Source organism: Halobellus sp., assembly GCF_042218505.1.
Lineage (GTDB): Archaea > Halobacteriota > Halobacteria > Halobacteriales > Haloferacaceae > Haloquadratum.
On record NZ_JBDGQZ010000041.1, the window covers coordinates 45004 to 101311 of the forward strand.

The 56308-nt window shown below is 65.6% G+C and carries 55 protein-coding genes; 27 read left to right on the forward strand and 28 right to left on the reverse strand.

Features of this window, described 5'->3' with window-relative positions:
• Positions 1-36: 36 nt before the first annotated feature.
• The 5 genes from ABEI27_RS11310 to ABEI27_RS11330 all read right to left on the reverse strand — a co-directional run bounded on the left by ABEI27_RS11310 (position 37) and on the right by ABEI27_RS11330 (position 3547).
• Positions 37-720, reverse strand: coding sequence for a DUF1405 domain-containing protein (locus ABEI27_RS11310; protein WP_375799509.1), 684 nt, complete (start codon positions 718-720; stop codon positions 37-39).
• Between the two features lie 81 nt (positions 721-801).
• On the reverse strand, positions 802-1635 hold the full coding sequence (locus ABEI27_RS11315; RefSeq protein ID WP_375799510.1) for an MBL fold metallo-hydrolase: 834 nt from the start codon (positions 1633-1635) through the stop codon (positions 802-804).
• Between the two features lie 402 nt (positions 1636-2037).
• A complete protein-coding gene (locus ABEI27_RS11320; protein WP_375799511.1) occupies positions 2038-2487 on the reverse strand; it encodes a DUF302 domain-containing protein in 450 nt (149 codons plus the stop codon).
• A gap of 76 nt (positions 2488-2563) precedes the next feature.
• On the reverse strand, positions 2564-3253 hold the full coding sequence (locus tag ABEI27_RS11325; RefSeq protein WP_375799512.1) for a type II CAAX prenyl endopeptidase Rce1 family protein: 690 nt from the start codon (positions 3251-3253) through the stop codon (positions 2564-2566).
• Between the two features lie 12 nt (positions 3254-3265).
• Positions 3266-3547, reverse strand: coding sequence for a DUF5789 family protein (locus ABEI27_RS11330; protein WP_375799513.1), 282 nt, complete (start codon positions 3545-3547; stop codon positions 3266-3268).
• A gap of 188 nt (positions 3548-3735) precedes the next feature.
• Between ABEI27_RS11330 and ABEI27_RS11335 the strand changes: the two genes are divergently transcribed.
• The gene (locus ABEI27_RS11335; protein ID WP_375799514.1) at positions 3736-4641 is read left to right on the forward strand and encodes a ribonuclease BN; all 906 of its coding nucleotides are present in this window, start codon (positions 3736-3738) and stop codon (positions 4639-4641) included.
• Between the two features lie 95 nt (positions 4642-4736).
• On the opposite strand, the gene ABEI27_RS11340 is transcribed toward ABEI27_RS11335, so the two are convergent.
• From ABEI27_RS11340 to ABEI27_RS11350, 3 genes are read right to left on the reverse strand one after another with little or no spacing between them, the layout of a single operon-like run.
• Positions 4737-5285, reverse strand: coding sequence for a Mut7-C RNAse domain-containing protein (locus ABEI27_RS11340; RefSeq protein WP_375799515.1), 549 nt, complete (start codon positions 5283-5285; stop codon positions 4737-4739).
• 10 nt (positions 5286-5295) lie between these two features.
• Positions 5296-7050, reverse strand: a complete 1755-nt coding sequence (gene polX, locus ABEI27_RS11345; protein WP_375799516.1) for a DNA polymerase/3'-5' exonuclease PolX — start codon at positions 7048-7050, stop codon at positions 5296-5298.
• Positions 7047-7502, reverse strand: coding sequence for a DUF5788 family protein (locus tag ABEI27_RS11350; RefSeq protein ID WP_375799517.1), 456 nt, complete (start codon positions 7500-7502; stop codon positions 7047-7049). The genes polX and ABEI27_RS11350 overlap by 4 nt, the downstream gene beginning before the upstream one ends.
• A gap of 141 nt (positions 7503-7643) precedes the next feature.
• On the opposite strand from ABEI27_RS11350, the gene ABEI27_RS11355 reads away from it, so the two are divergent.
• Positions 7644-8990 (forward strand): alkaline phosphatase family protein, encoded by a 1347-nt coding sequence (locus ABEI27_RS11355; protein WP_375799518.1) that lies wholly within the window; start codon positions 7644-7646, stop codon positions 8988-8990.
• A gap of 99 nt (positions 8991-9089) precedes the next feature.
• Here ABEI27_RS11355 and ABEI27_RS11360 read toward each other — a convergent pair whose 3' ends face one another.
• Positions 9090-10175, reverse strand: coding sequence for a tubulin/FtsZ family protein (locus ABEI27_RS11360; RefSeq protein ID WP_375799519.1), 1086 nt, complete (start codon positions 10173-10175; stop codon positions 9090-9092).
• A 117-nt stretch (positions 10176-10292) separates the two neighbouring features.
• Between ABEI27_RS11360 and ABEI27_RS11365 the strand changes: the two genes are divergently transcribed.
• Genes ABEI27_RS11365 through ABEI27_RS11400 form a run of 8 tightly spaced genes read left to right on the forward strand, consistent with a single transcriptional unit; the run spans position 10293 to position 20107 of the window.
• Positions 10293-10883, forward strand: coding sequence for a hypothetical protein (locus ABEI27_RS11365; protein ID WP_375799520.1), 591 nt, complete (start codon positions 10293-10295; stop codon positions 10881-10883).
• Complete coding sequence (locus ABEI27_RS11370) at positions 10880-11350, forward strand: hypothetical protein (protein ID WP_375799521.1); 471 nt, start codon at positions 10880-10882, stop codon at positions 11348-11350. The genes ABEI27_RS11365 and ABEI27_RS11370 overlap by 4 nt, the downstream gene beginning before the upstream one ends.
• 39 nt (positions 11351-11389) lie before the next feature.
• Positions 11390-13420, forward strand: coding sequence for an ATPase, T2SS/T4P/T4SS family (locus ABEI27_RS11375; RefSeq protein ID WP_375799522.1), 2031 nt, complete (start codon positions 11390-11392; stop codon positions 13418-13420).
• Complete coding sequence (locus tag ABEI27_RS11380) at positions 13420-15198, forward strand: type II secretion system protein (RefSeq protein ID WP_375799523.1); 1779 nt, start codon at positions 13420-13422, stop codon at positions 15196-15198. Before ABEI27_RS11375 ends, ABEI27_RS11380 begins: the two co-directional genes overlap by 1 nt.
• A 50-nt stretch (positions 15199-15248) precedes the next feature.
• Positions 15249-15728: a hypothetical protein gene (locus ABEI27_RS11385; RefSeq protein ID WP_375799524.1), complete on the forward strand. Its 480-nt coding sequence runs from the start codon at positions 15249-15251 to the stop codon at positions 15726-15728.
• Positions 15729-15747: 19 nt separating this feature from the next.
• Positions 15748-16134 carry a hypothetical protein gene (locus ABEI27_RS11390; protein ID WP_375799525.1) on the forward strand — a complete coding sequence of 129 codons (387 nt, stop codon included), beginning with the start codon at positions 15748-15750 and terminating at the stop codon, positions 16132-16134.
• Positions 16131-17045: a hypothetical protein gene (locus tag ABEI27_RS11395; protein WP_375799526.1), complete on the forward strand. Its 915-nt coding sequence runs from the start codon at positions 16131-16133 to the stop codon at positions 17043-17045. Before ABEI27_RS11390 ends, ABEI27_RS11395 begins: the two co-directional genes overlap by 4 nt.
• A complete protein-coding gene (locus ABEI27_RS11400) occupies positions 17045-20107 on the forward strand; it encodes a hypothetical protein (RefSeq protein WP_375799527.1) in 3063 nt (1020 codons plus the stop codon). Before ABEI27_RS11395 ends, ABEI27_RS11400 begins: the two co-directional genes overlap by 1 nt.
• Positions 20108-20132: 25 nt before the next feature.
• Here the strand turns inward: ABEI27_RS11400 and sufD are convergent, their stop codons facing one another.
• The 4 genes from sufD to ABEI27_RS11420 form a co-directional block, all read right to left on the reverse strand.
• The gene (gene sufD / locus ABEI27_RS11405) at positions 20133-21347 is read right to left on the reverse strand and encodes a Fe-S cluster assembly protein SufD (protein WP_375799528.1); all 1215 of its coding nucleotides are present in this window, start codon (positions 21345-21347) and stop codon (positions 20133-20135) included.
• A gap of 1 nt (position 21348) precedes the next feature.
• Positions 21349-22779: a Fe-S cluster assembly protein SufB gene (sufB, locus tag ABEI27_RS11410; RefSeq protein WP_375799529.1), complete on the reverse strand. Its 1431-nt coding sequence runs from the start codon at positions 22777-22779 to the stop codon at positions 21349-21351.
• A gap of 58 nt (positions 22780-22837) precedes the next feature.
• The gene (locus ABEI27_RS11415; protein WP_375799530.1) at positions 22838-23752 is read right to left on the reverse strand and encodes an ABC transporter ATP-binding protein; all 915 of its coding nucleotides are present in this window, start codon (positions 23750-23752) and stop codon (positions 22838-22840) included.
• A 188-nt stretch (positions 23753-23940) separates the two neighbouring features.
• Complete coding sequence (locus tag ABEI27_RS11420) at positions 23941-27918, reverse strand: DNA polymerase domain-containing protein (RefSeq protein ID WP_375799531.1); 3978 nt, start codon at positions 27916-27918, stop codon at positions 23941-23943.
• Between the two features lie 125 nt (positions 27919-28043).
• Between ABEI27_RS11420 and ABEI27_RS11425 the strand changes: the two genes are divergently transcribed.
• The 3 genes from ABEI27_RS11425 to ABEI27_RS11435 all read left to right on the forward strand — a co-directional run bounded on the left by ABEI27_RS11425 (position 28044) and on the right by ABEI27_RS11435 (position 29323).
• Entirely contained in the window at positions 28044-28232 is a 189-nt protein-coding gene (locus ABEI27_RS11425; RefSeq protein ID WP_375799532.1) for a hypothetical protein, read from the forward strand.
• 77 nt (positions 28233-28309) lie between these two features.
• On the forward strand, positions 28310-28759 hold the full coding sequence (locus ABEI27_RS11430; protein ID WP_375799533.1) for a hypothetical protein: 450 nt from the start codon (positions 28310-28312) through the stop codon (positions 28757-28759).
• A gap of 78 nt (positions 28760-28837) precedes the next feature.
• On the forward strand, positions 28838-29323 hold the full coding sequence (locus tag ABEI27_RS11435) for a hypothetical protein (RefSeq protein ID WP_375799534.1): 486 nt from the start codon (positions 28838-28840) through the stop codon (positions 29321-29323).
• Positions 29324-29336: 13 nt separating this feature from the next.
• On the opposite strand, the gene ABEI27_RS11440 is transcribed toward ABEI27_RS11435, so the two are convergent.
• The 3 genes from ABEI27_RS11440 to ABEI27_RS11450 all read right to left on the reverse strand — a co-directional run bounded on the left by ABEI27_RS11440 (position 29337) and on the right by ABEI27_RS11450 (position 32913).
• Positions 29337-30554 carry a proteasome-activating nucleotidase Pan1 gene (locus ABEI27_RS11440; RefSeq protein WP_375799535.1) on the reverse strand — a complete coding sequence of 406 codons (1218 nt, stop codon included), beginning with the start codon at positions 30552-30554 and terminating at the stop codon, positions 29337-29339.
• A gap of 90 nt (positions 30555-30644) precedes the next feature.
• A complete protein-coding gene (locus tag ABEI27_RS11445) occupies positions 30645-31568 on the reverse strand; it encodes an alpha/beta fold hydrolase (RefSeq protein WP_375799536.1) in 924 nt (307 codons plus the stop codon).
• Positions 31561-32913 (reverse strand): FAD-dependent oxidoreductase, encoded by a 1353-nt coding sequence (locus tag ABEI27_RS11450; protein ID WP_375799537.1) that lies wholly within the window; start codon positions 32911-32913, stop codon positions 31561-31563. The genes ABEI27_RS11445 and ABEI27_RS11450 overlap by 8 nt, the downstream gene beginning before the upstream one ends.
• A gap of 212 nt (positions 32914-33125) precedes the next feature.
• Here ABEI27_RS11450 and ABEI27_RS11455 point away from each other — a divergent pair, with 212 nt between their 5' ends.
• From ABEI27_RS11455 to nth, 5 genes are all read left to right on the forward strand, one after another.
• On the forward strand, positions 33126-33389 hold the full coding sequence (locus ABEI27_RS11455; protein WP_375799538.1) for a MarR family transcriptional regulator: 264 nt from the start codon (positions 33126-33128) through the stop codon (positions 33387-33389).
• 62 nt (positions 33390-33451) lie between these two features.
• Positions 33452-33823, forward strand: a complete 372-nt coding sequence (locus ABEI27_RS11460; protein ID WP_375799539.1) for a hypothetical protein — start codon at positions 33452-33454, stop codon at positions 33821-33823.
• 95 nt (positions 33824-33918) lie between these two features.
• The gene (gene mre11 / locus ABEI27_RS11465) at positions 33919-35277 is read left to right on the forward strand and encodes a DNA double-strand break repair protein Mre11 (protein ID WP_375799540.1); all 1359 of its coding nucleotides are present in this window, start codon (positions 33919-33921) and stop codon (positions 35275-35277) included.
• Positions 35278-37974: a DNA double-strand break repair ATPase Rad50 gene (rad50, locus tag ABEI27_RS11470; protein WP_375799541.1), complete on the forward strand. Its 2697-nt coding sequence runs from the start codon at positions 35278-35280 to the stop codon at positions 37972-37974. It begins immediately after the preceding gene.
• Between the two features lie 67 nt (positions 37975-38041).
• A complete protein-coding gene (nth, locus tag ABEI27_RS11475; protein ID WP_375799542.1) occupies positions 38042-38728 on the forward strand; it encodes an endonuclease III in 687 nt (228 codons plus the stop codon).
• A gap of 40 nt (positions 38729-38768) precedes the next feature.
• Here nth and ABEI27_RS11480 read toward each other — a convergent pair whose 3' ends face one another.
• Positions 38769-39251 carry a hypothetical protein gene (locus ABEI27_RS11480; protein WP_375799543.1) on the reverse strand — a complete coding sequence of 161 codons (483 nt, stop codon included), beginning with the start codon at positions 39249-39251 and terminating at the stop codon, positions 38769-38771.
• 113 nt (positions 39252-39364) lie between these two features.
• On the opposite strand from ABEI27_RS11480, the gene ABEI27_RS11485 reads away from it, so the two are divergent.
• From ABEI27_RS11485 to ABEI27_RS11520, 8 genes are all read left to right on the forward strand, one after another.
• Entirely contained in the window at positions 39365-40282 is a 918-nt protein-coding gene (locus ABEI27_RS11485) for a hypothetical protein (protein ID WP_375799544.1), read from the forward strand.
• A 60-nt stretch (positions 40283-40342) separates the two neighbouring features.
• Positions 40343-40984 carry a plastocyanin/azurin family copper-binding protein gene (locus ABEI27_RS11490; protein ID WP_375799545.1) on the forward strand — a complete coding sequence of 214 codons (642 nt, stop codon included), beginning with the start codon at positions 40343-40345 and terminating at the stop codon, positions 40982-40984.
• A gap of 2 nt (positions 40985-40986) precedes the next feature.
• Positions 40987-41373 (forward strand): hypothetical protein, encoded by a 387-nt coding sequence (locus tag ABEI27_RS11495; RefSeq protein WP_375799546.1) that lies wholly within the window; start codon positions 40987-40989, stop codon positions 41371-41373.
• Positions 41374-41375: 2 nt separating this feature from the next.
• Complete coding sequence (locus tag ABEI27_RS11500; protein WP_375799547.1) at positions 41376-42182, forward strand: cytochrome bc complex cytochrome b subunit; 807 nt, start codon at positions 41376-41378, stop codon at positions 42180-42182.
• Positions 42183-42189: 7 nt separating this feature from the next.
• A complete protein-coding gene (locus tag ABEI27_RS11505) occupies positions 42190-42963 on the forward strand; it encodes a cytochrome bc complex cytochrome b subunit (RefSeq protein WP_375799548.1) in 774 nt (257 codons plus the stop codon).
• Positions 42964-43164: 201 nt separating this feature from the next.
• Positions 43165-43572, forward strand: a complete 408-nt coding sequence (locus ABEI27_RS11510) for a hypothetical protein (protein WP_375799549.1) — start codon at positions 43165-43167, stop codon at positions 43570-43572.
• Positions 43565-43840 carry a hypothetical protein gene (locus tag ABEI27_RS11515; protein ID WP_375799550.1) on the forward strand — a complete coding sequence of 92 codons (276 nt, stop codon included), beginning with the start codon at positions 43565-43567 and terminating at the stop codon, positions 43838-43840. Before ABEI27_RS11510 ends, ABEI27_RS11515 begins: the two co-directional genes overlap by 8 nt.
• A 93-nt stretch (positions 43841-43933) precedes the next feature.
• Positions 43934-44383, forward strand: a complete 450-nt coding sequence (locus ABEI27_RS11520) for a hypothetical protein (RefSeq protein WP_375799551.1) — start codon at positions 43934-43936, stop codon at positions 44381-44383.
• 54 nt (positions 44384-44437) lie between these two features.
• Here the strand turns inward: ABEI27_RS11520 and ABEI27_RS11525 are convergent, their stop codons facing one another.
• From ABEI27_RS11525 to ABEI27_RS11555, 7 genes are all read right to left on the reverse strand, one after another.
• Positions 44438-45232 (reverse strand): NAD(+)/NADH kinase, encoded by a 795-nt coding sequence (locus tag ABEI27_RS11525; RefSeq protein ID WP_375799552.1) that lies wholly within the window; start codon positions 45230-45232, stop codon positions 44438-44440.
• A gap of 267 nt (positions 45233-45499) precedes the next feature.
• Complete coding sequence (locus ABEI27_RS11530) at positions 45500-46423, reverse strand: alpha/beta fold hydrolase (protein ID WP_375799553.1); 924 nt, start codon at positions 46421-46423, stop codon at positions 45500-45502.
• Positions 46424-46468: 45 nt separating this feature from the next.
• Positions 46469-47617, reverse strand: a complete 1149-nt coding sequence (gene meaB, locus ABEI27_RS11535; RefSeq protein WP_375799554.1) for a methylmalonyl Co-A mutase-associated GTPase MeaB — start codon at positions 47615-47617, stop codon at positions 46469-46471.
• On the reverse strand, positions 47617-48048 hold the full coding sequence (locus ABEI27_RS11540; protein ID WP_375799555.1) for a cobalamin B12-binding domain-containing protein: 432 nt from the start codon (positions 48046-48048) through the stop codon (positions 47617-47619). The genes meaB and ABEI27_RS11540 overlap by 1 nt, the downstream gene beginning before the upstream one ends.
• A 42-nt stretch (positions 48049-48090) precedes the next feature.
• Positions 48091-49503, reverse strand: a complete 1413-nt coding sequence (locus ABEI27_RS11545) for a GAF domain-containing protein (RefSeq protein ID WP_375799556.1) — start codon at positions 49501-49503, stop codon at positions 48091-48093.
• 170 nt (positions 49504-49673) lie between these two features.
• Positions 49674-51527 carry a S9 family peptidase gene (locus ABEI27_RS11550; RefSeq protein WP_375799557.1) on the reverse strand — a complete coding sequence of 618 codons (1854 nt, stop codon included), beginning with the start codon at positions 51525-51527 and terminating at the stop codon, positions 49674-49676.
• 120 nt (positions 51528-51647) lie between these two features.
• The gene (locus tag ABEI27_RS11555; protein WP_375799558.1) at positions 51648-51905 is read right to left on the reverse strand and encodes an MTH865 family protein; all 258 of its coding nucleotides are present in this window, start codon (positions 51903-51905) and stop codon (positions 51648-51650) included.
• Positions 51906-52110: 205 nt separating this feature from the next.
• Between ABEI27_RS11555 and ABEI27_RS11560 the strand changes: the two genes are divergently transcribed.
• Complete coding sequence (locus ABEI27_RS11560; protein WP_375799559.1) at positions 52111-52668, forward strand: plastocyanin/azurin family copper-binding protein; 558 nt, start codon at positions 52111-52113, stop codon at positions 52666-52668.
• Positions 52669-52680: 12 nt separating this feature from the next.
• Here the strand turns inward: ABEI27_RS11560 and ABEI27_RS11565 are convergent, their stop codons facing one another.
• The 4 genes from ABEI27_RS11565 to ABEI27_RS11580 form a co-directional block, all read right to left on the reverse strand.
• Positions 52681-53739 carry a glycosyltransferase gene (locus ABEI27_RS11565; protein WP_375799560.1) on the reverse strand — a complete coding sequence of 353 codons (1059 nt, stop codon included), beginning with the start codon at positions 53737-53739 and terminating at the stop codon, positions 52681-52683.
• 148 nt (positions 53740-53887) lie between these two features.
• Complete coding sequence (locus tag ABEI27_RS11570) at positions 53888-54385, reverse strand: VOC family protein (protein ID WP_375799561.1); 498 nt, start codon at positions 54383-54385, stop codon at positions 53888-53890.
• Between the two features lie 49 nt (positions 54386-54434).
• A complete protein-coding gene (locus tag ABEI27_RS11575) occupies positions 54435-55058 on the reverse strand; it encodes a DUF420 domain-containing protein (RefSeq protein ID WP_375799562.1) in 624 nt (207 codons plus the stop codon).
• 51 nt (positions 55059-55109) lie between these two features.
• Positions 55110-56156, reverse strand: a complete 1047-nt coding sequence (locus ABEI27_RS11580) for an NAD(P)-dependent glycerol-1-phosphate dehydrogenase (protein ID WP_375799563.1) — start codon at positions 56154-56156, stop codon at positions 55110-55112.
• Between the last annotated feature and the right edge of the window lie 152 nt (positions 56157-56308).

Here is a 56308-nt window from a genome sequence, read left to right on the forward strand (position 1 = left end):
TCGCGGGAGTCCCCTCACGTCCGTTTCGCTGTGCAGTCAGCCCGTTCCGCCGCTGGACCCACTCTGTACCTGCCGGACGCGAATTGCGAGCGCGAGGAACGTCGCAAAGAGCGTCAGCCCAATGGCCGCGGCCGCGGCGATGTCGTGCGCGGGCACCGTGTGGTCGGCCGCGCCCGCGAAGTTCGGGCCGAAGTACGCGTGGTGGTAGTCACCGACAATCGGGAGGAGGTAGTCGACGATGTCGTTGAAGCCGAACCAGGCGGCCGCAGCGCCCACGGCCGGGACGCTGAATTCGGCGTATCGGAGGATCACGAACGCCTGGAGTCCCATCCCGAGGTGGCTGACGAACAGGAACCAGAGATACGGGTCGGCAGTCGTGAGCACGTCGTTGATCACGACCTGGACGACGACGACCCAGAGACCGTATTTCAGGTTCGCCACGAAGGCCAGCGCGTGCACCCAGCCGCGGTTGCGCCCGATCCTCCACGAGAGGAGACTTCCGATCATCAGCAACGTCGCGAGAGGACTGTCGGGGACGACGGGCCACATCACGAGCGGGGTGTGCAGGAGTTGGAACCGATAGTACCAGAATCCGAACGCCGTGCCCGCGAGGTTGACGGCGATGACGACCCAGGTGAGTCGGAGTGCAAACTCCTCGACACGGTCGGGCAACGGAGCGAGATACGCCGGGAGGTCGGTAGCGGGGGGAACGGAAACCATCGTGTGTGGGCTACTCGCCGTGCTGGGACGACTCTCCGATCCGTCCGCTGCGCGGTGACTCGCGGCCGAGGTGAGACGGGGTCACAGCTCGACTCGGTCGCCAATCTCGACGACCTCGAGGTTCCTCGGATACTCGTAACTCCGCGCGTGGTGATGGAGCGTCTTCGGATCCGCGGTCATCCCTTTCCACATATCCCAGTGGCTCGGAAGGAACCGATCGAACTGGAGGTCGGACGCCGACTTCACGGCCTCGTTCTCCGTCGAGTACCAGCGGGTCCGGACCGGTTCGCCAGTCTGCGTGTCGTCGATGTTTCCGATGGCGCCGAACGCGAGGACGCCGAGGTCGATGTCGTACCGCTCGCCGAGTTCCGCGAAGTCGTCGTGCGGCTTCGTATCGCCGCCGTGGAAGAACGTGCCCGATTCGTGCTCGAAGACGTACGAGACTGGGTGCGTCGAGTCGGGATCGTGAGAAAACTCGACCGTGACGGTGAATTCGCCCACCTCGACCGTGTCGCCCTCTCCGACCTCGTGGAACTGGGCCTCCTCGACGCCGTACTCGTCGAGCCACGCCTCATCATCGAACACGACTGAGAGTGAATCGTCGGGCGCGTAGAAGTCCGCGCCGGTGTTCTCCAGGATCGGCCCCTGGCTGGGTCCGTGCGTGTGGTCCGTATGCTCGTGCGTGGCGAAGACGGCGTCCATCTCGGTGACGTCTGTGGGATCGAACGGGATGGGAACCATCCGCACGGTCCGCGGCGGATCGCCCGTTCCGAGGTACGGATCGATCGAGATTGTCGTCCCCGACGAACCCTTCAGAATGAACCCGTTGCAACCGAGATACCAGATCGCGACCGTTTCGGGGTCTGCCGATTCGACCGCTCGGGGCAGCCACTCGCCCCAGTCGCTTTGCGTCATACCAGTGGGTCTGACCGGGCACGGGCTAATTCTGTCGATTGCTGTGTCCGTCTCTGTCCGGACGGTCCACACGCTTGAATCCACGATTCTACATCAGATCGGGACACGAAGCACGCGAATTAGTCAGAAAACGCACGTTACAGTGAGTGTACATAGATATAGCATCTCCAACGACTCGATATTGCCTCAGATAGTTCCGGGAAAAAGTACTTATGTCACTACTCCTATCTTATGTGTGCTATGTCATCACGTGACAGGAAAACGGCCACCTTCTCGCAGATGGACGCGATGATCCGTCGAGTCGGGTCACGTGACTCTGCGTTGAAAACCGACCGTTCCTGAGTACCGAGATCAGTATCGCGCTCCCATCGTTCCCCCGCGACGCGATTCGTACGTCCGCGATTATTTCGCGTCGAGGTTGCCGAACGCCTCGTCGACGAGTTCTCCCGTGTCGGCGATGATGTCGGCCATCGCTCCGTCGTCCGGTGCCATTCCGACGAGCCGTGCGACTCGCATTATGCTGACGTGATAGACCGTCTGAACACCAGGTTCCTCCTGCCAGATCACGACGTTACAGGGGAACAACCCGCCCATTCGCTTCTCGGTCGCGTCGAGCGCTCGGTTCGCCATATTCGGATTGCAGGCTCCGAGAACGTAGTACGGATCCCGGCCGGCATCGACCTTCTCGTTGAGCATCTCCGAGGCGGAGAACTCGGTCGCGACGCCGAACCCGGCGTCGGTGAACGCCTCCCGCACGTGCTCGACCGCCGCTTCGTGGTCCATCTCCAGCGTCGCGCGTTCCTCGCCGATATCTCTCGCCGCAATCGCTTCTGGATCGATCGGTAGTGTCATCGCCACCGACTACGGGCGCGTTCGATGAAAACCTATGGTGTTGTGAATACCGCGCACAGGGCACAAGCAGAACGGGTCAGAGGGGGACGGGAAGCCAGCGCAGGGCGTCGAGGACCGCCTCGGGTGGGATCACCGGTTCGTGTAGCGCCAGCCAATCGAGGAGCGTCAACCCCAGTCCGTGCGCGACGATCGAAGGCAGGATCGACTGGCTGTGGTAATCCACCGCGCCGAAGAGGACGTCCGTCGGTCCCGAGAGCAGCAACTCAATCGGTGGCTTCCCAACGTGGTGAAGCGCGTACACGACGGGACTAATAAAGACGCTCTTGACTCCGAACTCGTCGCTGACGCCGACGCAGAGCAGACCGCGATAGTACGTCTCGGCGGCGACAACCACGAGCATCTGTTGGAGCGCGTGCGGGAGGAACTCGCCGAGTGCCGTCGAGGTTTGCCACATCGGGTAGTACGCGCGAATGCTCGGGAGCGATGCACCAACGAGATAGAAGGGAAAGACAAACGCCGCGAGTGCGAGCGTGTCGCGGAGCGCGACCCGATCAACGTGAAAACCCAGTTCGCGACCGTGCGTGAACGCCAACCCTGCGGGGATCAATAAAAAGAGTATCACATCGCGGATGACCCGCGCGGTAAGGTCAGTCGGTGAGACCGACCACGAGCTCCACGCGACCGAGAGCACGAGTCCGACGAGTAGCGTTCGCTGGAGCCAGGTTGATTCGCCGGCGGCGTCGCGGAGTCGGGCGTGGACGGACACCGTCCGACCGCGTCACTCCGTCTTGACAGCACCGTCGCCGATGACGTCCCGAACGAGGTCGACGAACGTTTGCCGCGAGTCGAAGTACGTCTCGTCGACGGATTCGAGGACGTCAGAAAGCGTCTGCGGCCCCGACGGCGTCCGAACGACGCTGTCTCCTTCCTGATTGATGATCCGACTCTTCTCGTGGGGCCAGGTGAGCCGGGCGGCGACCCGCGCCAGCGGCTGTCCCTCGACGGGCGTTTCCTCGCCCAGCTCGACGACGGAGCCCTCGTCGTCCTCCTCCTCTGCCATACGCCGCGATTTGCTATCCGCGACAATAATCCCTTCGACACGCCCGCTCACCCCTGAATGCGAGGCCGACACGACCCTCTGTACGCTCTCTCATTCCGGTTTGTCTCACCGTCGATCCCGGCGATTTGCGCCGTCTGTCGTACGTCTGTCTGACGCACCGTTTTGTGTGATGCGAACCAATAGCGGGTATGCCCAGTCTCTCGGAGGTCTACAGGGGGAAAGAATCGGGAGCGAGCCTCCAGCGACTGCTCTTCGGACTGGGGCTGTTTCTCGCCGGCGCGCTCCTGGTCGTGGCCGGAATCGTGGTTGCGACGACAGACGTCCTCTACGGATCGGATCTGGCGGCGTTAACAGCAAAGCGACAACTCGGCACCGTACTCGGCGGCGTCGGCATCCCGGCCGTCTTCCTCGGCATCTTCGCCGTGCTCCCGTCCGATCGGCTCACGAAGGCCGCGGCAGTCGTGGGTGCCGGAATCACCGTGGTCGGCGTCGCGCTCTTCACTTACGCGTACCCGTGCCGGTGGTCTGGATCACTCTGCGGGGCCGGGAAGCCGGATCTGACGCTTATGACCGTCGGCATCTACTTCCTCGGCGCAATCGTCACCTTCTGGTGTCTATTCGCCGGCGTGGCGAATTTTAAGACGCGCAACGACCCCGGCGGGACCGCCACCGTAAACGTGACACGGCGGAGCGAAACGAAGTACGTCCCCGTCGAACGGTCCCGTGGTGGGTTCGGCGGGATCGGACTCTTCGGTGGGACGCCCGACGGCGACGTCGAAACGCAGACGGGTAATCGCGGCGGGACCAGCCGTAGCAGCGCGAGCGCCGGGACCGCCTCCGACGGCGGCACCGAAGCGGAGTCGATCTCCTCGCCGCTCGCCGAGTCGCCGTCGGGGCCGGACCGCTCCCGCTTGACTTCGAGATCCGACACCGGACGCGACCTCGACACCGGTGACACGTACTGCGGCAACTGTGCGCAGTTCGAGTACGTCCGCACGGACGACGGAATCCGGCCCTACTGCGGCGCTTCCGAGGAACTGATGGATGATATGGACCCCTGCGAGGAGTGGACGCCGCGGTCGCGTCGCCGTTGACGCGTCGCCGCGAACGATTTCTCGTACCGCTCTTTCCGACTCTCCGGGAGATAGTTCGACCGTCGAGACGACTGCTGTTCGACTACGCTCGAAACTCAGAGTCCGTCGAGGCGCTCGCGGACGTCGTCCCAGTGGCTGCCCTTCCAGAACACCTGCCCGCAGTCGGGACAGCGCCAGCAGTCTGTCTCAGCGGGATCGGGCGCGTACTCCGGTATCTGCCCGTCGCTGTCGATGGCGTTGAGGCAGCCGTTGCAGGTCGCACACCGCACCGGCGGGTTAGCGAGCGAGAAGTCATAGCCCGCCGCCCGCACCTCTCGGAGTTGGTCGCCGACGTCCCGCGAGGTCAGCAGCACCGATTCGGCCACCCGTGCGGCGAGATCCGTATCCCTGGTGAGCAGCGTCCGCCCCGACTCGCGGGCCCAGTCGGCAATCACGTCATCACCGGGGTCGTCGGTCCCTCGTGACTCCTTTTCGTTCCGCTCGTCGCTGCCGTGACCGTCGCGGTCGCTGGCTCCGTCACGACCGGATCCCTCGCCTCTGCCACCGTCGCGGTCGTCGAGTACGTAGGTCGTATCGTACCCGCACATCCGCAGGTAGGTCGCGAGCTTGCCGAGCATCGCGTCCAGAAGGAGTCGGTCGGACACGTCGGGTCGGTCAGTGCAGGAACGACCGCAGTTCCTCGGTGCTCCACGCGTTCAGAACGTCCTCGCGCTCGCACCACCCGCGCCGGGCCGTGTGCGCGCCATACCGTGCGTACCCAAGCGCGCCGGGCGCGTGTGCGTCGGTATCGATCGCGATCGTCGCGCCCGCCTCCACGGCGATTCGGACGTGTTCTCCGGGGAGGTCGAGTCGCGCGGGGTCGGCGTTGATTTCGAGTGCGGTCCCGGCGCCTGCTGCCGCTTCGGCAACGCGCTCGATGTCGAACTCCAGCCCCTCGCGCTCGTTGAGCAGCCGACCGCTCGGATGGCCGAGGATGTCGACGCTCGGGTGCTCGACGGCCCGGACGAGTCGCTCGGTGGCCGCTTCGCGGTCCTGTCCGAGTGCGGCGTGTGGCGAGGCGACGACGACATCCAACGCTTCAAGAACGCCGTCGTCCGTCGAGAGGTCGCCGTCGGCGTCGATGTTCGCCTCGACGCCGTGCAAGAGCACGAGGTCCGCGTCGAGACCGTCGCGAACGTCGTCGATCGCCCCCATCTGCGTTCTGAGATCTTCCTCAGAGAGGCCGACATCACCCACCATTCCCGGGCCGGTCGCGTGGTCGGTCACGGCGTAGTGGTCGTACCCCCGTTCGATCGCCGCGTTGACCATCTCGTCGATCGACGACCGGCCGTCGGACCAGTCAGTGTGGGTGTGCAAGTCGCCGCGAAGCGCGCGCGCTTCGAGGAGCGCCGGGAGTGCGTCGTCAGCGGCAGCGTCGATCTCGCCGTTCCCCTCGCGGAGTTCCGGCGGGACCCACGGCAGGCCGAGCGCCTCGTACATCGACGCTTCCGTCTCGCCGGCGATCCTGTCGCCCACTCGCTGGCCGGTGCTAGGATTCGAGACCCCGGACACGTCGAAGACGCCGTACTCGTTCATTTTCAGGTCGCGGGCGATCGCGCGGTTCCGGAGTTCGACGTTGTGGTCCTTGCTGCCAGTGAAGTACTGCAGCGCCGCCCCGAACTCGTCGGGGACGACGACACGGAGATCCACGCGCACGTCGCCTGCGCGGACGCTGGCCTTGGCGTCGCCCGCCTCGATGGTGTCTGTCGCGCCCGGCCACGCGACGAACGTGTCGACGACCTCCTCGCCCGCCTCGCTGGCGACGAGCACGTCGACGTCACCGATTGTGTCACGCCACCGCCGGATCGACCCTGCGACGTCGACCTCGACGACGGCGTCGGTTTCGCGGAGATACCGGAGCACGTCGTCCGCGAGTGGACGCGCGTCGCCGAGGCGCTCTCGCTCTTGCGCCTCGCGCGCGAAGGCGACGTTCTCGCGGATGTTCTCCTCGGTCTTCGGCCCGAATCCTCTCACGTCCTGGATCTCCCCGGCCTCGGCTGCCGCTGCGAGTTCGTCGAGCGTGGTGATCCCGAGCGTCTCGTAGAGCGTGCCGACGGTCTTCGGCCCGACGCCCTCGACCCGCGTCAACGCCTCGATGTCGACCGGTAGGTCTTCACGGAGCGCTTCGAGTTCGGCGATCTTGCCGGTCTCGACGTACTCGACGATCTTCGAGGAGATGGCGTCGCCGACGCCGTCGATCTCCGCGACCGCCTCCTCGCCACCGGCTGCGAGATCCTCGATTGGTTCGGGGTGCTCTCGGATGTTCTCGGCGGCGCGCCGGTACACGCTCGGTTTGTACGAGACGTCATCCGCTTCGAGCAGGTCAGCGAACTCCTCGAATCGAGCGGCGACCTCGGCGTTTCGACTCACAGGCGACCACCGCCGCGTCCCCGAGACGGACCGCCCGTGTTCTCGCGACCGAGCGCCTGTTTCAGGAACTTCATCCAGCGCTTCTGGTCGGCGGTCTCCTTGACCTCGGCCTCCTGTTCGACGTCGACTGGCCGGAGTTGCTCGAGGGCGTTCAGCGCCCGATCGATGCCGACGATGCTCTCGGCCAGATCGACTCCCTCCTCGTAGGCGATCCCGCCATCTTCGATCTGCTGGAGGCGCTGGAGGCGCTCGCGACGGAGATTCTTCTTCGCTCGCTCGACCCGATCGCGCTCGCCCGGCGGAATCGTATCGCGCCGCTTGATCTCGAAGACGAAGTTCTGCAGTTCGATCTCTTCGCCCTGGACGTCGATCGAATCCGGGATGTCCGCACCCACCGTCGCAGCCTCCCGATTGACTCGCTCCAACAGTTGCTTTCGTTCGAACTCCTTCACGGCTCTCAATCACGTATTGCGGCGGCGCACACTTCGCTCCTTCGCTGCCCATAACAGGACTGCACTGGCCACGTGTCCCAGACGGCGGCAGTGGCCGCGCGGAGACGAAAGTACTTATGACGCCCGTGAATTACGAGCGATATGGGATTGTTCGATCGGTTGCGAGGGGAGGATCACCCCCGCGTCGCCTTCATCGGTATCGATGGCGTTCCTTTCAGTCTTCTCGACGATAACCCGGATCGGTTCCCCAACTTCACTGCGCTCGCCTCCGAGGGGAGCGCGGGTTCGATCGAGAGCATCGTGCCGCCCGAGTCGTCGGCGTGTTGGCCGGCGCTCACGACGGGCGTCAACCCCGGTGAGACTGGCGTCTACGGCTTCCAGGACCGCGAGAACGGCTCTTATGACACCTACGTTCCGATGGGTCGGGACGTTCAAGCAACGCGGATCTGGGACCGTGTCACCGACGCCGGACGAGAGGCGAGCGTACTGAACGTCCCGGTGACGTTCCCGCCGCAGCGCAACGTCCAGCGAATGGTCTCGGGCTTTCTCTCACCCGGTGTCGACAAGGCGGCCACCCCCGACGAGTTCCGGGACGAACTCGACGAACTCGGGTACCGGATCGACGTCAACGCCAAACTCGGACACGACGACGACAAAACGGAGTTCGTCGAGGACGCGCACAAGACGCTTGAACGCCGGTACGAGGCGTTTGAGAAGATTCTCGGACGCGACGACTGGGACTTGTTCTTCGGCGTCTTTATGACGACCGATCGGGTGAACCACTTCCTGTTCAAGGACTACGAGGAAGACGGCGAAAACAGAGAGGCATTCTTGGACTTCTACGAGACGGTTGACGAGTACGTCGGCGCTATTCGGGCGTCGCTGCCGGACGATGTGACGCTCGTGGTCGCCTCCGACCACGGCTTCACCTCGCTGGATTACGAGGTCCACTGCAACGCCTGGCTCGAAGAGCGGGGGTGGCTCTCGTACGAGAACGACGATCACGAGGAACTCGGCGACATCAGCGACGACACGCGGGCCTACTCGCTGATTCCGGGCCGGTTCTACGTCAACCTCGAAGGGCGCGAGCCCCGTGGGAGCGTGCCGAAAGACGAGTACGAGGAGACGCGCGACGAACTCAAAGCCGAACTCGAGGCACTCGAAGGCCCGGACGGCCGGAAGGTCGCCGAGCGCGTCGTCGAGAAGGAAGACGCCTTCCGCGGCGATCACGACGACATCGCGCCCGACCTCGTGGTGGTTCCGAACCACGGCTTCGATCTCAAGTCGGGGTTCAAAGGCGACAAAGACGTGTTCGGGACAGGGCCACGGAACGGGATGCACAGTTTCGACAACGCGACGCTGTACGTCGACGATCCCGACGCCAGCATCGAGAATGTCGATCTCTACGACATCGCCCCGACGATTCTCGACCTGATGGACGTCGAGTACTCCCGCGCCGAAGTCGACGGGGCGAGTCTCCTGAAGTAGTCGCTGGAAGCGCACCTGTCCCGACAGCCACAGGGTAGCTGACTCGCCGTCGTCACTGATCGCGTTGTTGCTCAGATAGAACGTCGCATAGATCCCGGATTACAGCAGATCGTCGAGTTCGTCGTTCCCCCACTGGTCGGCGGGGTCATCGTTCGCGGCGTCCTCTGGTTCGGCTTCCTGTGCGTCCGAGGCGCGCTGCATAAACGTCTCGATCCGATCAGAGCGCTCGACGCCGCCCAGGAGCACGAGCGTCGCGATCCGGTCGCTCTCGAGAGGGAAGTCGCCCCCGCGGACTTGAAGGCTGCCGGTCTCCTCTTCGACCCATTTTCGCGCGCGCTCTACACCCTTCCGCGGGATGGCGTCCTGGTTGCCGGCCACGATCAGGAGTGCGGCGTCGGCGTCGGCCGCGTCCGGAAGGCTCGATCCCGAGAGGAGCGCGCGGCGGGTGGTGCTCATCACGGTGTTGATGTTCCCCTCGGCGTTGGGGGCGGCCTCCGCCGACGCGAACCCGAGCGCGGCGATCCCGCCGGTCCGGAGGGTGTTGATGATCTCCGAAGAGTCGACGACGCTCTCGGCGACGCCGTCGACGGCCTCCCCGGACGCCAGCAGTAGTCCGACGCGCTGGGCGATCTCCTCGTTGATCGCGTCGAATCCCTCGGTGACGCTCTCACCGGCCGAGCGGAACGCGTCGTTGTCGACGAGCAACAGCGCGTCCGCCTCGCGAGCGAACGTCTTGAGCGAGCGGCCGGCGTTCACCTGATACATCGCGCCTTCGTCCCGTCCGGGGAGGATCCCGAGGCCGTAGACCGGAATATCATAGATGCGCTGGAGTTCCCTCGTGAGCACTGGCGCGCCGCCGCTCCCGCTCCCGCCGCCGAGGCCGGCGACGACGAAAATCGACTCCACGCCGGCGGTGATCCGACCGTCGAGCGCCGAGAGCACCTCGTTCGTGTCCGACCGCATCACCTCGGCACCGAGTTCGTTGTCGCCGCCGACGCCGTGGCCTTTCACCCGATCCTGCCCGATGAGGACGGTCTCGAAGGGGAGGTTTTTGAGGTCTGCCTTCGCGGTGTTGACGGCGACTGCGCCGCGGATGGATCCGAACCCCATCCGCTCGTCATATTCGACCAGTTCGCGGGCGAGTTTCCCGCCGGCCTGGCCGATGCCGATCAGGAGGGACTTCATATCCTCTATATTGCTAAGGTAGCCCTTGAACGTTCGCCCGGCCGGCGCGATTCGTGGCAGTGCGACTCGAACGCGGCCGTACGACGATTTATATCCGATGGCGAGGCCACCGTCGGTATGGCAAGCGAACCCGACCACGGATCGCGTCCGACGCCGTCGCCGACCGACCTGCTGGCCGCCACCGCGAGTACGTCACAACGACCCTCAGAAGCGGACGCCACAGCGAGTGACGCGGCGTGCGGGGACGCCGATGACGAGTCGGACCGCATCGGCGAGCTCGACCGCCGAGTGACCGAACTGGAAGCCGAACTCGACGCCGTCCGTGGACTCCTCGGTGGCATCGAAGCGGTCGACGAGGCAGTCGAACGACGGGCGTCGATCGCGCTCGCGAAGGCCGAAGCGCTGGAGGACGCGTTCGGGGCCGAGCAGAACGGACTCGTCCGCGAGCGACTGTCCGATACCGAGACGGCGACCGCGACGGAGCAACCCTCCCGGGAACACCCATCAGCGGAGCAGCCATCACCGGAACACTCGCAGACGGAGAAGCCGGCTTCGACGACGCCACCTGCAGGCCGGGTCCAGTCGCGAGACGGCCGACTGCCGTCGCAATCGGACGAGCGGTCACAGACAGCACCGTCAGCGGCGAACGGCTCTGACTCGGACGGAGCGGCGGGACTCGGCGCTCGGCTCCGAGACGCCCTGCGGTGATTCGCCTCGTCGTCGCGGCCGTGTTGACCGTTGCGACGCTCGCGGCCGCCGTCCCGGCGATTGCCGATGCTGGTGCGACGCGTGCGGCCGAGGGAATCGAGAGCGCGGCCGATCGAATCGAGCGCGCCGGCCACGGACTCGCATCGACCAATGACCCCGTCGAAACGCGGCGGCAGGCCGCGACGCGACGCGTCACTGTCACGCTCCCGCGAGCGTCGTGGACGACTGCCGCCCCCGCCTTCGTCGCAGTCGGTGGGCGACCGGGCGGTCCGGGCAACCGGTCCGTGGTGACTTACGCGCTGCCGTCGTCGCCGACGCGCCTCCGCGGACTCTCGCTTCCGGTCCAGATTCGGACGCCAACGGGCCCGGTCGTGTTCCGTTCGAGCGGTCGGCACGCGCTCTCGCTCGCGCTCGTTGCGGACGCCCGTGGCCCCTCGCTCGTCGTCTCCCGCGGGTCGCGTGGCTGAGGACGATTGTTTATATCCGATGACGCGACCACGAGCGGTATGACTCACCCCCTCGACTCCCTCGTCGACGGTTTCGGCGGCTCCCTGTCGGACGTCGCTCGCGCCGTACTGCCACGCGAGCACGACTCCGACGACGAAGCGACCACGGACCCGACCGTCTGTCGGTGTCGGACCTCGTTCGAGACTCCCGTCGGCCTCGGACTCTCAGAGCGGTGTGAACTCGTCGTCGATGCCGACGACTGTCCGGGGCGGGGACGACTCGAATCCGCACCGTCGTGCCGGACGACGGCGATCGACGCGCTCTCCCGGCGGGACGCCGACGCAGTTCGGACCCGCTGTGCCGGGCGCGAGCGGACCTACACCGATGCCGCCCTGGCGCTGCTCGTGGCGGCGGGCCGCTTCGTCGAGCGCGTCTCGTTCCACGACGAGTCACTGGCCGAGCGAGCGCACCGGGATCCACTCGCAGCGGCGCACCGAGCGACGGGACGAGCAGGTGCAGTCGGCCGCATCGCCGCCGAATCGGGGCTCGCTGTGGTTGCGACGCGTCTCGACGGTGGGCGTACTTCCCCAGCAGCGACGGCTGCGGATCCGTACGTGGCCGCGCTTCGCCCGTTCGTCGGGCCGACAATCTCGCAAGCGCACGCCTCGCGGGTGATCTCGCCGGACGCCAGCGCGTCCGAGACGCGCGAACTCCCGACCGGAGCGACTGTGCAGATCGTGGACTCTCCAGAGGCGCGTTCGTATCACCTCGCCCCCGTTGCTCACGACCTCGACGACGACGGAACGGCAACGCTGGCAGCCGCTCGTGATCTCCTCGCGAGCGGCTCTGTCGGGGGCGGTGAGCGCGCCCCCGGTCGGGCAGTCAGGCGCGTCGCAGACAGAACGCAACCAGTCGAGCGAATCGCTGACGTACTCGCGCGGCACACGCACGGACTCGGCCTCTTGGAACATCTCTTCGCCGACGAAGCGGTCTCCGACGTTCTCGTTTCCGCCCCGGTCACAGACTCGCCGGTCCGCGTCGTTGTCGACGGTGAACGACTCCCGACGAACGTCCGGCTGACGCCGGCCGGGGCCGCCTCGCTCGCCTCGCGGTTCCGGCGCGAGAGCGGGCGGGCCTTCTCGCGGAGTTCGCCGACGCTCGACGCCTCGCTTGTCGGCGAAACCGGCCGTCAGATCCGGGTCGCCGGCGTGACCGCGCCTGCCAGCGACGGCGTCGGATTCGCGTTCCGGATCCGCGGCGCGGCAGCGTGGACGCTGACCCGACTGATCGAAGCCGGCTCGATCACAGCCCGAGCAGCGTCGTTTCTCTCGATTGCGGTCGAGCGCGGCGCGACGATCATCGTGGCCGGCACCCGGGGGGCCGGGAAGACGACGCTACTGACTGCGCTGTTGTGGGAACTCCCGCCCGCGACGCGGCTCGTGAGCATCGAAGACACGCCGGAACTACCGGTCGCCTCACTCCGCGAGCGTGGCCGGGACGTTCAGTCGCTCTACACCGAGCCAGGGGGTCGGGATCCGACCGCCGGACCGGGAGGCGGGTCGTTCCAGCCGACCGACGCGCTCAGGTCGGCGCTCAGACTCGGCGACGGGGCGCTCGCTGTCGGTGAAGTCCGTGGAGAGGAGGCGAGCGCGCTCTACGAGGCGATGCGAATCGGTGCGCACGGCCACGCCGTACTCGGGACGATCCACGGCGACTCGGCCGCCGCCGTCCGTGAGCGCGTGGTCTCCGATCTGGGCGTGCCGCCGTCGTCGTTCGGCGCGACCGACCTCGTCGTCACCTGCGCCCGCGACGGCGACGAGCGATACGTCTCCGCCATCGAAGCGGTTGACGCGACGGGCGCGGAGTCCTCGTTCTATGCCCTCTTCGAGCGATCGGACGGGTCACTCCGCCGGTGCGGTCGCATTGATCGGGGTGAGAGCCTGCTCGTCGATCGACTCCGTGGAGACGAGGAGTCGTACGCCGATCTGCTGGCGTTGCTCCAGGAACGCACGGCGCGGCTCGACCGACTCGCGACGGCGGGGCTGACGCGACCGGCCGATCAGAAGCGAGTCCGTCGGGACGTGAGATGATGGGGTCCCAGACGCGGCTCGAACGACTGGTGCGCACACTCGCCGGCTGGTATCCGGGGTCCGTCGAACCGACTGATGAGTTGACGCGCTCGCTGATGTTCGTCGAGCGCGACCTCCGCGCCGAAACCGTCGTTGCCGCCGGGTACACCGCCGCACCGATCGTCGCTGTGGTACTCCTTGTGGCCACCGCGCTATCGATCCCCCAGGCCCCGATAGCGGTGGTGCTCCCGGCGGCGGTCGGGATCGGGCTGGGTGCGACACACCTCGTTCATCGCGCGCCCGTCGCCGCGGCTACGCTCCGTCGAACACGGTCGCTCGGGGACGCACCGGGGCTCGTCGCTCGCGCGGCACTCCGGTTACGACTCGACGCGACACCGGAGCGGGCGGCGCTGTTCGCCGCGCGAACCGGACAGGGGCCGCTCGCACGCAGCCTCGCAGCGCACGCTGAGCGGTCGCGTTCCGGTCCCGACGCCGGTCTGCAGCCGTTTGCGGCCGAGTGGCGTGAGTGGTTTCCTGCGCTGGAACGGTCGGTCTCGCTGCTCTCGGCCGCCGTTGCGGTTCCGGTTGAGGACCGCGAGGAGGCGCTCGACCGCGCGCTGGAGACCGTCCTCGACGGGACTCGGACCGAGATGGCCGAGTTCGCCGGAAGCGTTCGCGGCCCCGCCAGTGGGATCTACGCTTTCGGCATCTTGCTGCCGCTGGCGCTCGTCGGCGTGCTCCCTGCGGCACGCGCCGGTGGCGTGTCGGTCCCGGCGAGCGTGTTCGTCCTACTCTACGATTGTGTGCTCCCTGCGGGACTGGTCCTCGCGGGCGCCTGGCTACTGCTTCGTCGGCCCGTCGCGCTCGCGCCCGTCCGAGTGACGGCCGCTCATCCGGCGGCTCCGTCCGGACCGATCCGCGGCATCGCCGCCGGTGTCGCTGGCGCAGGTGTCGGGGCAGTCGTGGGAGGCGCACTCGTGCCCTGGGGGTGGTCCATCGGAGCCGTTGGCCTCGGACTCGGCGCTATGCTGGTCGTTCACTATCGATCGATGGCGGCGATACGAGCGGACGTCAGAGCGGTCGAGGAGGGCCTCGCCGACGCCACGGGTGTCGTGGGTCGCTGCGTGAGCAGCGGCGAGCCGGTCGAGTCGGCAATCGAGTCTGCGGCCGACGCGACCACCGGGCGCACCAGCGACTGCTTCGCGGCCGCTGCCGGCGTCCAACGGCGACTACGAATCGGCGTCTATCGCTCGTTTCTCGGGGAATACGGTGCCTTCGCAGACGTTCCGAGTCCACGGGCGCGAGCGACTGCGTCGCTTCTCGCGGTCGCCGCACGGGAGGGCCGGGCGGCAGGACCCACGCTCGTCGCGTTGGCCGATCACCTAACGCAACTCCAGCGCGTCGAAGCGTCGGCCCGGCGGGAACTCGCGGCGATCACCGGAACGCTGAGTCACACGGCGGCACTGTTCGGCCCACTGGTCGGCGGGGCGACCGTCGCGATGGCGGCCCAGATGGCCACGGCCGAGGCCGCACAGTCAGCGGGGTCGGCGGGCACAGTGACGTCTGGCGCTGCCCTCGGGACCGGGAGTGGATCGAGCGCAGTACTGCTCTCTCCGTCGGTGCTCGGGACTGCCGTGGGTGCGTACGTACTCGCCCTCGCGGCCATCTTGACGGCCCTGGCGACGGGGTTGGACCGCGGGCTGGATCGGTCGCTCGTCGGATATCGAGTCGGCCTCGCGCTCTGTTCCGCCACTACAGCGTACTTCGCGGCGTACGTCGGGGCAGCAGCGCTGTTCTGAGCGTGTGCCGAGCGCGAGCCTTTATATACGAGAGGGAGACCATCGGCGCTATGTTCGACGTGACGGTGGACGCGTGGTACGGTTGGATCGGCCTCTCACTTGCGGGCGTCGCCTTGCTCGGCGCGACCGCTGGACTCCCGACGGAACCGCCGCCGGATGCCGCTGCGGTGGGGGCAACTGTCGACCGCGTCGCGGCCACGGAGTATGCCGCAACTGCGGAGCACCCGCTGGATGCCGATTCGATTCGCCTCGGGACACGACGGATCGCCCTTCGCTCCGAGGCGGGGACGGCACACGCGTCGCTGGCGTTCGGGCCCGTCACACCGGTTCCGGTGTCGGAGTCGCCGCTGCGTGACGTCCTCCACGGAACACCGCCGGACCGGGTGTACGACTCGCCGGATGCCTTTCGCCAGGCGGTCGTCGGTGCCCGTGCGACCGCGAGCGACGCACCCTGGCGCGAGGTCGATCGGACGCTGCTCGTCCGTCGGACCACGTGGGAGGGCGTGGATGTCGTTCTCGTTGATGCGTGATCGCAACCCGAGGTCGGGGATGCGAGCGCAGACGACTCCGGTGGTCGCGCTGATCGCTCTCTTCGCCGTTTGCACCGGCGTGTCCCTCTACGCGACGACACTGGACTCGACGATGCCGACCGAGACCGACGACGCACTCGCCGATCCGACCCTCGACCGTATTCACGACGTTGTGAGCACTGGCGGTGTGGTCGATCCCGTCGCCCTCATCGGCGCGAGCGACGTCGCCCCCGACGGCTACCGCGTCGCCGTCGCGGTGACCACAGAACGAGGGCGGTGGACGAACGGACGGCGCCCCCCGCGTGGGGAGCGATCCGGAGTCGACCGCGCGACCCGCCCGGTCAGCGTCGCTTCCGGCGAGGGCGACGTGATCTGGGGCCGACTCACTGTCTGGGTGTGGCGATGAACGTCGCCGTCGACGCGGCGGTCTGTCTCCTCCTCATCACAGCGGCCGTCGTCGGCCTCGTAACCGTCGATCGATCGCCTGCGGCGACGCACGGCGCGGCCGACGCCGTCGCCGATTCGCTCGCTACGACGACCGGACATGTCAACTACTCGCTCGCACCGGGCGTGCGCGAGATGCGAACCTCAACGCCGACCACCGATGGCGTGCCTGCAGTCGCTCTCGATTCGCCGGAACTCCACCGCACGGCCCACGGAAGTCTCGCCGGCCTGCTGGCCCGCGGCGCGATGGCCGGCAGCGGCGTCGACCTCGACCGGGAGCGCGGTCGGGGATCGACCGCCGACCTGTCACCCCTCACCCGAAGTCGAGTGCAGTTCGGGACAGCCGTCAGCGACGCAGTCCGTGCCCGAACCGGTGCGTCGGTCCGGATCGATGCGATGTGGCGTCCGTACCCCGGGGCACCGGTCGGCGGACACCTCGGTGTCGGCCCCGAGCCCTCGTCCGGTCGGGTCCACGCGGCGACGCTCAGGATTCCGACGGGCGTCGAGCCACCGGCCCTGCCGGCCGCCGACGGATTCGACCGACTCGGGACGATCGTCGCCGAACGGACGGTGACTGTCCTCGTCCCTCCCGGCCCGGCACGGCTCACACTCCGCGGCGACGACCCGGCGGCGGCACTGGTCCGTCATCGCTACGCGCGACTGGCGACAGCCACCGACGCCTCGGTGGCGGCACCGCTCGCGACCGAGGACACGGCGGCGGCCAACGCGCGGATCGCACGCCGCCTCGCTCCTCGGATGACTGCCGACCTTCGATCACAGTACGAGAGCCCCGAGGAAGCCGCTTCGGCGGTCTCGGTCTCCTCCGTCCGGATCGTGGTTAGAACGTGGGACGACGCTGGGGGTGAGCGATGATGCGGCTCGCCGAAGACGACCGCGCCCGAATCCCCTTCGCGCTCCTCGGCGTGTTGCTTCTCGTCGGCAGTTCGACGTTCGCCGCTTCGCTCGCGACGCCCGGACCCGCGCCGGTCGATCGATCAGCCGACGTTGTGGCAGACCGTGTCGATGCCGAAGCGACGGCCGCCCTCAGAACCGCCGCTCGCGACGCTGCGACGGCCGCCGCCCGTGATCCGGTCACCGTCACGGCCGACAGCGACGCCGGGACCGCGCTCGCTGGCTCCGACATCTTCCGTCGCTATCTCCGACTGCGGATCTTCCTCGCCGCCCGAGCGGCGATGGACCCGATCGAACACCGACGCGGCGAGAGCGTCGCCCGCGCGTCGTTCGGGGACTCCGTCGCGGATGCTTCCGAGGCGATCGAACGCGTTTCCATCGCCGGCCTCGACGACGGAACGGAACTTCAGGTGACGATCCGCGGGCTCGAACTGACGGTCGAAAGCGAGAGCCGAACGCTGGAGACGCGCCGGGTGAACCGCACCGTCACCGTTGGCATCCCCGTGCTGGCGCTTCACGACCGCACGATGAACTTCCAGGAGCGGCTGAACGCCGGTCCGCTCGAAAGCCCGGGGCTCGCCCGCCGCACTACCGTTGGCGTCACGGCGATGGCGCAAGCCCGCGGTCTGGGACAGTACGGCGGCCTACCAATCGAGAACGTCGTCGGGAACCGTCACGTCGCGCTCTCGACGAACGCCGGACTGCTCGACGCACAGCGGGCCGCGTTCGGACGAGCCGATCCTGACGCGGCCGCCGGCGTCCGGGCAGCGACACTTCGGACCGGTCTCACTGATCTCCTTGGGGCCCGAGCGGACCCGCGAGTCGTCTCGGCGGTCACGGGCCGACTTCCGGATCCGAACGCGGCCGAGCGGTCGGAAACGAGGACTGACTGGCGTTCCCTCCCGGCGACACGAACCATCTCCGTAGGGGTAAACGGGACCGCTGACGAGGCGTTCCTGAGTCTGCTCCGGGGATCGAACGGCGCGCAGCGTCTTGAATCGATCCGGCACGACGGCTATCGGGCGACGGTCTCAGTTCGCGCCGGTGTCCGGACAATCGACGACGAGCGCCGCCCAACACCGCGACCGCCCGGGGAAAACTGGACGCTCGCGCACTCGGACACGTCGAAGGCACTCTCCGTGACCGAATACAGAAGTCGACGCCGAGGGAACCCTCGGGTCGGAGTCGGGACGCGACGACTCTACTCGGCCACCCGACGGGTCATCGAGCGATGGCGCGTTGAGCGGACGTGGGTGAAAGTCAACGAGACGCCCCGAACGACGAGCGCTTCCTGGCGGGACGTCCACCGCGTCCACATTATCGGGACCGGTCGCCTGCGTGAAACCGCCGCACCGACCCGTCCCCTCGGATCGGTGTTCGAGAGCGGTGGTGCGCTCTCCGGACCGAACCTTCGGGAGGGACGGTCGGAGGCCGATCGGCTCGTTTCCGCTCTCGGTGGCCCCGACGCAATCGCCCGAAAGGCCGCGACGGGCGGGCGAACGAGCGGATCCCGGGCGATTGTGGGAGAGCGCCCCGCCGACCTCGACGCCTGGGTGTACGCCGACCTCGCCCAACTGCGAGACCGCGTGCGCACCCTCTCCGTCGACGTTGCTGCCAGCGACGCCGCCACCGGTCGCGCGAACGGCGCGGCGCGACTCGCAGCCCTCGTCCGTGACCAACGGGCCGAGTTGCTGGACACCCCAACCCGGTACGACGGTGTCGCGGATCGGACTCGTGTCGCCGCCCGCGCGGCCTATCTCGATCGGGTCGTCGCGCGACTCGACGACCGCGCCGGGCAGACCCGGTCGCAGAACGACGGCATCGACCGCGCGCTCGACGCGAGCGGTCTCGGTCCCTCGCGGGTGGCCGAACTCGCGGCGCTTACCCCTCACGCACCGTCACCACGGACGAACGTCGGCGAGAAAACGGGCGTCCGCGGCGAGACGGTTCTAGTCCCCGACGCCGACCCCGCGTATCTCGCCCTCGACCCCGTGGAGGGCACCCTCGTCGACGGCATCGCCGACGACGAGCGGTACGTCGGACTCGCCGTCAGAAACGTGAACGTATTCAGCGTGCCGTACGGCGACAGCGCGGATCTGGTCACGCGAACGCTCCTCGGCGACCCAGGTCGCGTCTCACTTCACACAGCAGGGCAGGCCCTCCTCGCCGCCGATTCGACGCTCGAAACGCATCGGAATCCACAGTTGCGGGCTCGCCGGGACGCGCTCGCACGGGCGGTTGAGCGTTCGATGAGAGACGTCAGAACTACTGCTACGCGAACGCTCGCTCGGGAAACGTCACTCAGCCGGGACGAGCGCCGCCGGGTCGTCGATCAGTCGTTCGACCGCTTTGACGGCCCCGGCGAGCGCTCGGTCGCCGCGACCGACGGGTCGCTGGCCCGCGCGGTGGCCGCTGTCGCGATCAAACCGAACTCCACCGGGCGGCGGGCCTCGGCTCTCGCCGCAGACCGACTCAGCACTGCCCTACGAGTTGAGCTCCGGCGCGTCGCAACCTCCGAACGCGTTCGCGTCCCGGAATCGGCCGTCGACGACGCCGTCACCTCCACCCGCACGTTCGCCGAGAAGGCGGTGACCGACGCCGCAGGCCGGGCCACCGAACGGGGCGTCGCTCGCGCGACGAACGACACCATCGGCGGGATCCCAGCGGGCGTGCCGCTCTCGCCGACGCTCAGTCCATGGGTCGCCACGGCGAACCTTTGGGTCGTCGAGTCCCGCGGTGCGTACGGCCGCTTCGCTGTCAGCGTCGAGGAGAGCGAAACGGCGTACGTCCGGGACGGTGCGGTCGTCGCGCTCGATGTCGATGGAGACGGTGAGACGGAGGCTTTAGGGCGGAGCGAACGTATTGGATTCCGGGTTCGGACGGTCGCCGTCGCGGTCGTTCCGCCGGGCAGACTCGGCGTCGGCGACACCGACGGCAACGCAGACGAGCGGTCGATGGCCTGGAGCGGTTCCGCACCTGGGCCGCGCTGTGTTACGACTACGGGACAGTGCTACCGAGAGTAAAGCGAAAGCCGGCGGAAAACGCCGTCTACGGGAGCCGCGCGGCGATCAGTTCTTCGAGGTCGTCGCGGAACTCGTCGACCTCGATCTCTTCGAGAACGGGCACGAAAAAGCCCTTGACGAGCATATTCCGCGCCTGCTGCGGCGGAACCGACCGCGAGACCATATAGAACAGGTCTTCTTGATCGACTTGCCCGACCGTCGCGGAGTGAGAGGCTTCCGTGTCGTGATTGTGGATGATCAGCTTTGGCGACGCGTCGGCCTCGCTTTCGTCCGACAGCATCAGCGTGTTCTCGCGCTGGTAGGAACTCGTGTTCCACGCGTCGCGGCCGACGTCTTGGACACCCTCGTACACCGAGCGCGCCTCCTCGTCAAGGACACCGCGGGTGACGAGATCCGCCGTCGTGTTCTCGGCTTGGTGCCAGACGCGCGCGTTCACGTCGAAGTGCTGGTCGCTGTGGCCGAAGAACGCGCCGACGATCTTCGTCTCGGCGGAGTCACCGTTGAGTTCGGACTCGACGTCCGAGCGGGTGAGCCGAGAGCCGAGGTTGCCTTCGATCCAGTTGACTGTCGCGTACGTGTTGACGTCTGCGCGCTTGAGCGAGTAACTGTACGTGTCCTCTTCGAGGTCCTGTAGCGACCCGTACTGCACGTACGAGTTCTCGCCGGCGTCGATCTCGACGAGGTTCGAGAAATACCGGGCGTCGCTGTCGACGCTCTCACCGGACTCGATGCTCTCGAGGATAGTTACCGACGACGACTTCTCGGTAACGACGAGCGTGTGACTGAACAGCGAGCGGGAGTTCATCTCCGCGCGGATCGTCACGTCCTCGGCGTCGACGCCCTCGGGAACGTAGACGACCGTTCCGGTGGTGAAGAGCGCCGCTGATAGCGCCGTCAGGTAATTCTCTTCGGGATCGATCGTCGAACCGAACGCGGATTCGACACGTTCGGGGTGCGCGTCGATCGCTTCGGCGAAGGTGAGGACTTCGACGCCCTCGTCGCTCGCGCGCTCGGTCTCGTCAGCCTGATCCAGTGGGTCGACGAGCGACTCGAAGTCGAGCGCGTCGAGGTTGGTCCAGCGACGGCCCGGCGTCTGGATGACATCCGGGAGGTCGAGCGTCTCGAGCGATTCGAGCGCGTCGAGGCGGGCCTCGAGCAGCCACCCGGGCTCGTCGCGGCTCTCTGAGATCTCGCGAACGGTCTCTTCCGAGAGGTTCGCGGGCAATTGGACGCCGCTCATACTATCCGAGGCTCCCCTCCATCTCGAGTTCGACGAGGCGGTTGAGTTCGACCGCGTACTCAATCGGGAGCTCTTCGGTGATCGGCTCGATGAAGCCCGAGACGATCATCTGCTTGGCGTCGTCGTCGTCGAGGCCGCGTGACTGGAGGTAGAACACGTCCTCGTCGCCGATCTTGCCGACCGTCGCCTCGTGGGCGACGTCGACTTTCGACTCGTTGATCTCCATATACGGCATCGTGTCCGACGTCGACTCGTTGTCGAACATCAGTGCGTCACACTCGACGGACGTCGAGGAGTCCGAAGCGCCGTCGGCGATGTGGACCAGCCCTCTGTAGTTGGTCCGACCGCCGTCTTTCGAGATCGACTTCGACTCGATGGTAGACTTCGTGTTCGGCGCGTTATGATAGACCTTCGCGCCGGTGTCGATGTTCTGTCCGTCGCCGGCGAAGGCGATAGTGATGTGATTGTCGGAGGCCCTCGGCCCCTTGAGGACGGTCGAGGGGTACAGCATCGTCGCCTTCGAGCCCATCGAGCCGGAGATCCACTCCATCCGGCCGTCGGCCTCGACGAGCGCGCGCTTGGTGTTGAGGTTGTAGGTGTTCTTCGACCAGTTCTGGACGGTCGAGTACTGGACGTGGGCGTCCTCGCCCACGAAGACCTCGACGCCGCCGGAGTGCAGATTGAACGCGGAGTACTTCGGGGCACTGCAGCCCTCGATGTAGTGTACCTCCGCGCCGTCTTCGGCGACGATGAGCGTGTGCTCGAACTGGCCCATCCCCTCGGAGTTCATCCGGAAGTACGCTTGGACGGGCATCTCGACGGTGACGTCCTCGGGGACGTACACGAACGAGCCGCCGGACCAGACCGCACCGTGCAGCGCGGCGAACTTGTTGTCCGACGGGGGGACACACTTCGTCATAAAGTGCTCCTTAACGATTTCGGGGTGCTCCTGCACCGCCTCGTCCATATTCATAAAGATGACGCCCTTCTCCTCCCAGCGCTCCTGCATATTCTGGTAGACGACTTCGGACTCGTACTGAGCGCCGACGCCGGAGAGCGCGTTCTTCTCGGCTTCCGGGATGCCGAGTTTGTCGAAGGTGTCTTTGATCTCGTCGGGGAGTTCCGTCCAGTCGTCGACGCCAGCGCGGACGTCGACGTCAGGCCGGATGTACGGGACGATCTCTGCGACGTCGACTTCCGAGAGGTCCGGCTGGCCGGGCCAGTCGGTCGGCATCGGCATCTTTTGGAACTGCTTCAGCGCCCGAAGACGCCGGTTCAGCATCCATTCGGGTTCGTCTTTGTCCTCGGAGATGACGCGGACCGTCTCTTCGGTCAAGCCCTTCTCAGTCTGGAACGCGGAGGACTCCTCTTTTTTGAAGTCGAAGCGGGCTTCGGTGTCAGTGTCTTTGAGGTGATCTTGTTCGGAACTCATAGTGTGTAGTGTGTGTTTACGGTTCGTTTCTTATAGGCCTGTGCGTAACCAAACATAGTTACGCCGCCTCGTAGACTTCCTCGCGAACCCAGTCGTAGCCGTGATCTTCGAGATCCTCAGCGAGCGACGCGTCGCCGCTCTTGACGACCTTTCCATCGAGCATAATGTGGACGTGGTCGGGCTCGACGTATTCGAGGATTCGCTGGTAGTGAGTGATCTGGAGCACGCCGGTGCCCTGTTCGTCGCGGAGCGCGTTGATGCCCTTTGCGACGTCCTGAAGACGGTCGATGTCGAGTCCGGAGTCGATCTCGTCGAGAACGGCGATCGATGGCTCGAGAATTGCAGCCTGCAGCACTTCGTTCTGCTTCTTCTCGCCGCCGGAGAAGCCGGCGTTGAGATAGCGCTGCATAAACTTCTCGTCCATATCCAGAATCTCCATTTTCTCCTTGAGGAGTTGCTGGAACTCGGCGACGCCGATTTCGCCGTCGTCGGCGGGACCCTCCATCGGGGAGTTCTCGTAGCCTTCGTCCTCCTCGACGTCGGTATCGTCTTCGTCCTCGTCCTCGAAGAGTTCTTCGCGCTCGTCGAGCTTGGCGTTGAGCGCCGTGCGGAGGAAGTTCGTCATCGTCACGCCTTCGATTTCGGCCGGGTACTGGAAGCCGAGGAAGATACCGAGCGCCGCGCGCTCGTTCGGTTCCAGATCGAGCAGGTGCCAGGTTCGATGCTCTTCGGGGATCTCGAGTTCCTCGCCGAACTCGTCGTCCTCGAGGTGGAGCAGGATCTCCCCGTCTGTCACCTCGTACGCGGGATGTCCGGCGATCAGCTTCGCCGTCGTCGATTTCCCGGAGCCGTTCGGACCCATCAGGGCGTGGATCTCACCGGAGTTAACCTCCAGGTCGACGCCACGAAGAATCTGTTCGCCACCGTCCTCCGCCACGCTCGCGTGGAGGTTCTTGATTTCGAGTGTAGCCATCGTGTTTCGTTGCCTCGTACCGATAAAGTGGGCTCTGTCGCTCATAATGGTTACGCATTCGCCACCCCGAACTTTACTGTAGAGAAAATATATTTGCAATTCCCGAAACAAACCTCAATCGTCGGCATCGACATCAGGCGTATCGAGGTCCCCACGAAAGTGGTGAGACCGGCGCGAAACTGCGAAGCCTACACGAAACTGCCGAGTCCAGTCTGCTCCTGACCGGATTTGACTTCGTCCCACGACATCCCGAGCGCTTCGATGATCCGTTCGATCGGCCCCTTCAGGGTCTTTCTCAGCATCTTCTCCCAGTCGACCTCGAACGCCTCGGGTACCTGGTCGTCGTACTCGACACAAATGACGTCGGGATCGCGCTTGAATTCACCGTAGAGTGCGTCTCGCTGGGGATCGTAGCCCTCCTCGTTCTCCATCTCCCGGAACCACGACGGGTGGACCTTCCGGAGGTAGAGCCGCTTGGGCTTCGAGCCGCGTCCGAAGTTCGTCCCCAGGAACTCGTTGGCGTACTTCGCGCCCCGGACCTGCGCCGTTGCGGTGTCGTAGGCGTCCAGTCGCTTGCCGATCCCGCCGGGGATGCCGATCTTTTCGACGGGGATTTCGCCCGTCTCGAAGTCCTCGATGATCCCGTTGAGATACGCCGCGATCTCGTCGGTCTCCTTCCCGTAGACGATCATTTCGATCACGCGCTTTTGCACCTCTTTCGTGATCGGGGCGATGTCCGAGCGCTTGTACTCGAAGCCCGTGATATCGATGTCGTCGACGTCTTTCCCCTCCTTCCAGACGATGTGCCCGGCGTATCGCTTCTTTTTGCCGGCCTGGAAGAACCGCCGATAGAGTTTCTCAAACTCGATCTGGAAGCGGTGACGGGCAGCGTCCAGTTCGTCCTGTGCGAACTCGTCGTAGGAGTCGTTGATGTACTCCTCCAGCTCGAAAGACTGCTCGATGGCCTCCTCCCTGGACACTTCCTGTCCAAGTTCTAACATAACGCTGTCGGTGTCCCCGTATACCACTTCTTTGTCAAGTTCGGCCGCGGCCTCGGCGGTGTGTTCGATCACCTCACGACCCGTTGCAGTGACGGCAGCGCCCATCTCCTTGTCGTATAGACGAAAGCGATCCCAGCCAAGAACGCCGTAAAGCGATTGGCCGACGAACTGGAATTTCCCGTTTCGCCCCGCCAATAGCGTGTGGTTGTCCGCGACCGTCACGCAGTAGACGCCGTCGTCGGCGGTGCTGCGTCCGCCGCTTCGGTGCATCCGGAACGAGTTCTCCGATCTCTCGGTGGAGTAGATCCGCCAGGAGCCGCTGTCGCGGTTGTAGCTCGCGGTCTGTCCCAGGTGGACACAGAGACGAAGGACGTCGTCGCGGAGTCGCTCGCTCGAGGTCGTGTACTGCCACGAATTCACCTGCTGGTCGCCGTCGCCCGCGACGAGGGCGTTCAAGAAGTCCCGCTTCTGCTCCTCGGCGACGTCGAAGACGAGGTCGGGAATCCGCTTTTCGACCCTGCCCGCGCCGCAGAGGCGTTCGAACAGATCCCCGAGGAGCCGCGAGGTGAACTGATAGGATCGGTCGTTGACGTAGCAGTCGAAGCCCATCCGGTCGAGCAGTTCACCGATTCGCGCCTGATCGTCTCGGCCCGTCTCTCCGCCGTCAGCAACTGCGTTCTGTGCGATCTTGACGGTCGTCGACGACTCTCGGTGGTTCTCGCCGAACTGCTTTTTTTCGGACGTGTACACGTTCCCTTCGGTGACGTACCACGCGAGGAGTTCGAGGAAATCGTCGCCGTCGTACGTCCGTGGAATCCACTTCCTTCCCGATTCACGGTGAACGTAGCTCGTCTCGCAGACGGATTCGATGTATTCGCGGTGTTCCTCGAACTCCTCGGCGGTGAACACGTAGCCGGTCTGTCCGACGTCCGCTTTCGATACGCGTCGGGGTGTCCAGCCCAATTCCGCGGTGAACGCCCGTCCGTGGACCGACGGCCGGACCCATACCTCGTACTCGCCGTCCTCGGCATCGAGCAGCTCGGTGAGGTCGATCTCGTCGATCCGGTCGCCGCTATCGACCGACCACCCGTGCGGGAGTTCGTACTGCGAGTACTCGGAGAGATCGCCGGCCTCGACGAACCGGTAGTCGTCCCAGGTCGCACCGTTCTTCGCGCTCTTCCGGACCAGCATCCGGTGATTCGGCGTCACCCGGAAGTCGGTCTTGCTGGTCTCGATGTCGACGAGGTCCCCCCGGTAGTCCGGATACTCGTGCGTCTCCTGGACGGGCTTTACTTCCATCCGCATCGTCTCGGGGTCGAGCGAGTAGACCTCGTCGCCGACGTCGAGATCGCGGATGTTCCGCACGCCTTCGGGCGTGAGAACGTCCGTATCCGAGGTGAAGCAGTTCATAATAACCTTCACGGCGGCTTGCTGTCGGTCGTACTGCTCGTAGTCGGAGGTGTCGGGGTCGTGGTCGTTCCGCAGGGATTTCTTCTCCTCGCGCTCGGCGAGGAGGTCGTCGATCATCTCGCGGATGATCCCCTCCGGTTCGCGGCGGAAGTGCGTCCCGTTGGGGGCCTGGAAGGTGTCGCCGTCGTACGTGTCGGGGTCGACTTTCGTCTCGGGCGAGGCGTTGATCGTCACCATACACATCGGATAGAGGCTTTTGAGGTCCAGCACGGTGACGTTCTCTTTCACGCCCGTGATCGGATCGAAGACGGCCCCGCCCTCGTAGTCCTCGGCGTCGGCCCGTCCCTTCGAGGGGAGCGCGAATCGACCGTGCGCCTCGTGGAGAATGTAGATGTCCACGGTGTCGCCCGGGGTCGGCGCGTCCTCGAGTTTGCACCCGACGAACGTCCGTACCTCGTCCCAGAAGGCGATGACGTCCTGTTTCCGGTCGATCTCGACGCAGAGTTCCACGTCGCGGACGTTGTACTCCAGCAGGCGCGCCGGATCCTGCTCCCAGAGGTCGCCGATGTCGCCCGGATACCGTTCCTTCCCGACGTCGAGTTCGAGTTCGCCGACGGCGTCCAACCGATAGGACTCCAGTTCGGTGAACTGGGTGCGCTTGTAGGCGTACAGCAGATCGAACACCACGCGGCCCTTCACATTGGGACCGCCCCAACCACCTCGCCAGACCTCGTCGATTCGGGAGAAGCGCTCGGGGTCGAGGTCGTACTCCGAACGCGGATCGAGGACCTCCATTCGGTCCAGCAGGTACGGCATATCAAAGTCCTCGAAATTCCACCCTGTCAAAATCTCAGGATCGGTCCGCTCGATGTACGAGACGAACGCGTCGAGCATCGCATCCTCCGCTTCGAACGTTCGGACGTCGATGTCCGTGTCCGAGCGGATCGGCTCGTAGTCGTCGATGTCGTCGGGGGATTCGACGTCCTCGCCGGCGTTCGGTGCCTCGTAAAGCCACGAGATGTACTCGTCGCGCTCGGAGTCGTGGGAGGTCAGACAGACGATCGGTTCCTCGCCCTCCTCGGGGAATCCCGAGCGGTCGTCCACCTCGATGTCGAAGGTGTTGACGCGAATGTCGCCCGCGACGTCGGTGGGTTCGATCTCGTCGTGGGGAATCTGGATCGGGGCGTCGTCGTCCCGCTCGTCGCTCTCTTCGTCGCCGAGGCGTCGCCTCGGGACCCGGATGCCGCTTTTGATGTCCTTGTCGATCAACAGCCGGTTCGGGAAGAGGATGTCCGCCTCGTAGTGGTCGAACTCGTCGCGGATCTCGCCGACGTCGCGGGGCGTTCGAGTGCAGATCTTCGTGAGGTCGTCGCCGCGGATGCTCTCGAACCCCTCCTCGGTTCGCGTGATCGCGTCCTTGTCGAGCGTCTCGTCGTCCAGCGATTCCGTCGGTGCATAAAAGTACGGCTCGAAGCCGAGAACGCGGACGTGTTCGACGTCGCCGCCCGGCGTCCGGCCGAACACGTGGAGAACGGGATACTCGCGGCGACCGCTCCCCTCAATGGAGTAGTTCACCTGCGTCACCAGCAGTTCGACCGTCCCGTCGGGGTCGGGAAAGCGAATCTCCTCGCTGTCGACGACCTCCGAAATGTGCTGAGTTCCGTTGCCGGCGACCGCGACCGCCTCCGCGTCCGGCCGGGCGCCGTCGGTGGCGTCCTCGCCGCCCCAGTCGTCGGTGAGCCCTGCCTGTTTCATAGCCACGCGTTCGGGAGTCCGGGGTAAAAGGTTCGGCATTGCACCCGACGTCGGCACCTCTCGCTATCGACCACGATATTCTCGGCGCAAGACATATAGTGTGTTATTTCGTACCAAAGTCCACGATGGTCGACCCTGCAGACTCCGAGCGGACGGATCGGTCGTCAGCCGCCCCTGCGCGGTTGGGCGAAGCGAGCGGACTCGACGATGTCGAGTCCTACGAGGTCGACGACGGGGTCGTATTCTACGATCCGCAGAACCCGCTTGCATGGGTCGAGGCCGACCGAACGGTCACACTCACGGACCACTGCTGAACGGCGCCGGTATATCCCGTCTACGAGCGTGACCGCCGGGCGAACCGTTTTTGCGGGTGCCGCCCGTCTGTTTTAGTGTGATCCCGGATTCCGAGGAGTGGCCGGACGAACCCGACGAACCCGATCCAGAGGCGCGGTGGGGCCACCCCGAAGACGACCTCGCCTCTATTCCGTCGATCGAGGAACCGGGAGCGGGAGCCGACCCCAGCATCGAGGTCGATGGCGACATTGCCAAGTACTTCTGGGTAGCAGTGATCTACGCCAACGTCGCGCTCGGCGGCGTCAGTATCGGCCTGATGCTCGTCGTGTTCCGGGGCCAGTATACGCTGGGCGGCGGAGCGGTCGTCGTCGGGCTGTTCGCGCTCTATCGGACGTACGACCTCTATCAAACCTATCAGACGCGCGTCGCCGACGACGACGCGGCGGAGTCCGGAGAGGATGTCGAGTCAGTGGAAACCGGCAACGGCGCGTCAAGCAACGCCGAGTCAGTAGAGACCAGCAGCGGCGCGCCGAACGACGTCGACTGACTGGCAGAGCCGGTGACAGACCGGGCGAATGACGGATCGAGCGCAACCGATAAGCGCCCGCCGCAACTCGGGTTACGTATGCAGACCGTCCGCGACGCGTCGGGCGACCGGTATCTCCTCATAAAGCGCTCATCGGAGTCGAGTCGCGTCCGCGACCCCGAGACCGGTGAGGAGCGCTACCTCCCGAACGAGCGGCTGACTTTCGCAGACCGCGAGGCGGCGCTCTCGGTCGCGACTGACGGGATCCCGGCGTCGGTCCGGACCGTCGTGACGGCCGCGCACGACAAGCGATCTCTTGGGTTACTCGTCGAACTCGCCGACCGAGGGCCGATGTCGGCCGTCGAACTCCTCTCGGCGTACGACCTCTGTGAGTCGGACCTGCACGGTCTCCTCTCGGAGTTCCGCGCGGCGGGACTGCTCACCGAGACGAGAGTCCGCGGCGAGCGCGGCTACGACGCGACCGACACGACTCGTCGGGCGATCGCGAGGCTACGGGAACGCGGTGCGTCGGGCGATGAAAACGCCGTGACAGTCGACGGAAACCGGTCCGACGAGTCCGACTGACCGCGTCCGGAACTCAGGCGAAGGCGCGGCTGACTTCGCCCTCGGCAGAGGCGTCGGCCTGGATCTTCTCCCAGGCTTCCACGAAGTCGGCCATCCTAATCTCGGTGCGGTCGTCGCGGATGGCGAACATTCCGGCCTCCGTACAGATGGCTTTGATGTCCGCGCCCGAGGCGTCGTCGGCCAGTTCGGCCAGTTGCTCGTAGTCGACGTCCTCGGCGACGTTCATATCGCGAGTGTGGATCTGGAAGATGATCTCGCGGCCCGCCTTCTCGGGCTTGGGGACTTCGATGAGGCGGTCGAAGCGGCCGGGACGGAGGATCGCCTCGTCGAGCATATCGAAGCGGTTCGTCGCCGCGATGATGCGAACCTCGCCACGCTCGTCGAAGCCGTCCATCTCCGAGAGGAGTTGCATCATCGTCCGCTGGACCTCGGCGTCGCCGGAGGTCTTCGAGTCCGTCCGCTTCGAGGCGATGGCGTCAATCTCGTCGATGAAGAGGACAGCAGGCTCGTTCTCGCGGGCGACCTCGAAGAGGTCGCGAACCAGTTTCGCGCCCTCACCGATGAACTTGTGGACGAGTTCGGAACCGGCCATCTTGATGAACGTCGCGTCGGTCTGGTTTGCGACCGCCTTCGCGAGCATCGTCTTCCCGGTGCCCGGCGGTCCGTAGAGCAACACGCCGGACGGCGGCTGGATCCCGACCTGCTCGAACATCTCGGGGGACTTGAGCGGCATCTCGACAGTCTCGCGAACCTCCTGCATCTGCTCTTCGAGCCCGCCGATGTCCTGATAGGTGATCTCCGGACTGTGCTCGACCTGCATCACGCGGGCCCGGACGTCGGTCTCGTTATCGAGTCGCTTGACTACCGAGAGCGAGTTGTTGACGGCGACGCGTGCGTCGGGTTCGAGGTCCTCGCGCATCTCGTCTGTCACTTCGGTGAGCGCCTCCTGGTTGTTGCCGTGCTGTTTGATCACGACGCCGTCGTCGGTGATCTCCTGCACCGTCGCAACGAACAGAGGCGACTGCTTGAGTTTCTTGTTCTCGTGCGTGAGTCGCTCGAGTTTCTGCTGATACTTGTTGTTCTCCGCGTTCGCGTCCAGCAGCTTGTCCCGCATCTCTTCGTTTTGGGACTCCAGAACGTCGAGACGCTCTCTGAGCGCCTCGATCTTTTCCTGCTGCGACGCCGCCTCCTCGTCGTACGGGAGTTCGACGTCGTCCACAGTGTCAGTCATCACTCTCCGTAGGTTACGGCTTCATAAGAGGCTTCGGGTAGGTGAAACCCCCATACACGCAGGAGGCGCTTCCGAGAGCCGCTCAGACGGTTATTCGAGGAAATCCACCAGCAGATCGTTCACCCGCGCCGACGCCTCGTGCTGCACCCAGTGGGTGGCGTCCTCGATCGGTTCGACCCGCCCGTTCGCACACCGGTCGGCGCTCGCCGCCGCCATCTCCGGGTGGAGGTACGGATCCTCCCGCCCCCAGATTAGCAGCGTTTCCGGTTCAACTGTCCAGGATGCCGGCTCCGGTGAGTCGCCCTGTATCAGCGCCCGATACCAGTTGAGCATCCCCGTGAACGCCCCCGGCCGAGACCACGCTCGCTTGTACCGTTCGAGCGTCCGGTCGTCCCACGTGTCCGGGCGGTTCGAGGTGTCGACGAACCATCGGAGGCCGCGCCAGTCGTCGGCGCGCCACGCCACCTCGGCCACCTTCGGCAACTGAAAGAAGAACATATACCAACTCCGTCGGAGTTGACTCGGCCGCTCAGCGACGTACTGTAAGAACACGTCCGGATGGGGAATGTTCATCGTCACGCCGCGCTCGATCCGGTCGGGGTGCTCCACGAGCGTCTGCCAGGCGACCGCACCGCCCCAGTCGTGGCCGACCACCTGCGCGCTGTCGTAGCCGAAGGCGTCGAACAGGCCCACCAGATCAGCCACCATCGCGTCGATGGTGTAAGCGTCGACCCCGTCTGGCTTGTCGCTGCGGTTGTACCCGCGCTGATCGGGGACGATCACGCGGTAGCCGGCGTCGACGAGCGGCGCAATCTGCGAGCGCCAGCCGTACCAGAACTCCGGGAAGCCGTGCAGACAGAAGACCGGCGGGTCCGCGTCGTCGCCGGCGACGAGCGTGTGCAGCTCGATTCCGCTCGTCTCGACGAACTCGAACGTCGCCGATGGCGGAAGCGCATCGGGCGCGACAGCCCGAGTATCGGTGGCCCGCTTCGTGCGAGTCACTCTCTCAGACATATGCCCGTACTTTCGCGCTGGCGACTCGCCCGAGCATTCCCGGTGTCAGCAGCGCGGTCGGGCGCACCTCGAGTCTGAGAACGCGCGTGAACTGCTCGGCGACGTAACTGTCCTCGTGGGCGGCGTCGACGACCCACGAGAGATAGCGGTTGAACGCGTCCGTCCCGGCCGGCTTCTCCCCCTCGGTTTCCGGATACTCGAAGTCGGAACCGACCGTCATCCGCCAGACGACGTCGAGCGTGTTGGCAGCACGGTCGAAGAACCGTGGAGCGAGGTTCTCACGCCCGTTTGCGAGCGCGTGATGAAGATGTAGGGCGTCGAGGGCCGCGGCCGACATCCCCTGCCCGTAGATCGGATTGAAACTCGCGATGGCGTCGCCGGTGACGAGGAGGCCGTCGGGGAATCGATCCAGGTCCTCGTAGTACCGGCGCTTGCTCGCGGGGAACGGGTAGCGGTGGATCTCGTCGCCGTCCCACTCGTGGTTCGCGAGGATTTCGCTGATCACCGGTGCCGGAAGCGAGGACGCGAACGCCTCGAAGCCCTCCGGATCGGTCGGGGGATGATCGCCGTGACGGCCGAACACCGTCACGATCCAGCGGTCGTCCTCGGCGGGTACTGCCGTTCCACCGCGCGTCACCGGCGGCGATGGGACGATCAGATACCCCTGTTCGTTCTCCGGCGGACGATCGACGGCGACCGTACTGTACGCGAGATCGACCCCGATGTCTTCGGTTCTCGGCGTCGGATAGCGGTGGCGTTCGAGCCAGTCGGGGGTCCGCGAGGTCCGCCCCGTCGCGTCGACGACCAGGTCTGCATCCAGTTTCGTTTCCTCGCGCTCGACGAACGTGACCCCGGTGACAGCCGTCCCCTCGTCGTCGGCGACGAATCCCGTGACGTGACAATCGCCGCGGAGCGTGATGTCCGCGCACTCGGCGACGTGTCGGCGCGTGAGCTGCTCGAACAGCGGTCTGCTCGCGCAGTAGAACGGCAGTTCCTCCTGGGCCTCCGCAATGAAGTCACCTCCCTGATAGAGGTCGAGTTTCTTCGACGCGTCCATCACGACTCCGCCTGCCTCACGGACTTCTTCGCCGTAGCCGGGGAACAGGTCCTCCAGCATCACGCGCCCCGGCTCCAAGAGCGCGTGCACGTGGTTCGCCTGCGGGACGCCCCGACGCGCGACTCGCTCGTCGGGCAGGGGATCACGGTCGAGGATCGTCACCCGGTCGAACGCGTCGGCCAGGATGCGCCCGGCGAACAATCCGGCCATACTCGCGCCGACCACGACGGCGTGTTCGCCCCGGGTGCTCACGCGGTCCGGATCGTATCGAGGTACGTCACTGAGCATTATCTCGATACCTCCAACTGTCGGCATCGTCGGTGTGAAACGTGCTCTTCGCCCTCAGATCGTCGTTTCCAGCACATCATTTCGCTCCAATCCAGAGAGATATGTAGAAATGTGAGAACTCCGACTTATGTATTTCCTCCGAAAGTATTCTCAGAAGTAATAAATACATACAGCAAATATTATCAGTCTACATCACCGTGTATCGAGTACGAATGAGTACCACTGAGGCATTCGCTCCGGACGAAGAGTCGACAGATCGCTGGGACCCGGTGCGCGAGATGCCGCCGAGTGCGAAACTGGTCGCCAAGGTCCTCGATTACAACGACACGCTGACGCAGAGCCAACTCGCCGAGGAGACGCTGCTCCCGCCGCGGACGGTCCGCTACGCACTCTCCCGACTCGAAGATGCTGACGTCGTCGATTCGCGGTTCTCGTTCACCGACGCGCGCAAACGGCTCTACACGCTGGCTATCTGACGGATGCACTCCGTCTCAGGATCCGTCCGGAGGTTCATACCGGATCGGGACCCAGAGCGCGTATGTCGGATTCCTCGTCACCGTCTCCCCGCGCGGTTCGCCGATCGCTCCGCGCGCTGGCAGACGGTACAGCGCCGCGCGGTCCCCCAGTCGATGTCGTCGACCCCGCCGCCGTAGAACGGACGATTGCGGAGGCCGAGGCCGCGACGGCGTGTGCGCAGACCGCCTCGGCATACGTGGCCGACGGTCGGCTCGCGGAGCTCGATCGCGCAGTCGATGCGGCCGCGACCGACCGCACATCGGAGAACTGCGCCGCCGACCTCGCACGTCGCGGTCGGACGGCCCGCGCGACGCTCCGGCAACTCCGCGTGGCGTTGCTCGACGGACGAACTGATTCCCGGTCGTCACCAGCTATCGGGCGGATGAGGGATTGAATGAGCGCTCGCCCGTGCGTCGAACGCCGCCGGCCCGACCACTTTCACTCCGGTCGCGGAATCGTTTTACGAACCACTGCATAAAGTCCGCGCAGATGACACAGGTGATCCACACCGGCGACACGCACCTGGGGTACCAGCAGTACCACTCCCCCGAACGTCGCGCGGACTTCCTCGACGCCTTCGAGCAGGTGATCGACGACGCCATCGAGACCGATGTGGACGCCGTCGTCCACGCGGGCGACCTCTTCCACGACCGCCGCCCGGAGCTGCGGGACCTGCTGGGAACGATCCGCGTGCTCCGCCGCCTCCGGGACGCCGACGTGCCCTTCCTCGCAGTCGTCGGCAACCACGAGGCCACGCGCGGCGGCCAGTGGCTCGACCTCTTCGAGAACCTCGACCTCGCTGAGCGCCTCGACGACACGCCCCGACTGATCGGCGATACCGCGCTCTACGGACTCGATCACGTCCCGAAGTCGCGGCGTGACGACCTCGACTACGACTTCCGGGCGCACGACGCGGCGCACGCGGCACTGGTCAGCCACGGTCTGTTCACCCCGTTCGCACACGCCAACTGGGAGACCGAAACGGTCCTCGACAAGTCGACCGTCGACTTCGACGCGGTCCTCCTCGGCGACAACCACGCACCCGGAACCGAAGCCGTCGCCGACACCTGGGTGACCTACTGTGGCTCCACCGAGCGAGCCAGCGCCGCCGAGGAGGAGCCTCGTGGGTACAACCTCGTGACGTTCGACGAGTCGGTCGACGTCCGCCGGCGAACGCTCGACACCCGGCCCTTCGTCTTCGTCTCAGTGGAGTTGGCCGAAGACGAGGGCGTCAAGCGCGTCCGCGAGCAACTGCGACAGCGCGACGTCACCGATGCGGTCGTCGTCGTAGAGGTGACCGGCGCGGGCGAGCCAGTGACGCCCGCCGCACTCGAGGAGTCTCTCACCGAGCGAGGCGCGTTGGTCGCGCGCGTAACCGACCGTCGCGAGCAGGACCACGAGGCGAGCATCGACGTCTCATTCGCCGACCCGGACGCCGCCGTCGACGAGCGAGTCCGCGAACTCGGCCTCTCGTCGGCCGCCCTCGACGTGGAGGAGACGATCCGCACGGACGGGATCCCCGACACCACCGTCCGTGACACCGTCGAGTCCCGCGTCTCGGAACTGCTCGAAGACGACGCGGACGCATTCGCACCAGCACCCGAAACGACGGAGGACGATTCCGATGCCGACACCGATGGAGTCAGCGACGACGATGTCGGTGCTGCTGAGAAGGCGGACAGTGTCGACGACGACGAAGTAAATAAAAGAGACGGTAGGGGCGAGGCAGATACCGGAGACGAAACGAGCGCGGGGTACGACCCCGACGAAGCAGGCGAAACGGACGACGACTCCGCGGCCGACGAGTCGACGTCGGCGGACACCCAAGTCACGATGGAGGACTTCTAAATGCGGTTTCAGCGAATATCGCTTCAGCATTTCAAGCCGTACGCCGACGCCGACCTCGATCTTCGGGACGGCGTCACCGTCATCCACGGGCTCAACGGCAGCGGCAAGTCGTCACTACTCGAGGCGTGTTTCTTTGCGCTCTACGGTGCCCGCGCCCTCGATGAGACCCTCGACGACGTCGTGACCACCGGCGAGGACGAGGCCGAGGTGACTCTCTCGTTCGTCCACGAGGGCGGGACCTACCGGATCGAGCGTCGACTCCGGCGCTCCGGCGAGCGGATGCAGACCGCGACCTGCACACTCACCGGCCCAGACGTCGAGATCGACGGGGCGACCGACGTCCGCGAGTTCGTGGCCAATCTCCTGCGGATGGATGCCGAGGCGTTCGTCAACTGCGCGTACGTCCGGCAGGGCGAGGTGAACAAACTGATCAACGCGACACCGACGCAGCGGCAGGACACCATCGACGACCTCCTCCAACTCGGGAAACTCGAGGAGTACCGCGAGCGGGCGGGGCGGGCGCGCCTCGGCGTCGGGGACGTGCTGAATCGGAAGCGCGAACTCCTTTCGGACCGGGAGTCGCGAATCGAGACGAAAGAGGAGGCGGGGCTACACGAGCGGCTGAACGACCTCGAAACCGAACTCTCGACAGTCGACGACGAGATCGAACGCTTCGAGGAGAACCGGAACCGCGCCGAGGAGACGCTCACAGATGCGAAGGAGATCTTGGGCGACTACGAGGAGACAAAATCCGAAATCGAGTCGCTCGAATCCGACATCGCGGAACTCGAAGAGACGATCGAGTCCGACGAATCGACCCGCGAGGATCTCCGGGACGAGATCGTCGAGACGCGCGAGGCGATCGACGAACTGGACGCAACGCTCGACGACGTGGTCGCCGAGACGGCGCTGGAGGGGGGAGCCAGTGGTCTCGACGCCGACGCGCTTTCGAGTCGCCGCGACGCGCTCGACGCTGAAGAGTCGTCTGTCCGTGAGGAGCTTCAGCAGGCGCGCCAGCGCCAGACGATGCTCTCGAATCAGGCCGAAAAACTCCGCGAGCGGGCCGAGGAACTCGAATCGCGCGCTTCGGAGGCACGCGACCGGGCGGCCGATGCGGAGTCGTCCGCCGAAGACGCCGAGGCTCGTGCCGAAAACCGGGCAAGCGAACGCGACGAGGTCGAGTCCGAGATCACGTCCATTCGCGAGCGCTTCGACGAGGCCCCGGTCGATCCGGGTTCGGCGGCGGCCCACCGAGACTCGATCCAGTCGGACCTCGACGACGTCCGCGACGAACTCGCCGACGCGCGTGCGGAACTGCAGACGGTCCGCGATCGCCTCGAAGAGGCCGAGTCGCTCCGCCAGGCGGGCAAGTGCCCCGAGTGCGGTCAGCCGGTCGACGGCTCGCCCCACGTCGACGCAATCGGTGAGCACGAAGCGCGGATCTCGGAACTCCAGAGCGGCCGCGACGATCTGCAGGAGCAACGCGATGTGCTCGAATCGGACCTCGAGACGGCGGCGTCGCTGACGGAGGCGGAAACCCGACTCGCCAATCTCGAAGAGCGGCGGTCGTTGCTCGACGAGAGCGTGGTAGACGCCGAATCGAACGCCGAGGAGCGGCGGGCGGAGGCGTCGTCCCACCGCGAGGACGCCGCGGAGTTCGAGGATGAGGCCGAAGAGAAACGTGACGCGGCCGAGACGCAGGCCGACGCTGCGGCCGAGGCCACTGAGCGCGTCGCCGATCTGGAGGCCGAACTGGAGCGGATCGACGCGGCGCGGGACCGACTCAACCGCGTCGAGGCGCTCCGAGAGCGGATCGCCGACACCGAATCGGAGATCGATCGGCTCCGAGAGCGCCGGGAGACCATCGCCGACCGGAACGACGAGCGGCGCGAGTACCTCCGGGAGAAGCGCGACCGCCGGGACGAACTCGCCGCACAGATTGACGAGTCCCGGATCCAGACGGCCCGCGAGAACAAGCGGGAGGCAGAGTCGTACCTCGACGACGTCGAGGCGAAACTGCGTGAACTCCGCGAGCGCCGGGACGAACTTCAGAACAAGATCGGCGGCGTGAACGGCGAGATCGCCCAGTTGGAGTCGCTTCGCGAGGACCGCGACGAGATCCGCGAGCGCGTCGAGCGCCTGGAGTCGTTACACGAGGAGGTGTCGACGCTCGAATCCACCTACGGCGACCTCCGGGCGGAACTCCGGCGGCGGAACGTCGAGACGCTCGAACGGATGCTCAACGAGACCTTCGAGTTGGTCTACGGCAACGACGCCTACTCGCGGATCCGACTCGACGACGAGTACGACCTCACGGTCTTCCAGAAGGACGGGACCGCGCTCGAACCCGAGCAACTCTCCGGCGGCGAGCGCGCGCTGTTCAATCTCTCGCTGCGGTGTGCGATCTACCGGCTGCTCGCCGAGGGGATCGAGGGATCGGCACCGATGCCGCCGCTGATCCTCGACGAGCCGACGGTCTTCCTCGATTCGGGCCACGTCTCCCGGCTCGTCGGTCTCGTCGAGGAGATGCGGAGCCTCGGCGTGAAACAGATCCTGATCGTGAGCCACGACGACGAACTCGTCGCGGCCGCCGACGATCTCGTTACCGTGGAAAAAGACCCCACGAGCAATCGCTCGTCCGTCGACCGCGTGGGGGAGGCGTCGCTCGCGGCGGTGACCGCCGAGTCCGACGACTGAGGGGGAGCGACTCGATCCCGTCGGCAGCGGCCGAACCACTCAACACTGGCGACCGCAAGAGTAGAGTATGGGTACGCCGCTCGACGAACGTGACGCGCAGGCCGTGGAGGTACTCGACCGCCTCAGCGACGAGTATCCTGACTCGACCATCTCGCTGAACTTCACCGACAGATTAGAACTGCTCGTCGCCGTCGTCCTCTCGGCGCAGTGCACCGACGAACGGGTCAACAAGGTCACCGGGGACCTCTTCGAGAAGTACCAGACGGCGGCCGACTACGCCGCCGCCGAGGAGGCGGAGCTCGCCGACGACATCTACGGCATCACCTTCCACAACAACAAGGCCGGGTATCTGAAGTCGATCGGCGAAACGCTCGAAGCCGAGCACGATGGCGAGGTCCCGGACACGATGACGGCGCTCACTGACCTCTCGGGCGTCGGCCGCAAGACGGCCAACGTCGTCCTCCAACACGGCCACGACGTCGTTGAGGGCGTCGTCGTCGACACGCACGTCCAGCGAATCACGCGCCGGCTCGGGATCACCGAGGAAGAGCGCCCCGAGGCCATCGAGACGGAACTGATGGAGTTGCTCCCGGAGTCGGACTGGCAGCAGTCCACGCACCTGTTCATCAGTCACGGGCGCGCTGTCTGCACCGCGCGCAATCCGGACTGCAGCGAGTGCGTCCTTGAGGACATCTGTCCGTCCTCGAAACGTGACAGTGACGTCGATCTCGCCTCGGGCGAGTCGTGGGAGTGAGCACCTCCGATCCGATTCGGCGCGCTCAGATCTCGCCGCTCTATCCGAGCACGTACCGGCCGACGTAGCGGTACAGGCCGAGCAGCCACGCCAGGAACCAGAAGATGACGTAGCCGAAGACGCCGACCCGGAGGCGACCCCGCCACGCACTCATATTGGGGTGAAGTTCGTCGATGTCCACTACCTTTCCCGGCTCCTCGTAGAGATCCGCGTCCCGCTTCACCTGCAGAATCCGCACGATGCCGGTCAGTGCGAACGCCAGCAGCGCGTACGCCTGCAGTCCCAAAAGCGCGTGCAGCACGGTGACTCCTTCGAGTTGATTGAGGAGCCTCGGGATCATCCAGGTCACGACCGGAATCGTGTTGAGCACCAGTCCAGGGATGATGAACTTGAGGTGATAGACGAGCACGTCCCACGTCACGACCTCCGCATCGATCATAATCCACGCGCCGTAGAGGTAAAACGGGAGGCTCGCTGTGACCATCAGCGCCGCGGCCGTCGCGATGGCCGAATCGGATACCATCGGTCCGGCTATGGGCTCCCAGCGTGTAAACCGTGCGACTCGGCGGCGACGCCGACCTGTCCCCCGCCGGCGGAACCGTTACTCTAAGGAGTCTGCCGCTCCAACCACCATCGATGACGGAGTCTTCGGAGCAGTCGTCCGCGGCGGACCGCCACCCGGACGCGCGGTCCGACGAAGCACCGGACGAGGCCGCCGTAGCCGCGACCGACGCCGATGGCGACACGTCCGAGACCGACGACCTCGAAGCGCTCCGCAGAGAGGTCGAGGAGACGTACGATTTCGAGAACTTCGGTCCCGCCGAGATGGCCGAGATGAGCCTCGAAGAGTGGGAGGCCGCCTTCGACCCGGGCACCTGGGTCGTGGGCGAGGAACTGCTCGACCGGGTCGAACAGGAACTCAACGCGCGGGTCGCAAGCCGCGAGATTTTCGCTGTCGTCGAACGCGTCACCGACGGCGAGGATCGGGTTATCGCCTACTCCGACGAGGGGTACGCGGTCATTTACCGAGACGGCAGCGTCGAAGGCGAGGGGACCGTCCTCCGGGATGTCAAGCCGACTGTGGCGCTCTGTTCAATGGCCGACTACGACCTGATGGACGCGCCGGCCGACGCATCGCTCCCCGACCCCGAGGACGTCCCGGAGGGCAGCGGCGAGTTCGGGAACCTGATGCTTCAGATCGTGGCCGGGGTGCAACTGCTCGTCGGGGCGGGCCTGCTCGTTGCTTGGCTCGCGCTCCCGTCGCTGTCTACCATCGTCGCGCCGATCGCGTCGTTCGGCTTCCTGATCATCGGCTTCTTCTTGTTTCTGGTCGTCGCGAACGCCCGCCTGTCGGATCGGTTCCGGGTCGAGGAGTTCCGGGCTCGACTCGAGACGTTAGATGCGGCGAGTGAGGAGCCGGCCGACGTCGTCGCCGAGCAGATGGCGGCCGCAGCGGATGAGGGACGCGGCTCGGACGGGACCACTCCAGGCGAGACGGATGGTCCCGAAGCGGCCCGAACCGTCGATACAGCCGACGAGGGCGCTGGCACGTAGACACGCCTCTGCGGGGGGAGTCGGTGGGTTTAAGCACATTCCATCCCGAGATCGATCTGTATGAAGAGGCGGGACTTTCTGCGAGCAGCAAGCGTCCCTGCTGCTGCCACGACGGCCTCTGCTGCCGCCGGCAGCGTCGCTGCCCAGGAGACGGACGGCGGCACCGAGACCGGTACGGCGACTGGAACCGCAATGGGTACCGGGACGGGAACGGGTACCTCGGGCGGATCCGGCGGCGGGCCGACGAAAACCGTGACGGTCGGCCCCGGCGGATCGCTGGTGTTCAGCCCGGGAACCGAAGACCCACTCAAGATCGCACCGGGCACGACGGTCGAGTTCGTCTGGGATTCGGACAACCACAACATCGTCGTCGAGAGCCAGCCCGAGGGCGCGAACTGGCAGGGCCACGAGACGCTCGAGAACACGGGCTTCACGTACACGCACACGTTCGAGACGCTCGGTACCTACGAGTACTACTGCGAACCACACCGGACCGCCGGGATGGTCGGCACCATCGAAGTCGTCGAGAACCCCAACGCCGGCGGCGGTGGCGGCGAGAAGGAACTCCACGACTTCGGGGTTCCGATTCAGGCACACTGGGTTGGCGCGGCGACGATCCTCGCGATCATTGTCACGATCATCTTCACCTTTTACGTCCTGAAGTACGGTGAATCGGCCCACACGGGCACGGGGAGGAACTAATAATGTCATCGAGTGGAAGCACCTACGGCGACATCCACCGGTACGAGCCAGCGCGAGAGAGCACCGCCGCAGCCATCGCGATTGTGCTGCTGACGATCATCGAGGTTGTCTTCGTGTTCCTGTTCACCTACGGCCTTATAAGCGGCTGGGGCCTGTCAGAGACCGGGAATATGTACCTCGGCGCGGTTCTGGCCGTAATCTTCGTTGACCTGGCGTTCATATTAGCGCTGTACCGCAAGGAGTTCCTCCCGGACGTGATGATCGTGAAGAAACGGCGCCGAAAGTACGAGGACCTCTACATCCGCGAGGAGGATGTCGACGGAAGGAAGCTCGGTGACGGCGCGTGGGATCAAATCAAGCGGGCGATCTACCCGTACTACAAGCGATAACAATGAGTCTCGAAAAGAAAGACGAATACGATCATAAAGGCTGGATGAAAAAGAAGGATCTGACTCCCGTGGAGTCGACCTTCCTCACGACGCTCATCTGGCTGGACAAACGGTTCCGCATCGTCGACTACCTGGAGTTGCTGGAGACCCTCTACTACCGGGTTAACCTCCAGATGCCGAAAAGCCACACCGAGCAGTACAACCTCGACAACAAGTTCTGGTACTGGTACCCCCTCTACACACTGGGGCTGTTTTCCACCCTCGCGTACGTGGTAGCCGCCATCTCGGGCGCGCTACTGGGCTTCTATTACAGCCCGTCCGCCGCCGCGGGAACCGAGGCGGCAGGGACCGTCGCCTACGAGAGCATCGCGTTCATTATGCGCGATATGCAGTTCGGGTTTATGCTCCGCTCCATCCACCGGTGGTCGGCGCAGGTGATGGTCGCCGCGGTGTTCCTGCACATGCTCCGGGTGTACTTCACCGGCGCGTACAAAGAACCCCGCGAACTCAACTGGCTGATCGGCATCGTCCTGATCAGCCTGACGATGGTGTTCGGGTACACTGGCTACCTGCTCCCGTGGGACCAACTCGCCTTTTGGGCGGGCCAGATCGGCGTCGAGATGTCGCTCTCGATTCCGCTCGCCGGCGAGTGGATCGCCCAACTGCTGTTCGGCGGCTTCTCGTTGAGCCAGGCAACGCTCCAACGGATGTACGTCCTACACGTGTTCCTGCTTCCGTTCGTGGTGACGACGCTCATCGCCATCCACATCGGCATCGTCTGGGTGCAGGGCATCGCGGAACCCCACTAAGAGACCAATGACCGACGAAACCACCTCCGACACTGAGACCGACGACGCTCGCACCGACGGCAGCGGCATCGTCGCGCCGGACGACGAGACCCCGACGTGGCACGAGCGCAAGAAGCGCGCCCAGGGGCTCTCCCGGCTCACCTACGAGTACTTCGAGCGCGCACGCCGCGAAGACCAGGACCTCCGCCAGGAGTCCGACTACGTCGAGCGCGACGTGCTCGCGTTCCCGACGTGGCCGCACGAGGTCATCCGAAACCTCGCCATTGCGAGTTTCTTCGTGGGAATGCTGCTCTTCCTGTCGGCGACGCTGCCGCCGCACATCGGCGACCCGGCGAACCCTTCGAGCACGCCCGCGATCATCCTGCCCGACTGGTACCTCTACTGGTCGTTCGGCCTGCTCAAACTCGGCCCGCTGAACCCCGAACTGTCGATCCTCGGCGGCCAGAAGTTGATGGCCGACCGGACGTACGGCGTCCTCGCGAACGTCGTCGTCGTCGGAATCGTCGCCATCGTCCCCTTCCTCAACAAGGGGACCGCACGCCGGCCCGTCGAACAGCCCTTCTGGGCAGCGGTCGGCGTCGGCGGCGTCATCTTCGCGTTCACGATCAGCGTCTACTCCGCGAAGAACCTCCTGCCGATGAACGTCCACCTCGCGTTCGACTTGGCGTTCCTCCTGCCGATCGTCGGCGGGTTCATCACCTGGGCGGTGCTGAAGACGATGCGAGAGGGGTATATGTACGACCTCAACCGGCGGTACTACCGCCTCAGGCCACCGAAATAGCCGCACAGCGCTTCGATTCCCGTCTCGACGCTTACGATTCGTTCGAATTTGCATTCGAGTTCCCTGGTGATCCGCGTCCAACCTTCTCGCTGATCCTGTCCAGTTAGCCTGCTGATTCCCGTTCCGGCTTCCACCGCTCGTTTCACCTTCGACCGCACAGAGACGGAAAGGTCCTTTTCATCCCCGCTCGTAGGGAGATCAATGACCGACAGAGACGCGACCGGCACGGGGGGTGTCGACCCGGGGGAGGCGGAGCCGCCGGACGGGGCTGATACCGGCCGGGGCCGCGACGTCGTCGTTCCGATGCCGCTGTACAAGGTCGTGACCGTGTTCTCGACGCTCATCGCCGTCGTGGGGGTGGTGTTCGGGTTTATGTTACTCGACGCGGCGACGCTGAACGTGAGTTTCCTTGGCGGGCTGATTCGTGGCCTCCTCTCGTTTCTCGGACTTCGCGTCGCCGAGAGCGTCCTGACCACTGTTCTGGCGGCGCTGGGACTCGCGACCATCGCACTCGGTGCGGGCGTGTACGTCATCGGCACGCGCTTTCGCGCCCGCGGAATGGGAAAGTCTCAAGAGGACTCCAACGAAGAGTCGAATAACAATGGCTGACGAGTTCGTCAAAGGATTGGGCATCTTCACTGGCGGGGGACTCGCCTGGATGGTGCTCGCAGGCTGGTACCGGACGCCGAGTTTCGAGAGCAGTCAGCAGCTCGTCGCGCCGACCTCGATCGGTGACTCCGCGACAATGTTCGACTCGCTGGGCATCCTGCTGATGGACGCGCTCTTTTGGTTCACGGTTATCGGCGCGCTGACCTTCTGGGTCGGCATCCCCGTGATCCGGCAGGCTCGCGAAGCGCTCGAAGAGCGCGCACAGTAGCGCTGTCGGCCCATTCTGTCGTCGATATCACTACCACTTCAGCCGCGCGCCGGATTGGAAAAACTCTAATGACTCCTGCACCCAACGTCGAGTATGCAACCGCTACAGTTCCTCGTTCCGATCGACGCACTCGAGGCCGTCGGTGGGATTCTCCCGATCGCCGTCTTCGTGCTGGTGATCCTCAATATGATCACGCGGATACTCCAGCACAACCGCCACAACCGCCAACTCCGCGACGGTGACGGCGAGGAGGCGATCACCCGGTGGCTCCCGCACACGCTGACCAACTTGGGAATGGTTCTCTTGTCGTTCGTGTATATGATCGTCGCCCCGCACGGTGGGATGGTGCTATCGGTCCTCGTCGTGACAGTGTTCATCGCGGACTTCTTCGGCTTCGAGTCGCGCAAAGTCGAAGCGCGCTCGAAGAGCAAGGATCTCACACAGCCGATTCCGGCGGTCGGCGCCTCGGTCTTCGCGCTCCTATATGCGGGTTACCAGAGCTTCTTCTACGTCATCGAGCCGCTCTGGAACGTGATCATCTGAGCCGACTGCTCCCTTCGAAGCGTTTTCCGTACTTTATCGTCCGATTGTCCCCGCTTAGCGGTCTGGGACGCTGCCCGGCACCACAACCGAGAGCATCCGGGCGACGTCAATCTCGATCGGCGTCTTCGCCGGGATCGTCCGTGCCTTCTCGTCGTCCAGCAATAGCGACACGGATGCCTCATCGCGCTCGACTGACAGCGAAACCGGCGGGCGTAGCACCCAGACGTCCGCGCGCATCGCGTATGGGGACATTGGCACCGCTGCGAGCCCGGTCTCGGGTGCCAGTAGCGGCCCCCCAACCGTGTGGGCGTACCCTTCGCTCCCGAGCGGCGTCGTGACGACGACTCCGTCGGCTCTGACCGTGTCCGACCACCCGCCGGAAGCGACGCCATACTCGGAGATGCGCGCGGGTTCGGACGTTACGAGCGAAACGTCAGTCACGGCGCGCCCGACGGCGTCACCGTCGATAGTCACCCCGAGGACCGGATGCGGCGACGTCTCGACGCCCGCATCGAGGCCGTCGACTGCGGCCCCGACGTCGGCTGCGGGAACGTCGTATCGCGTCGCACCGGTGTCGACGGCGACGATCGGGCAGTCTGGTGCGTGCGCTGCGAGCGAAAGCAACGCCGTTTCTCCGTCGGCGACGACGACGTCCGCGCCGTCGATCCGTTCGTCGAGGGTCGCCTCGGCCGGGGACGCCACTTCCACGGCAAGTGCGTGGCGCTCGGACAGCACCGTCGAATCCGCCGAATCTGGCCGACGGAGCACGAGAACCGAGCGGGTCCTGTCGCTCACAAGCCTGTCTCCGGTCGCGCCCGTCTCGCCCGTCTGGCCGACTCGACTCCGCACATACGCGGTGCTACGACAGTCGAGAAAAAAGACCCAGCGGTTCACCGGTGGGCGACTGGTCGATATCGGCTGGCGGTTCGGCGCCGACCAGCCTTCCGGCGTCCGTCGATGATTCGATACCATTCAGGGCTCTGAGGTCGGACTGAGAACGCTCTCCGGTGTCGCATCGCTCCTCGCCCACTTTTTGGACGCTATCTGCTTCTTCCCTCACTCTTCGAACGCCGTGTCGCCTTTATCTCACCCTTCTGGCGCCGTATCGCCCTTCGTTCACTCTTTGATCGCCTTGCGGATCACGTCGAGCGATTCCGCGGGGAACTCCACGTGCGGCAGGAGCTTTGCGTCGTCGACGACGGCGAGGCGACAGCCGACGGCGTCCGCGAGTTCCCGACCCTGCTTCAGCGGCGTGATGTCGGCCTCGCGTCCCCACAGCAGCGTCACCGGCGCGTCGAGGTCCTTGAGCGTCGATTCGAGGTCCACATCGGCGTTGAGAAAGCCGCTGATGAATGATGCGGGCGCATAGCGCGCGTTCGGTTGGTGGGCCGTCTGCCACTCGTAGTCCATCCACTCCTCGCTCACCTTGTCCATATCGTAGTAGCCGTGGTCGGCGTTGAAGTACCGGATCGATGGCTTCGACGCGAGGAGGTTGAACAGAGCCTCCCCGAGAAGCGGCGATCGGAGGAGTTCCCGCGCCACGACATTCCGGTCGGGACCACCGCGCTCGGCCGGGCAGATCAGGACGAGCGACTTGCGGTCGAGGTCGTCGGCGACGGCCGCGAGATACGCACCCGTGAGCGAGGATGCCACCACCCGTGGCGTGTCGAATGCCGCGACGAAGTCGCGGACGAACTCCTCGTAGAAGGTCGCCGAGTAGCGCAGCGACGGTCGCTCGGACGTCCCGAAGCCCGGGAGGTCGGGGGCGACGACGTGATAGTCGTCTGCGAGATCGTCGAAGATCTCGCGGAACTCGCCGTTCGATCCGGCGGCGTTGATGCCGTGGAGACAGACGAGATCCGGATCTTCGGAATCGCCGGCCTCGGCGTACCTGACGTCGAACCCGTTCCACTCGAACGCCCGCTGTTTCCCGTCGAGCGCCGGATCCAGGGGTGCTGCGCGCTGGTCGAGTGCGGCGTTCGCGACTGCCAGCACGCCGACTCCGGCGACGGCCGCGCCAGCCACCGATCTGAGGTTCATACGAGAATGCACGACCGCGAGACGCTTGAGGTTGCTGGGCGGCGGTCAGTCACGGTCGTCTGCGGCCTCCGACTCCGTTGTGGTGGCTGCGCTCTCGCTGTCGGCCCACTGCTCCTCGAAGCACTCCCGAACCGGTTCGACGACCGCGTCGGCCACGGTGTAGGGATCGGTCTCGCCCGACCGCACCCGCTCGGCGAGCGCGTCGACACCCCCGCGCCGGTCGAGTTCCGCCTCCAGCAGTTCGGTGAGGTCACTGCGGACGAGTCGTCGGATCTTCTCGCCGTGGCGTTGCTGTGCTTTCGTCTCGTCCATCTCTGACGCGCGGAGGTGTGCGGCGTGTGCGTCCAGCGCGTCCACGAGGTCCTCGATGCCCGTGCCGGAGGTCGCCACCGTCTCGACGACGCGCGGGTCCCAGTCGTCGTCTGCATCTGCGTCGCCGGACCGGTCCCCGCCGGGGCGACTGCCACGAGCGGTCGGCCCCCCCACACCCGGCCCGTGTTTGCCCTGCCCAGCGCCGACGTCCCGGCGGTGGAGCATCTCCTCTACCTCGGCGACGGTTCGCGCCGCGCCGTCCAAATCCGCCTTGTTGACGACGAACACGTCGCCGATTTCGAGAATACCGGCTTTCAGCATCTGAACGTCGTCGCCGCTGTCGGGTTGGACCAGAACGCCGACGGTGTCGGCAGTCCGGACGATGTCGACCTCGCTCTGGCCGGCCCCGACGGTCTCGACGACGACGACGTCCTTGCCGAACGCGTCGAGCGCGGTGATCGCGTCCGTGGTCGCCGTCGAGAGGCCGCCGAGACGGCCTCGAGCGCTCATCGAGCGGAAGAACACGTCCATATCGCCGTTCGTGGAGGCCATCCGGATGCGGTCGCCGAGAACCGAGCCACCGGAGTACGGCGAGGACGGATCGACGGCGACCACGCCGACGGTGTCGCCCCGGTCGCGGTATTCCGCTGCGAGTTTGTCGACGAGCGTCGACTTCCCCGCACCGGGACTCCCGGTGATGCCGATAACGGCAGCGTCGCCCGCGTGCGGGTGCAGACGCGCGACTAATTCCCGATGTCCAGGGGTGCGGTTCTCGATCAGCGTGATGACTCGGGCGAGTGCACGGTGTTCGCCTGCGAGTAGGTCCGAAACGAGGTCGTCGTTCCGCGCGCCGTTGTCGCGGCCGGATCCGTCGCCGATCATCACTCGCGACGCGGCGCGTTCTCACGCACGAACTCGATCGTCTCCTCCATCGGCGTTCCGGGCCCGAAGATCGCGGCGACGCCCAGTTCGCGGAGTTCCGGCCGATCCTCCTCGGGGATGATCCCACCCACGATCAAGAGCGTGTCCGAAAACGCACCGTGGTTCTCCAGCCCGTCGACCACCTCTGGAACCAGACTGTTGTGCGCTCCCGAGAGAATCGAGATCCCGAGCACGTCGACGTCCTCTTGAACCGCCGCCTGGACGATCTCTTCGGGGGCGCGGTGAAGCCCCGAGTAGACGACCTCGAAGCCGGCGTCCCTGAAGGCGCGCGCGATGACGTGTGCCCCGCGGTCGTGGCCGTCCAAGCCGACCTTCGCGATGAGGCATCGGATCGGTCGGCTACGGCCGTGCTGTTCGGCGTCGGCGCTCATAGAGCGGTGTTCGTGCGCCCGGCGCTTGGATCTACCGGACGGTCAGCCGAAAGCCCCGGAGACCGTCGTGTCACTCGGATCGACGTAGATCCCAAATGCGCCACTGTGGCCGCCCGGAAGCAATACGGAAATAACGCGCAGTGCGAACGTCGTTGTCGATCCGTCGGCCGTTGTCCGCTCGACCCGGCCGGTCGAGATGCCACCCGTTCCGATTGCGGCCTCGTACTGCTCTACTTCGGAGTCGCTGGGGACGACCGACCTGAGTGTCGTGCCTGCCTTGACTGTTCCAAAACGGTCGTCGTACGTCCGGTTCGTCTCTCTCACATAGATGGACTGCTCCCGCCTGTCTCGTTCGACGTAGATCGCTGCGGCAGGCATCTCGTTGAAGAACGCGTGCAAGCGGTCGCGCTCGCGTCGCAGCGCACCCTCGCGCTCGATCCGTTCGAGCGCCTCAGCGGTGTATCCGGCGAGGATCTCGAGAAACTCGGCGTCGCGGTCGTCGAACGCGTCCCGTTCGTCTGAGACCACCTGGATCACGCCCTTGTCCCCGACCGGGACGCTCAGGACGGCGTGAAGGTCGTCGTGTTCGGGGACTGCGTCGGGATCGGACTGCATATCGGCGACGACTTCGGATTCGCCGGTGGCCAGCGTCCGGCCAGCGATGCCGTCCTCGATGTCGGTCGCGCTTACCTCCGGGTCGGGCAGGACCGACGCCCGCGGGATGAGCCGACCACACTCGGCGAGGAACACCACGCCGTATTCGAACGCCAGCGCGTCGGTCGCCGCCTCGATCGTCCGTTCAGCGACGGCGTCGGTCGTCTTGCAGGCGGTGATGTTCTCGGCGCAGTGACTCAGTGCGGCGAGTCGTGCGTTCGACTCCCGAAGTTCGCTGACGTGTTGATTCTCCTGCACCGCCGATTCGACCCGGCTGAGAAGCGTCTCGATGTTGTTATCGCCGGAGTGAACGCCATCGACGCTTCCTACGACCGGCGGACTGTAGATTACCGTGGGTACGGAAGTGTGTTCGACGAGCGCGCGGACGAGCGATTCGTCCTTACCGAGGACCACCACGCAGTCGAGCGTCGGGCCGAGTTCCTCGACGTATTCGGTGTACGTCGTCCGACAACGCACTACCACGTCGGCCGCGAGGTGCGTCTTGAGCGCCCTGAGGACCGTATCGAAACTCGGTGCCGCGTCGGACCCGGGATCGTCACCGTCGCCCGCTTCGTCGTCGCCACTCTCTGATTCCTGATCGTCGTTGCTCTCTTTCTCGGTTGCCGAACCACCCTTTTCGACGGGACCGCCGTCGTCCCCGCGTACGAACTCTGTCTCCGCTTCGTCTGCTGCATTCTGCCAGGAGTCTCCCCAGTCGTCGGCCTCCGTCTCCCCGTCCGAAGCGCCGACCGCATCCGGGACGACGACGAGAATGCGTTCTCTATCCGAAGCCCCCACCATTGCGTACTAGTGCAACGTCAGCACATTAAGGAGTTTGGTTGGGTGACTGGTTCGATCTTGGAGTATCCTGCCGGTGTGGTGAACCGCCGAAATTCCCAGTCTGGGGTATCTCTCCCAGGTCGTCCGAGCGTGGTACTGTTATATTGTTGATGTATATTTGGCGGACATTCTCACGAGACGTGCTCGTGCAGAAACTCGACGACCTCGCTGTAGGCCGTGATCCGGTTCTCCAACTTCGCGATGCCGTGGCCCTCGTCCTCGAAGATACGCTCCCGTACCGGGACGTGCTCGCTTGCAGCCCCCACGAGTTGGTGGGCCTCCGAGACGGGGACCCGCGGGTCGTTCGCGCCGTGGATGACGAAGAGCGGCGCGCGGATCTCCTCGATGGTGTTGAGCGGAGAGATGGATTCCAGAAACTCCCTGTCGTCGTCGAGTGACCCGTACTCGGCTTCCCTGAGTTCGCGCCGCCACTCGCCGGTGTTCTCGAGGAACGTGACGAAGTTCGCGATTCCGACGATGTCGACGCCGGCGGCCCACAGATCGGGATACTCAGTCATCGCAGCGAGCACCATAAATCCGCCGTAGGAACCGCCCATTGCGACGATCCGGTCGGGGTCGATCGCCGGGTGGTCCTGGAGCCACTCGACGGCCGCCTCGATGTCCCTCACCGAGTCCATCCGGTTTTCCACGTCGTCGAGGTGGCCGTAGGCCTTCCCGTAGCCCGCCGATCCGCGGACGTTGGGTTCGAAGATCGCGTAGCCGTTCGCGAGGAAGTACTGCGTCACCGCGCTGAACGAGGGCCGGCGCTGCGATTCGGGACCACCGTGTATGTCGACGATCACCGGTGTCTCCCCCACGCCCGTGTCGGACTCCGGCAGCGAGAAGAACGCCGGAATCTCGCGCCCGTCGAACGTCGGGTAGTGGACCAGTTCGGGTGCGACGAACGTGTCCCGCGGGATTCCCGCCGTCGCCGCCCGCGTCCAGCGCTCGGCCGGACTCCGCGCTTCGTCTCCGACGGTCGTCACTGTCCCAGATTCGACGATGTAGACGTTGGCCGGATCACCGCGCTGTGTCACGGTCACGGCGAATCGATCTCCCGCATCGTCGAACTCGACGCCACCGACCACGCCGCGCGGGAGGTCGGGGGCCGGCCGCTCTTCGATTGTCGGTGCCGCCGATTCCGCCGAGTCGGGCGCGCGGACGTCGCCGATAGTCAGGTCGGTGTACCCGTCGACGTTCGTGGAGTACGCGATGCGCCCGGTTTCGTCGTCGACGGCGACGCCGTCGATCTCCCAGTCGGGGTCGCGCTCGACAAGCGAGAATGCCCCGGTCTCGACGTCGACGCACCACAGATCGAGGGTATCGCTCTCGCGGTCGGAGACGAGGTACACGCGGTCGCCGTCGGGCCCCCACTCGGGACTCTGGAACCGCACCGTTCCGTCGTGCGGGGTCAGGAGGGTCATCTCGCCGCTCTCGATGTCGAGTACGGAGACGTCCTGATCGAAGTTCGAATACGCCTGCGAGACGAGGAGGTGCGAATCGTCGGGGGACCACCCGCCGAGCGTCAGCCACCCGTCGCCCTCGGTCACCAGTTCGGCGTCACTACCGCGCTCGTCCCGTCTCTGGACGTAGACGTCGAATACGGACTCCTCGCGGCGGTTGGAGGTGAACGCGAACTCCTCGCCGTCGTGGCTCCAACCGCCCCAGCGGTGTTTCGCCTCCGGGTCCGCCGTGAGGTTGGTGATTGCGCCGTCGCCCAGGTCGTACCGGAACAGTTGCGCGCGCTCGTTCCCGCCCTCGTCCATCCCGAACGCGAACTCCCGGCGAGTGGGCGACCACGAGACGAACGTGACTCGCTCGTCGAAGAACGTCCGCTGTTCGGGCCAGCCACCGGATTCGTCGACCGTCCACACCTGCGGGACGCCGGTCGTGTCCATCAGGAACGCGAGTTGTTCGTCGTTGGGGCCGATCGACGCGCCGTAAGCACTCCGGACGTTGAGGTAGCGCTCGATGTCGTGGGGCATACCTCCGCGTTCGCCGCCGCGGACGAAAGCATTCGGGTCCTGTCGGCCACTGTCCTCGGCCGTCTCGGCGCGCGCGGAAGAACTGTGTCGTGTCTCGCGTCGCCGCGAACCCCTGCCGGCTCAGATGATTCCTTCCGTTTTCAGCCCCTCAATGACGTCGTCGACGAGCGATTCGACGTCGTCGTACGGGAAGTCCTGGTGGGAACCGAGCTTCGCGGCCATCTCCATCGCGCTCAGCGTCACGTCGCCGGCCTCGAACTTCGTCCCCGGGCCGTCCGGGAGCGTCGGGACCAGATCCATCTGACTCGTGATAGGGTAGTCGGCACCACTGAACGCGTCGGTGAACTGCTGGCGGAGTTCCGCCTCAACGTCTGCCATAGCGCAGAATGTCGAGACGACCCGCAAAAACGTTCCGGAACCACCACAAACAGGTTATGAGTTGTTTCCTCGGCCTGCGCTTGCTCGTCGCCTGCGAGTGGGACGATCTGAGTGACCGGTGGCGCGCCGAGTGAGGTCTCCTGATCTGTCTCGTGGGGGGAACCAAACCAAAGTATTCACTACAGGCGACTTCCAACCCCCGAGTATGACTGACGGCAACGCGGAGATGTCCCGTCGCGCCTTCCTCACGACGGCGGCCGGCACTGCGGCGGCGACCGGTGCGGCCGGCACCGCAGTGGCACAGGAGGGCGGTGGCGGCGGCGCCACAAAGACCGTGACGGTCGGTCCCGGCGGGTCGCTTGTGTTCAGCCCGGGAACCGAAGAACCACTCCAGATCACGCCCGGCACGACGGTCGAGTTCGTCTGGGATTCGGACAATCACAACATCGTCGTCGAGAGCCAGCCCGAAGGTGCGAACTGGCAGGGCCACGAGACAATCGAGAACACGGGCTTCACGTACACGCACACGTTCGAGACGCTCGGTACCTACGAGTACTACTGCCAGCCTCACCGAACTGCGGGAATGGTCGCCTCCATCGAAGTCGTCGAGTCGCTCTCGACGCCCTCGGGGTCGGGCGCGCCGGAACTACCCAACTCCGCGAAGACGCTCGGCGTCGCGACGACGTTCGCGATGGTCGCGACCCTCGGACTCGCGTTCTTCTTCCTCAAATACGGTGGCGACTACGAACTCGAAGAGGAGTAGGCGGGTCAGCGGTCAGAAGAGTCCGTACCTCTCCACTTCGTCCTGGTAAATGCGCTCGTACCGCTCGATGACGGTGCTGTGATCGTACTCGGCGAACGCCCCGTTACTCGTCTCGCGCCTGTGACCGGCGGCGGCGACCACCTCGTCTGCCAGTTCCTGTGGACTCGTGACGCGAGCACCACGCTCGCGGTTCTCCACCAACTCGTGCGCGCTCGACCGGGCCTGGTACTCGACGATCCCGACGCATCCGCAGGCCAGCGCCCACAGCAACCCTCGGGGAAATGGCTCGACGGTCGCCGTCTGAGCAAACACGTGTGCGCCCTTGAGTATCGGCACGAACTCCTCGGAATCCAGCGCCCCGAGAAACGAGACACGGTCGTCGATACGGAGTTCCGCGGCCGTCTCCATCGCGGCGTCGCGCTCGGGACCGTCGCCGATGACGGCCGCGCGCCAGTCGCGGTCCCGGAGTTCCGCCAGCGCCAGGAGAAACGACTCGATGTTGGCGTGCTCGTCCAGACGGCGCGCGTACACCAGATCCGCGCGGTGGTCGACGTCGGCGTCGCGGACGAGGTCGAAATCGATCGACCCCGGGACGACATCGATCCCGTCGGCGGCGACGCCGTACTCCCGAACGTCGGTCTTGACCAGCCGTGAGGGCGCAAGGACCCGACTTGTGCCGCTCACGGCACGGCGATACATCCGGGCGGTGTCACCGTCGCGCGTCGCCCACCAGTCGACGATCACCGGCACCCTGAGTACCCGCGCGACGGTCCTCGCGGCGACGACCTGCGAGGGCGGGCTGTTGGTCGCGTGGATCACCTCTGGGCTGGCCCGTCGCAGCGCAAACGGAAGTCTGGAGGCGAATCCTCGCGCCGACGGCGTCTGCGTGACTGCGACGTACTCGACGCCGTTCTGCTCGAACCGATGCAACGGCCCGTCCCACCACTGCGTGCAGCAGAAGACGACGTCGTGGTCGCGAGCGGCCAGCTGTTCTGCGACCCGTCGCACACGTCTCGTCGCGCCGTCGGAACGGTGTTGATCGGGATACAGCGAGACGAACGCGACACGCATACCGGGAGGATTCCAGCGGGGAAATAAAAAGCCTCGACATTCCGTCGGTCGAAGCCCCGTCGCAGCACTGAACGGGGCCGAAGGCGACAATCCGCAGACCGCCTCGTCCGCCCCACTGAATCGGCACGACCGCCTCCGCCAGATCGCTTCACCCGTCCACATAAATCGGCGCGGCCGCCTCGTCGGGTCCGGGTGCCACCACGTCGGTCCGTTCGACGAGATTCCCCACGACCGCGTCGTCGAGGGCCTCGGCGTCGGTCGAGTTCACCTCGACGAGGTTTCCGGCCGGATCCCGGATGTAGAACTGCACTGCGCCGGAGGGGAGCACGTACACCGGCGGCTCACCGTCGACGTAGCCGGCCTCGATCTGTGGGCGGAGTTCGGCCTCGGCGTGGTCGTGGGCGAGAATGGCCTCGTAGACCGCCTCGAAGTCGTCGACGTGGAGCGCGTGGTGACTGAACACCGGCGGTTCGTCCGCCCGCTCGACGATGTGCAACTGGAGGTCGCCACAGGCGAGCCAGCGCGTCGGTTCGTCGACCTTGGGCACTGGGATCTGTTCCATCCCGAACACCGACTGGTAAAACTCGACTGACTCCTCGATGTCGGTCGCAAGGATGCTGACGTGCGTGTAGCGAGTCCCACTCATTCCAGCGAGAGCGACGACGCCGGACGGTATAATGGTTCGGCCGGCCCGATCAGCCGATGAGAAGCAGCGTCGCCGCGGCCGCCTCGACGTACTCCCAACTGAAGACGTGATTCAGCAGGAGGTAGGTGACGACGCCGAGAGTGAGCGACAGCAGCCACGATCCCGCGGCGAGTCGACCGACCGTTCGGTGCGGCGTCTCTGCACGCAGTTCGGCGGGCGAATGTGTCGCTCCAAGCACCAGCGCGTACAGCACCACGGGGACCGCGACAATCGAGAGGACGATGTGGATCGCGAGCATCGCCAGGTAGGGGTAGTAGACGAACGTCGGGCCGACGAACTCCTTGGTGCCGCCGCCACCGATCTTGGTGAGGTACATCACGAGGAACACCAGGATCAGCGCGAACGAGGTCACCATCGCGGTGGCGTGTTTCTTCACCTCGCCTTTTCGGATCCACCGCACCCCGGCGGCGATCACCAACACGTTCACCGCGTTGACGAGTGCGATCGCATCGGAGAGGCGGTTCACCGCTGTCAGCGAGAGATCGGGGAACAGACTCCGGGGAACGACCCCGAGAAAGGTCCCGACCACCGCGGCGTAGCCGGCGATCGAGAGGACGACCGTGGCTGCCAGCGGATGCCGTTTGGCTGCGTTGTCGGCGCTCGCAATTGCCATACCGGAGGGTTGAACTCGGTCCTATTCCATCTTCGGATCCGCGACGACTCCTCAGAGCACGCCGGTGAACGTGGCCGCCTCGTGTGCCGCGTTGTCGCTGACGCCGTCGCCGAGAATCGTGTATCGGTCACGGATCGTGTGGGCGGTCGTCACCGCTTCGAGGAAGGTCTCCGCGTCGATGCCGAGTTCGTCGGCGGTCGTGGGCGCGCCGACGTCTTCGAGTGCGTCGCGGATGTCGGCCCACTCGCCGCGCTCGCCGGAGTGGAGATACTCGGTGACGATGGCCGCGACGCCGACCTGGTGGCCGTGCAACGCGCGTCCGGGGACGAGTCGGTCGAGTTGATGAGAGATGAGGTGCTCCGCGCCCGAGGCGGGTCTGGACGACCCCGCGATCGACATCGCGACGCCCGAGGAGACGAGCGCCTTCGCCACCAGCCACGCCGACTCCTCGAACCCGGGTTTGATCGCATCCGAGGACTCGACGAGCATCTCGGCGGTCATCTTCGAGAGCGCGCCGGCGTACTCGCTGTACTCGACGTTCTTCAGCCGGTGGGCCAACTGCCAGTCTTTCACCGCCGTGTAGTTCGAGATGATGTCCGCACAGCCCGCCGTGGTGAGGTCCCAGGGCGCATTCGCGAGGATCGCCGTGTCGGCGACGACTGCGAGCGGCGGATCCGCGGCGACTGAGTGACGGGTGTCGCCCTCGGGGATCGACGACCGACCCGAAACGATCCCGTCGTGGCTGGCGGCCGTCGGCACGGAGACGAAGCCAGACCCCAACCGATCGGAGGCCATCTTCGCCGTGTCGATCGGTTTCCCGCCGCCGAGGCCGACGAGATAGCCGGCGTTCTCGGCCTCCGCGGCGTCGATGACGCGCTCGACGGCATCGAAACTCGCCGACGCGATGGTGACTGTCGCCGGATCGTCGAACTGCCTGCGAACCCGGTCACCAGCCAACTCGTTCGGCGTCGGACTCGTGACGACGAGCGGGCGGCCATCGAGGTGCAGTTCCGCCAAGGCCGCAGAGAGGTCGTCGAGGACGCCGGTCCCGACGAGCACGTTCCGCGGGAGTTTGATCCAGGTCGTCTTTTCGAACATAGCACACGTACTTTACTGAACCATTTAGAAGATGAGGGTCTCGGCGCGGACCGATCGGTGGACGAGGAGCGCACCGAACGCGGCTTTCGCCCGTTCTCGCTCTACGCCGTGACCCCGACACGACTCTCGCCCGCTCGCGTTCGCTGTTGCAC

Bases quoted from the DNA above. Each gene is read 5' to 3' on its own strand.
- ABEI27_RS11555 (WP_375799558.1), bottom strand. From the start codon at position 51,905: ATGGCAGACGTTGAGGCGGAACTCCGCCAGCAGTTCACCGACGCGTTC.
- ABEI27_RS11435 (WP_375799534.1), top strand. From the start codon at position 28,838: ATGCAGACCGTCCGCGACGCGTCGGGCGACCGGTATCTCCTCATAAAG.
- ABEI27_RS11360 (WP_375799519.1), bottom strand. From the start codon at position 10,175: ATGAAGTCCCTCCTGATCGGCATCGGCCAGGCCGGCGGGAAACTCGCC.
- ABEI27_RS11450 (WP_375799537.1), bottom strand. From the start codon at position 32,913: ATGCTCAGTGACGTACCTCGATACGATCCGGACCGCGTGAGCACCCGG.
- ABEI27_RS11380 (WP_375799523.1), top strand. From the start codon at position 13,420: ATGGGGTCCCAGACGCGGCTCGAACGACTGGTGCGCACACTCGCCGGC.
- ABEI27_RS11505 (WP_375799548.1), top strand. From the start codon at position 42,190: ATGACCGACGAAACCACCTCCGACACTGAGACCGACGACGCTCGCACC.
- ABEI27_RS11400 (WP_375799527.1), top strand. From the start codon at position 17,045: ATGCGGCTCGCCGAAGACGACCGCGCCCGAATCCCCTTCGCGCTCCTC.
- ABEI27_RS11310 (WP_375799509.1), bottom strand. From the start codon at position 720: ATGGTTTCCGTTCCCCCCGCTACCGACCTCCCGGCGTATCTCGCTCCG.
- sufB (WP_375799529.1), bottom strand. From the start codon at position 22,779: ATGAGTTCCGAACAAGATCACCTCAAAGACACTGACACCGAAGCCCGC.
- ABEI27_RS11550 (WP_375799557.1), bottom strand. From the start codon at position 51,527: ATGCCCCACGACATCGAGCGCTACCTCAACGTCCGGAGTGCTTACGGC.
- ABEI27_RS11395 (WP_375799526.1), top strand. From the start codon at position 16,131: ATGAACGTCGCCGTCGACGCGGCGGTCTGTCTCCTCCTCATCACAGCG.
- ABEI27_RS11480 (WP_375799543.1), bottom strand. From the start codon at position 39,251: ATGGTATCCGATTCGGCCATCGCGACGGCCGCGGCGCTGATGGTCACA.
- meaB (WP_375799554.1), bottom strand. From the start codon at position 47,617: ATGATCGGCGACGGATCCGGCCGCGACAACGGCGCGCGGAACGACGAC.
- ABEI27_RS11375 (WP_375799522.1), top strand. From the start codon at position 11,390: ATGACTCACCCCCTCGACTCCCTCGTCGACGGTTTCGGCGGCTCCCTG.
- ABEI27_RS11575 (WP_375799562.1), bottom strand. From the start codon at position 55,058: ATGGCAATTGCGAGCGCCGACAACGCAGCCAAACGGCATCCGCTGGCA.
- ABEI27_RS11420 (WP_375799531.1), bottom strand. From the start codon at position 27,918: ATGAAACAGGCAGGGCTCACCGACGACTGGGGCGGCGAGGACGCCACC.
- ABEI27_RS11530 (WP_375799553.1), bottom strand. From the start codon at position 46,423: ATGAACCTCAGATCGGTGGCTGGCGCGGCCGTCGCCGGAGTCGGCGTG.
- ABEI27_RS11490 (WP_375799545.1), top strand. From the start codon at position 40,343: ATGAAGAGGCGGGACTTTCTGCGAGCAGCAAGCGTCCCTGCTGCTGCC.
- ABEI27_RS11495 (WP_375799546.1), top strand. From the start codon at position 40,987: ATGTCATCGAGTGGAAGCACCTACGGCGACATCCACCGGTACGAGCCA.
- ABEI27_RS11570 (WP_375799561.1), bottom strand. From the start codon at position 54,385: ATGAGTGGGACTCGCTACACGCACGTCAGCATCCTTGCGACCGACATC.
- ABEI27_RS11560 (WP_375799559.1), top strand. From the start codon at position 52,111: ATGACTGACGGCAACGCGGAGATGTCCCGTCGCGCCTTCCTCACGACG.
- sufD (WP_375799528.1), bottom strand. From the start codon at position 21,347: ATGAGCGGCGTCCAATTGCCCGCGAACCTCTCGGAAGAGACCGTTCGC.
- ABEI27_RS11520 (WP_375799551.1), top strand. From the start codon at position 43,934: ATGCAACCGCTACAGTTCCTCGTTCCGATCGACGCACTCGAGGCCGTC.
- ABEI27_RS11545 (WP_375799556.1), bottom strand. From the start codon at position 49,503: ATGGTGGGGGCTTCGGATAGAGAACGCATTCTCGTCGTCGTCCCGGAT.
- ABEI27_RS11460 (WP_375799539.1), top strand. From the start codon at position 33,452: ATGTCGGATTCCTCGTCACCGTCTCCCCGCGCGGTTCGCCGATCGCTC.
- ABEI27_RS11540 (WP_375799555.1), bottom strand. From the start codon at position 48,048: ATGAGCGCCGACGCCGAACAGCACGGCCGTAGCCGACCGATCCGATGC.
- ABEI27_RS11385 (WP_375799524.1), top strand. From the start codon at position 15,249: ATGTTCGACGTGACGGTGGACGCGTGGTACGGTTGGATCGGCCTCTCA.
- nth (WP_375799542.1), top strand. From the start codon at position 38,042: ATGGGTACGCCGCTCGACGAACGTGACGCGCAGGCCGTGGAGGTACTC.
- ABEI27_RS11425 (WP_375799532.1), top strand. From the start codon at position 28,044: ATGGTCGACCCTGCAGACTCCGAGCGGACGGATCGGTCGTCAGCCGCC.
- ABEI27_RS11335 (WP_375799514.1), top strand. From the start codon at position 3,736: ATGCCCAGTCTCTCGGAGGTCTACAGGGGGAAAGAATCGGGAGCGAGC.
- ABEI27_RS11510 (WP_375799549.1), top strand. From the start codon at position 43,165: ATGACCGACAGAGACGCGACCGGCACGGGGGGTGTCGACCCGGGGGAG.
- ABEI27_RS11445 (WP_375799536.1), bottom strand. From the start codon at position 31,568: ATGTCTGAGAGAGTGACTCGCACGAAGCGGGCCACCGATACTCGGGCT.
- ABEI27_RS11315 (WP_375799510.1), bottom strand. From the start codon at position 1,635: ATGACGCAAAGCGACTGGGGCGAGTGGCTGCCCCGAGCGGTCGAATCG.
- ABEI27_RS11365 (WP_375799520.1), top strand. From the start codon at position 10,293: ATGGCAAGCGAACCCGACCACGGATCGCGTCCGACGCCGTCGCCGACC.
- ABEI27_RS11390 (WP_375799525.1), top strand. From the start codon at position 15,748: ATGCGAGCGCAGACGACTCCGGTGGTCGCGCTGATCGCTCTCTTCGCC.
- ABEI27_RS11355 (WP_375799518.1), top strand. From the start codon at position 7,644: ATGGGATTGTTCGATCGGTTGCGAGGGGAGGATCACCCCCGCGTCGCC.
- ABEI27_RS11440 (WP_375799535.1), bottom strand. From the start codon at position 30,554: ATGACTGACACTGTGGACGACGTCGAACTCCCGTACGACGAGGAGGCG.
- ABEI27_RS11580 (WP_375799563.1), bottom strand. From the start codon at position 56,156: ATGTTCGAAAAGACGACCTGGATCAAACTCCCGCGGAACGTGCTCGTC.
- ABEI27_RS11500 (WP_375799547.1), top strand. From the start codon at position 41,376: ATGAGTCTCGAAAAGAAAGACGAATACGATCATAAAGGCTGGATGAAA.
- ABEI27_RS11455 (WP_375799538.1), top strand. From the start codon at position 33,126: ATGAGTACCACTGAGGCATTCGCTCCGGACGAAGAGTCGACAGATCGC.
- rad50 (WP_375799541.1), top strand. From the start codon at position 35,278: ATGCGGTTTCAGCGAATATCGCTTCAGCATTTCAAGCCGTACGCCGAC.
- ABEI27_RS11565 (WP_375799560.1), bottom strand. From the start codon at position 53,739: ATGCGTGTCGCGTTCGTCTCGCTGTATCCCGATCAACACCGTTCCGAC.
- ABEI27_RS11485 (WP_375799544.1), top strand. From the start codon at position 39,365: ATGACGGAGTCTTCGGAGCAGTCGTCCGCGGCGGACCGCCACCCGGAC.
- ABEI27_RS11415 (WP_375799530.1), bottom strand. From the start codon at position 23,752: ATGGCTACACTCGAAATCAAGAACCTCCACGCGAGCGTGGCGGAGGAC.
- ABEI27_RS11320 (WP_375799511.1), bottom strand. From the start codon at position 2,487: ATGACACTACCGATCGATCCAGAAGCGATTGCGGCGAGAGATATCGGC.
- ABEI27_RS11330 (WP_375799513.1), bottom strand. From the start codon at position 3,547: ATGGCAGAGGAGGAGGACGACGAGGGCTCCGTCGTCGAGCTGGGCGAG.
- mre11 (WP_375799540.1), top strand. From the start codon at position 33,919: ATGACACAGGTGATCCACACCGGCGACACGCACCTGGGGTACCAGCAG.
- ABEI27_RS11515 (WP_375799550.1), top strand. From the start codon at position 43,565: ATGGCTGACGAGTTCGTCAAAGGATTGGGCATCTTCACTGGCGGGGGA.